This window comes from Streptomyces sp. NPDC059092 (genome assembly GCF_042756365.1).
Lineage (GTDB): Bacteria > Actinomycetota > Actinomycetes > Streptomycetales > Streptomycetaceae > Streptomyces.
Genome location: NZ_JBHZEJ010000048.1, coordinates 1 through 56548, shown reverse-complemented (window position 1 = coordinate 56548; position 56548 = coordinate 1). Strand labels below are relative to the sequence as shown.

Sequence of the window (56548 nt, the reverse complement as noted above, 5' to 3'; positions counted from 1 at the left end):
CGCCAGCGCGGCCAGTACGTCGTCGCGGCCCGCGCCGGTGAGCAGGTTGACCCGGCCGGTGGCCTTGTCGTACCAGGCGACGGCCGTGCCGTCCCGTCTGCTGACGTACAGCCGGTCCCGGCCGCGCCGGTACCCCGGTGTGACGCGTAAGCGTGTCATGCCGCCCCCATCCCCGGCACCATGGGAACAGCCGCCGGGCCGCCCCGGCAAGAGCGCCGGACGCCCGCTGTCGGCCGGGACTGCCCGATGTCGGTGGCATACGGCACACTCTCCTCGAACGCTCTCGGCCATTCCCGGACAAGGAGTCGACGCATGATCATCTTTGGCACCAAGGGGTACCTCTATCAACTGGCGATACTGACGCTGGTCTGCGGCCACTGCGGGAACCCCTCGGCGCACACGCTCAGGAAGCGCGTCACCAAGTTCACGCTCTTCTTCGTCCCACTGTTCCCGTTCTCCACCAAGTTCGCGACACAGTGCACGTTCTGCGGCGTGGAGCAGCAGATCTCCAAGGAACAGGCCGACCAGCTCCTCGCCCAGAGCGCGGCGCACAGCGCCGGGGCCCCGCAGTACGGGCAGCCCGGCGGCGCCCCGGCGTACGGGCAGCCGCAGCAGCCCGGACCGTACGGACAGCCGGGCCAGCCGGGACCTTCCGGGCAGGGGAATCCTTATCAGCGGTGAAACAGAGCTTTCGCCCCATAAGGTGATGGAACGACTGATCGTTCCAGGAGCGCCGTGCCCCCTCGTCGCGTCACCGGAGTCACCGGAGCCACCGTCGCCGTCGCCGTCGGCCGAGCGCTGGCCGCGACCGCCGCGCTGGCCCTCACCCTCTGCGCGTGCGGTGACGAGAGCGGCCTGAGGAGCGCGGGCGCCACCCCCGCCGCCGTCGGACCCGTCACCCTCTGGCCTGGCCTGCCCTCCGTCTCCCCGCCGCCCCTCGACCTGGGGGAGAGCGACCGGCGGCGCGTCCCCGGCATCGAGGTCGCGCACGGCTCCGTCGACGCCCTGGACCCGGTCGCCGTCGTCCGCGCGGAGACCGCCGGCCGGCCCGCCGACGACCTCGGGCCCGACGGGCTCCCCCGCGCCACGTCCGCCGCGCTCGCGCACTGCGAAAGGGGCGGGCAGGGCCTCGGAGAGCCCGCCTCCTGTCCGGTCCTCCAGGCGTACCGCCGTGACCTGACCGGCGACGGCCGGAGCGAGCTGATCGTCGGCGTCCGGCTCCCCGGCCGGCAGCTGTCCGTCCGCTGCTACCTGGCCGAGAACGGCGGACTGACCCGGATCATGTCCACCTCCGGCCCGGTCACGGGCGTCGAACTGGCGGGCCACGAGCTGATCCTGCGGGTGGTCGCGGGCGATCTCCCGGGGTACGCGTACCGCACCACCTGGTCATGGGACCACCGGCAGGGGACGATGCTGCCGACCCGCGACGAGATCATCCCCGACCCGGCGGACGGCGAGGGTCGTTCCGGCCCGGCGCGCCACCCCTCCGCCGTACCGCGTGCCAGGAGTGCGCCACCCACGGCCGGTCCGGGATCCGGTGCCATGGTGACGCCGGACCCCGGCCCGGAATCCCGGCTCCCGGTGAGGCCCGCGCCCGGCCCCGGCGCCACGCCCCCGGTGACGCCCGCTCACCCGGCGGCCCCATGAGGCTCCGGCCGCCCGCCTGGACCGCCACGCTCGCCTGGAAGTCCGCCGTCTTCATCTCGGTGATGTGCTGCGCGCTCGCCGCGCTCCTCGGGGTCCTCGTCCATGTCTCCGTCACCCGCCAGACCGTCGGCTCCGCCCGCACGAAGGCGCTCTCCCGGCTGACCGACGTCGCCCGGGCCTACGAGGCGGGCCGCCCGCTCCCCCGGTTCGCCGGGGTGGACACGCCCGGTCTGCCGGAGCCGCTGCGCGCGCTCGCCGCACACGGGCGGCGCGGCACGATGGTCGCCGACTTCCGCGGCCGGCCCACCATGTGGGCCGCCGGGCCCGCCGACGGTCACGCGCTCGTCGCCCGGGTCGACTACTCCCTCAGCCGGTCCACCATCACCCACCTGGACCGGTCCATCCTCGGCTCGTCCGTGCTGGCGATCGGCGCGACGCTCCTCGTCGGCGCGTTCGCCGTCACCCGGGTGACGCGGCGGCTGCACCTCACGGCGCGGGTGGCGCGGCGGATCAGCGCCGGTGACCTGGACGCGCGCGTCAACGACGCCCGTACGCGAAGCGGCGCGCCGGCCGGCTTCCCGCGCGCCCGGGACGAGGTCGCCACGGTCTCCGGCGCGCTGGACGCCATGGCCGCCACGCTCCAGGCGAAGCTGCTGAGCGAACAGCGTTTCACCGCCGATGTGGCGCACGAGCTGCGGACGCCGCTGACCGGGCTCTCGGCCGCCGCCGAACTGCTGCCCGAGGGCCGGCCCACCGAGCTGGTGCGGGACCGGGTCCGCGCGATGCGGACGCTGACCGAGGACCTGCTGGAGATCTCGCGCCTCGACGCCCGTACGGAGACGGTCGACCTGGCGGTCCACGCGCTGGCGCCGCTGGCCGAGGGGGTGGTCCGGGCGTCGGCGCACGCCGTGCCCGGGACCACGGAGGTACGGGTCGTCGGCGACGCCTCCGTCGAGACGGACCGGCGGCGGCTGGAGCGGGTCCTCGGCAACCTCGTCGCCAACGCGCACCGGCACGGGCGCGCCCCGGTGGTACTGACCGTGGACGGCCCGGTCGTGACCGTACGCGACCATGGCGCGGGCTATCCGGCCTATCTGCTGGAGCACGGGCCGCAGCGCTTCCGTACGGAGGGCAGCGACGTCGGTCACGGCCTCGGGCTGACCATCGCCATCGGGCAGGCCGCGGTGATCGGGGCCGAGCTGGTCTTCCGTAACGCTCCGGAGGGCGGCGCGCTGGCGCGGATCGCGCTACCCGTGTACGTACCGCCGCCCGCCGCCCCTTGATCCGAGGTTTCCTGACGGTTCGTACCGTATTGCGGGCCCCGGGCGGCGGCCCTAGCGTGATCGCACGAGCACGAGCCACCTGCCGGAAACACCGGCTCCTCACCCTTCAGGCCCGATCAGGTCAGGTCAGGTCCGATCCGTTCGATCAGGTTCAAGGAGTCACATGTCCCCGCGTTCCCTCGGCCGCACCGCCGCCGCTCTCGTCGTCGCCACCGTCACCGCCGCGACCCTCGCCACCGCCGCCGTCGCACCCGCCGCCGCGCGAACGGCCGATGACGGGACGCCGGCCAACGGAACGGCGCCGCACACCGGGACGGCGGCCACCGGCGCGGCCCCCGCCGACGCATCCGCCGCCGCATCCGCCGCCGCCCCCTCCCTCGCGGTCCCCGGCCGGTACCGGGGCGAGGTCGTCGCCCGGACCGGGCTCATCCTCCGGGACAAGCCGACCCGCGCGAGCCGGGACATCGGCGAGCTGCCCTACGGCGCCATCGTGCGGATCTTCTGCAAGGTGGAGGGCGGGTCCGTGGACGGCAACGACCACTGGTACCTCCTCGCCGACGGCAGCTACGCGTGGGCGTCCGCCCGCTACATCCGCAGCCTCGACGAGATCCCGCACTGGTGCTGACGGACCGCCCCTGAAGGCGGCGTGCCCTCGCGACTCCGCATAAACGGACATAAGGCGCGCCGCCTTGCTACGTTGCGAGGCATGACCGCAACGAGGGCGGACACTCCGCCGCCCGAGCCACGTCTCCCCAAGCGCCGCGGCGTCGAACTCTCCCTCCTCCTCTGCGCCGTCCTCATCTCCGTCTTCGGCTACGTCGCCGTCGGCCTCGGCAAGGACCACGCCGTCCCCCCGGACGCGCTCGGCTACGGCGCCGGCCTCGCCGTGCTCGCGCTCCTCGCGCACCTCGCGGTCCGCCTGCGGGCCCCGTACGCGGATCCGCTGCTGCTCCCCATCGCCGTGCTGCTCAACGGGCTCGGCCTCGTCCTGATCTACCGGCTCGACCTGGAGACCCCGGACGACCGGGCCGCGCCCACCCAACTCGTCTGGTCGACGCTGGGCGTGGCGCTGTTCATCGCCGCCGTCGTGTTCCTGCGCGACCACCGGGTGCTGGCGCGGTACGCGTACCTCGCCGTCGCCACCGCGCTCTTCCTGCTGGTCGTGCCGATCGCGTTCCCCGCCGTGAACGGGGCCAAGATCTGGATCAGGTTCGGGGGATTCTCCTTCCAGCCCGGCGAGTTCGCGAAGATCCTGCTCGCCGTCTTCTTCGCCGCGTATCTCGCCGCCAACCGCAACGCCCTGACGTACACCGGCCGGAGGTTCCAGTTGCCCATGGGGCGGGTCCTCGGCCCGCTGGTGGCGATCTGGCTGCTGAGTGTCCTGGTCCTCGTCCTCGAACGGGACCTGGGCACCTCGCTGCTCTTCTTCGGGCTGTTCGTGGTGATGCTGTACGTCGCGACCGGGCGCACCGGCTGGATCGCGGCCGGGCTGCTGCTCGCCGCGGTCGGCGCCTACGCCGTCGGCTCGCTCGAACCGCACGTCCACAGCCGCGTACAGGACTGGCTCCACCCGTTCGCCTCCATCGCCGCCGGTCAGGGCCCGGGGCAGCTCGCCCAGTCGCTCTTCGCGTTCGCCGCGGGCGGGATGTTCGGTACCGGGCTCGGGCTCGGCCGGTCCATCCTGATCGGCTTCGCCGCCAAGTCGGACTTCATCCTGGCGACGGCGGGCGAGGAGCTGGGGCTGGTCGGGCTGACGGCCCTCTTCCTGCTGTACGCGCTGCTCGTGGCCCGCGGCTTCCGCACCGGACTCGGGCTGCGCGACCCGTTCGGCCGTCTGCTCGCCATCGGCCTCTCCTCGATCCTGGGCCTCCAGGTCTTCGTCATCGCGGGCGGGGTGATGGGGCTGATCCCGCTGACGGGGATGGCGATGCCGTTCCTGGCGCAGGGCGGCTCGTCGGTCGTCACCAACTGGATCATCATCGCGCTGCTGATGCGGCTCAGCGACTCGGCCCGTACCCCGGCCCCGGAGCCGGCACCGGCCCCGCCGGCACCGACTTCGGACCCGGGCCCGGACCCGGGCCCGGGTAGCCCCGTACCCCCGGACACGGCCTTCGAAGGACCGCGATGACCCGCTGCATCCGGTGGACCGCCGGCTTCTTCCTCCTCCTCCTGGCCGCGCTGCTCGTCAACGCGGCCAGGATCCAGGTCGTCGACGCCGACTCCCTCGACCACAACCCCGCCAACCGCCGTGACACCGTGGCCCGTTACTCCCAGAAGCGCGGCGACATCCTCGTCGACGGACGGACCGTCACCGGCTCCCGCGACTCGGGGCAGCACCTGCGCTACGAACGCACGTACCTCCACGGCCCGCTGTACGCGCCCGTCACCGGCTACGCCTCCCAGACGTACGGGACGACGCTCCTGGAGAACGCCGAGGACCCCGTCCTCTCCGGTACGAGCCCGATGCTCGCCCCGTTCCCCTTCTGGAACGACATCACCCGCGGCCGGCAGCCGGGCGGCGATGTCGCGACCACGGTGAAGGCGTCGACGCAGCGCGCGGCGTACGAAGGGCTCGCGGGGCGGCGGGGCGCGGTCGCGGCGGTCGAGCCGTTCAGCGGACGGATCCTGGCGCTGGTCAGCAGCCCGTCGTACGACCCGGGGGCGCTCTCCGGCACGGGGCAGGGGGTGACGGACGCGTGGACCCGGCTGACCGGCGGGAGCGCGCAGCCGATGCTCAACCGGGCCATCCGGGGGACCTATCCGCCGGGCTCCACCTTCAAGATCGTCACGGCGGCGGCAGCGCTGGACTCCGGGACGGTCACGGACCCCGACGCGCCGACCGGCATCGCGGAGCCGTACGTCCTGCCGGGCACGGGCACCACGCTCCCCAACGAGGCGGAGGGGTGCGACCGGGCGTCCCTCGCATACGCGATCCAGTGGTCCTGCAACACGGTGATGGCCGGGCTCGGGGTGCGGACCGGGCAGTCCGCAATGCTCGCCACGGCGCGGAAGTTCGGCTTCAACGACACCGGGATCAGGATCCCTTCCGGGGTCGCCGCCTCGAACTTCGACACCCCGATGAGCGAAGACCAGCTCGCGCTGTCGTCGATCGGGCAGTTCGACACCCGGGCCACGCCGCTCCAGATGGCGATGGTCGCGTCGGCGGTCGCGAACGGCGGCGACCTCAAGTACCCGTACCTGGTGGACCGGACGCTCACCTCGGACGGCGACATCGTCTCCCGTACGGGACAGCGCTCGTACGCCCGTGCGATGAACCCGCTCACGGCCCAGCGGCTGCGGACGATGATGATCGACACGGTGGAGGACGGCACGGGGTCGAACGCGGCGATCGACGGGGCGACGGTCGGCGGGAAGACGGGGACGGCGCAGCACGGCGTGGAGAACACCGGTACGCCGTACGCCTGGTTCATCGCCTGGGCGCAGTCGGGCACTTCGGGCCGGCCGGCGGTCGCCGTGGCGGTGGTCGTGGAGGACGCGGAGGCGAACCGGACGGACATCAGCGGCGGCGGCGACGCGGCGCCGATCGCACGGGCGGTGATGGAGGCGGCGCTGCGAGACTAGGGCCTCTCGTTTGGATCTTGCCGGGCTCGCGCGCCCGCGGTGACATCAGCCGCTGACGCGGCGGGCCGCGCCTCGCGGCGTTGTCGTCACTCATCCCCAAGGTCTCGGCTTCGCTCGACCAGGGGAGACCCCATCCGCTCCCGCGTCGCCTCCCTCCTCCGCCTTGCGATCCACGGCACCAGACCCCGCTCCCTGACCCGGCCAGATCCAAACGAAAGACCCCAGGCCCCGTTCTCGCGGAGACTGGAACGGGAGATGGGGGGACTCATGAGCGCGGCACTGGAGCCGGTGGAGCCCGTGGTACCGGTGGAGCCGGTGGTATCGGTGGCGGAATCGCTGGCGCGGATCGGGCGGCGCGACCCCGCGTTGCACGCCTTCCTCGACGTATGGGGCGAGGAGGCCCGGGAACGGGCCGCCCGGGTGGACCCCGAACTGCCGCTCGCGGGGACGCCGTTCGCGGTGAAGGGGCCGACCGGGATCCGGTCGTACGCGGCGGGGCGGCTGATCGCGGCGGGCGCCGTGCCGGTCGGCTCGACGGCGGTGCCGGGGCCGGGTACGTACTGGCAGACCTGGGGGCAGGGCCGGCACGGCCGTACGGTCAACCCGTACCGCGCGGACCGTACCCCCGGCGGCTCCTCGGCCGGTTCCGCCGTGGCGGTCGCGGCGGGCATGGTGCCGCTGGCGACGGGGAGCGACGGCGCCGGTTCCGTCCGGATACCGGCGGCGTGGTGCGGGGTCTTCGGGCTGAAGACGACGAACGGCCTGCTGCCCTCCCCCGACCGTACGGGGCTGGCCTCGGCGGGCCTGCTCGCGCGGACGGCGGCGCAGGCCCGGCGGTATCTGCGGTGGGTCCTGGACGACCACGCGGAGGCGGCGCCGGTCCCCTTGCCCGTGCCGGCCGTGTACGCGGCGGATCTGGGCTTCGCCGACGTGGACCCGCAGGTCGCCGCGGTGGTGCGGGCGGCCGTGGACCGGCTGGAGGCGGCGGGGGTGATACGGCTCGACCGGCGTCGGCGCCCGTTCACGCTGCTCGACCCGTGCGAGACGTGGAAGGCGATACGGGGCGGTGCGCGGCCGGACGTGCAGGGGGAACAGGCGGCAGCGGTACGGGCGGCGGAGGTGCGGGCGGAGAACGACCGGCGGCTCGACTCCCTGTTCGCCCGTACGCCGCTGCTGCTCACCCCGGCCACCCCGAACCGCCCGCACGGCCACGAGGGCCCGGGTGAGCTGTACTCCACCTCGCTGACCTGGGCGTTCAACGTGAGCGGTCATCCTGCGGCCAGCATCCCCGCGGGGTTCACGGCGGACGGCTGCCCGGTGGGGCTGCAACTGGTCACGGAGCGCGGGACGGAGGCCGTGCTCCTCGACATCGCCGTCGCGGCCGAGGCGGCACCGCTCTGCGGAGCCACGGCACCGGCTACGGCAGCGGCTCGCGCCGCTCCCGCCACGGCGCCGGCACCGAACCCGTCCCCGTACGGGCCGCGACGATGCCGCCCGTGATGGCGCAGGTCGTGTCGGTGTCGCCGAAGCCCTCCGCCGTGGACCAGAGCGCGGCCGTCAGGTCGTCGCGGTGGCGGGCCGCCGTCCAGACCGCGAAGGGGACGGTGTCGTCGGCGCGGATACGCCGGCCGCTGCCGAGGAGCTCCGCCGCCTCCCGGGGCGCGGTGGTGAAGGGCAGCTCCGCCGCGCGCGTCAGGCCGTCCCGTACCGGACCCTCCGGGGTGGCGCGGGCGACGGCCGCGACGGTGAGTTCGGACCGTACGGAAAGCGCCGCCGCGACGGCGACCGCCACCGCACCCGCGATGCCCTGCGGGTGGGCGTGGGTGACCTCGGCGGACAGGGTGGCCTGACGCGCCACCTGGGCGAGGTCGTCCGCGAACCGGGCGCCGAGCGGGGCCACCCGCATCGCCGCGCCGTTGCCGAGGCTGCCGCCGTCGAAGAGGCCGGGGGCCAGCGTGCGCCACTCCTGCGGCCGGTCGAGCAGGGCGGGCAGCAGCATGTGCATGCCGTGGCCGTAACCGCGGCCCGGGTCGACCTCGTACGTGAGGGCGAACGCCGATGCCAGCCGGTCCTGTTCGACGGCGCCGTGTTCGTCCAGGACCCGGTGGAGGGCGAGGGCCATGGCGGTGTCGTCCGTCCAGGGCCACTCCAACTCCCTCGGCGTGACGCGGGCCTTGATCTCCTCGTCCGCGCGACCGTGGTCACGGAAGAGGGGGAACCAGCGTTCGCCGAAGGCGTCGCCCAGGGCGAGCCCTTCAAGGCTGCGGCGGGCGGCTTCACGGTCAACACCTGTACGTCGGGCGGTCATACGCACCATGGTGCCGCGCGACGCCGTTCCTTCGCGCCTCTATTCATGATGGGGCCGCGGAGGCCCCGATCGCGTCGTCCCGGCGGACGATCTCATGGCCCGGGGCCCGAACTACCTTGAACCGCATGCCCACTTCCTCTTCCCCCTCGCTCCTCCACGCCCATGACCACGGCGGCGAAGGACAGCCGCTCGTCCTGCTGCACGGCGCGGGCCGCTCGCTCGCCGACTGGGACGCCGTCGCGCCGCTGCTCGTACCGCACCACCGGGTGCTCGCCGTCGACCTGCCGGGACACGGACGCTCCCCGGACGCCGGTGAACTGGGCGTCTCCCCCTGGTCGTTCACGACAGCCGCCGACGCGGTCCGGCGGACCGTGGCCGCGTACGGCCTCCTCGGCGCCCTGCCCGTGGGGCACTCCCTCGGCGGCATGATCGCCCTGCACCTCGCGGTACCGGGCGCCACTGGCGGCCCGGTCGGCGGCTCCGCTCCGGGCGCCGCTCCCGGCTCCGCTCCGGGCTCCGCTCCGGGCTCCGCTCCGGGCGCCGTGAACCTCGACGGCTTCTGGTGGAGCCGCCACGCGCGGTACCCGGGCCTCGACCCGGCGGCCGTCAGCGCCGGGCTCGAACGGATCGGCGGTCTGGTGCGGTCGGCCGCCGGCCAGATCGCGCCCGCCGGGTACGTGGAGCAACAGGTGGCGTACGCGGGGACTTTCGGCATCCCGTCCGACCGCGCCGAGACGACCGTCCGCGCCTCGGTGCGCGCACTGCCCGACGGCGGCTTCCAGACGCTGCCCCTGCGGGAGACGGCGCTGGAGACGTTCGACGCACTCGACACCCTGGACCTGTTCGCGCTGGCGCGCGGCGTCCCGTGCCCGGTGCTCTGTGTACGGGGGCGGCGCCCGCAGCCCCCGACGCCGGGGATGGAGTGGTTCGAGGAGCTGACGGCCTCCCACACGAAGGGCCTGGACGGGGACCTCGCGGCACTGGCGGAGGAGCGTACGCACCCCACCCGCGTCGAGGACATCGACGCGACGCACGCGATGCTGCTGGAGGAGCCGGAGGCCGTGGCCGCGCTGCTGCTCGCCTTCACCGGCTCCCTCTGAGGGAATGGCGCCGAGGGATCGACGCGGAGGGATTGACGCCCTTACTGACAGGTAGTCTCATAAGAGGTAACCGCCGGTAACACCGGTCGGACGTCAGCCGCGATCGTGAGGTGCAGTCCCGCCATGACACCAGCGACCCCCCTGCCCCCCACGCCACCCGCGTCACCCGCGTCCGACAGCGACCTGCGCCTCCTCCGCGACGCACTCGGCCCGCTCCGCGACCGCGAGCAGGTCGCGGAACGGCTCCTCGAAGCCTCCGCCAAGCACTCCTTCGACCCCGACAAGGAACTCGACTGGGAGGCACCGCCCGAAGACGGCAAGTGGTACTGGCCGCCGGAGCTGGTCTCCCTCTACGACACGCCCCTGTGGCACACGATGCCCGAGGAACGGCGGATGGAGCTGGCCCGGCACGAGGCCGCGTCACTCGCCTCCCTCGGCATCTGGTTCGAGATCATCCTGATGCAGCTCCTGGTCAGGCACATCTACGACAAGCCCGTGACCAGCAACCACGTCCGGTACGCGCTCACCGAGATCGCGGACGAGTGCCGGCACTCGATGATGTTCGCGAGGCTGATCCAGAAGGGCGGGGCGCCCGCCTACCCCGTACCGGGCCGGTACCACAACATGGCGCGCGTCCTGAAGACGGTCTCCACCACCCCGGGATCCTTCGCGGCCACACTCCTCGGCGAGGAAATCCTCGACTGGATGCAGCGGCTGACCTTCCCTGACGAGCGGATCCAGCCCCTCGTACGCGGGGTGACCCGCATCCACGTCATCGAGGAGGCGCGCCATGTGCGGTACGCACGGGAGGAGTTGCGCCGCCAGATGGTGACCGCGCCGCGCTGGGAGCAGGAGTTCACCCGGCTCAACTGCGGCCAGGCGGCCCGGGTCTTCTCGGTCTGCTTCGTCAACCCGCAGGTGTACGCGAACGTCGGCCTCGACCAGCGCGCGGCCGTCGCCCAGGTCAGGGCGAGCGGACACCGAAGGGAGGTCATGCAGTCGGGCGCGAAGCGACTGACGGACTTCCTGGACGACATAGGCGTCCTACGCGGCCCGGGCCGCAAGCTGTGGCAGTCGTCGGGCCTCCTGGCCTGAACCAGGAGGCGAGCAGCGCGGGGCCCAGCCGGAGGGTGGTAGCATTTCAGGACTAGTCCTGATTTCACACCACAGGGTCACCGGAGAGGAGAAGTCGTGTCCGACCGGACGGACCACGTCACCTTCCAGCATGGGCAGGAGTTCCTGAGCGCCATCTCGGAGCGCTGGAACTACCAGATCCTGCGAGAGGTGTTCTTCGGGGTGAGTCGATTCGGAGAACTCAAACGAGCGCTCGGCATTTCGGCGAACATCCTCACCGCGCGACTGACCAGCCTGACGGAGCTGGGCCTGCTCTCCAAGCACCCCTACCGGACAGACAAACCGTGGTACGAGTACCAGCTCACCGACAGCGCCCGCGAACTCGTCGTCCCCGCCATCGTGGCGATCACGCGCTGGGCCGAGGCCCACGCGACCGACGGAGACTCCACGCGTCACCCGCTGATGCACACGGCGTGCGGCAACCTGACCCATCCGTACCTCGCGTGCAGCAGCTGCCACGAGCCGGTGGAGGCCCCGACCCTGCGCCCCCTGCCCACCCAGGAGGGCAGCGTCGGCCGGACGCCCCCCACGAGCGGCTGAGGTGGCACAGAAATTTCCACAGCACGGGCGAGCCCGGCCCACAGACTCCCCGAGCACTCACTCCGAGCCGGACCAGCGAGCCCGCCACTGGTGGCAATGTGAAACTAGTAGCGTTACGCTACTAGCACTACCCGCCTTGCCGCCCCGCGCGCCACAGCCTGATCTGGAGACGATGACGATGACAAACACAGCACAAGCGGCGACCGTGCCCGAGTGGGCCCTGAAGTTCATGGACGCCATCGACACATTGGAGTTCGACGAAGGCTTCGCGCCGCTGACCGAGGACACCGACATGTTCTTCGGCACCGCCCACATCCACGGCGTCGAGGCCATCAAGGCGTTCTTCGTCAAGATCGACGAACCGCTGATCATCACCCACGAGATCATGGAATTCTGGGCCGCGGGCGACGGCGTCCGCCTGCTGCGCGGAGAGGCCACCATGGCCAAGAAAACCGAACCCGACCGCGTGGTGCGCGCCCCGTTCATGCACATCTTCTACCTCGCCGACGAGGAGACGATCCGCGTCCGCGAACTGCGCGTCACCGCAGGCCCGCTACAGACCGACGCGGTGATGTGACCCCCGCACAGGGACGTGCGCACCCGGAGTCCCGCCTCGATGCGCCGGCCGTACACACCAACGGATCGTGAGGCCTCCAGCCCCCAAACGGCTCGGGCGAATTGGGGCATACCCCGCGTCTTGCGGGCGGGGAGACCCCTGATCAGCATCCGGCACCGCCCCTCGCCCCCCTTACCCACCACCGCCCCCGTCCACGGCGAGTGACCAGCGGGGCATGGGGCCCGACCACTCCCGGTCGACGGACGCTCGACGAGAGCCCAGCTACCCCACACCACGACCGCGCGCCCCGCAGGGCCAACCGGCCCGGCGGCCTGGAACCGACCGGAAGCACAAGGGAGTCCCCCAGGGAACCCCTCCCCCGGCCGCCCCTCCCACCGCCTGTTCCAGCGGCGCAGGGGTGGGTGTCCAGGGTGGAGCGGAGCGGAATCGGCGAAGCCGACGCGACGCAGGAGCGCCCTTGACGCACACCCTGGAGCCGCGACCATCGGATCAGGGAGGGGCGGCCCCGCGGCGCGCAGCCGATCCGGACCCCACCCCGACCGGCTCCCGAACCCCCGCCACACCCCGTCCGACCGGGGCCCGAACCGCCTCCGGCCCCTCACTCAGGCCGCCGGGGCGCCCACCTCCGGCCCGAGCCACACCACCCGGGACGCGCACCCGTCCCCCCGCCCGAAGTATCGGGCCACATTCTCCGGCGCGGCAAGCCGCAACTGCCCACCACCGCCCACCCGCGTGACCTCGGCCCCGCCACCCTCGTGCGCCAACCCCCAGGCGACGACGGCGGCGTCCCGGTCCCACTCGCCCTCCCCGTCCCGGTACTCCACCACCACGGCGAAGAGCCGGGGCGCGGTGTCGCGCACGAGTGCGTACAACTCCTGCTCGTAATCGAACGAGTTCAGGGCGGAGTCCTGCGGCGATACGGTCATGACGATCCCCTTCGGTAGACACACCCTGCCGCCCCACCGAGACGCGGCAGGGCATGGCGGAGTGAAGGCGCCTTGAGGCGTGGCCACTTGCTGTGGCGTGCTTCACGCCGTACGCCCGAGGGATAGGATGCATGCCGTCATTCCAACGGGATACACCCGAATGAGAAAGGGAACCCATGCCACGGAAGAGCGTCCCGCCAACGATTCGCCAACGACGTCTCGGCGCTGAACTGCGCAGACTCCGCGAGTCGGTGGACCTGTCCGCGACTCAGGCCGGCGCACTCCACGGCACGTCCCAGCCACGCGTCAGCAGCGTCGAGGCCGGCACTTACGCAGTGGGCGCGGATCGGGTCCGGGCAATGGCCCGTAGCTATAGCTGTACCGACGAGGCGTACATCAAGGCGCTGACCGAGATGACCGGCGGCAGGACACGCGGCTGGTGGGACGAGTACCGAACTCTGCTTCCGCCCGACGCCATCGACCTGGCCGAACTCGAACACCACACCACGTCGATGCGGACCTCATCCGTGGGCCACTTGCCCGGGCTGCTCCAGACCAGAGCCCATGCCCACGCCGTCATCAACGATGTCGTGCCGCCGTACGCACCCCACGAGGTGGAACACCGGGTCTCGTTCCGGATCAAGCGGCAGGTCGCACTGTACGAAGAGAATCCGAAACCCGTGACGGCAATGCTCCACGAAGCCGCTCTGCGCATGGGGTTCGGCGGCCCCGACGTGGCCCGCGCACAGCTCAAGCACCTTCTCGAAGTAAGCGAACTGGACCACGTCACCATCCTGGTCATGCCCTTCGGCGCCGGCACCTTCCCGAGCGCCGGAACCGGCATCTACTACATGACCGGATCGGTCCCGGCCCTGGACACGGTTCAGCTCGACGCCGACCACGGAGCCGTGTTCCTCGATGCACAGCCTCAGCTGGCGAGATACCGAGCCATTCTGGACCGCATTGCGAGTTGTACCCTCGACCCAACAGACTCCAGGGACCTGATCAGCCGCATCGCAGCAGAGCTGTAAGAAAGGGAAGGCACATGTCCGCCCTCCACTGGCAGAAATCCTCGTACAGCGGATCGGCGAACGGCTGCGTCCACCTGGCCGCCGCCCCCGACGGCACAGTCAAGCTCGTAGAGAGCGACGACCCCGACGTCATCGTCAGCACCACCCCCGAAAAGCTCCACGCCTTCATGCGCGGCGTCAAAGCCGGAGACTTCGACCACTTCGTCTGAGACTGGGACCCGTGAGAAGCGAAAACACCCCCTTCACCGGTGGCCCCCTCGACGGGCGCGTCCTGCCCGTGCTGACCGGCCCGACCGGGAATCCCCCGAAGTGGTACGAGGTCCCCGTACCCGCCGCCGACGGCGGCGCGCCCACCGTGTACGCGTACCTGCGCGAGCCCGCCGGGTACACCAAACGGCTCGGGATCCAGCGCGGCTGGAAGTACGTGTACGTCCCCGAGGGACGCGGCGAACGGGGCCCGAGGTGGCCGTGGTCGAAGCCGGGAGGCTCTACGCCACCGCAGTGAGATCCCCCGGCCCACTGAACGTCCTGTTCCGCGTTGTCACCGGGGGCGTGAACCGAGCGCCGGGTGGGATCAGGTCGTACCGGTGTCGACCCGGTACACGATCTTCCCGTCGAACTCCGCGAACCCGAGGGACTGGTAGAAAGCCCGCGCACCAGGATTGGCGCGATCCGTCATCCACTCGACGCGGCTGCACCCGGGACGCGCGGCGGCGACGGCCCGGAGTTCGTCCATGACACGGGCGCCGACGCCCTGTCGGCGGAGGGAGTCGCGGACGTAGAGCTCCTTGAGGAAGAGGGAGTGTGTGGAACCGGCACTGGGCCAGAGGAACGAGTAGGAGGCGAGGCCGGCGATGTCACCGGCCTCGTCCTCGACCAGGAGCGCCGACGCCAGCGGCGGGGAGCCGAAGAGGGCCTCCTCCACCTGGGCCCGGCGTTCCTCGAACGGCTGGATCTCCGTCGACCCGTAGAACCGCTCGATCTCCTCGATCAGCTCGGCCACGGCCGTGATGTCCCGCTTGTCGGCGGGCCTGATGGTCACGCTCATCGGCATCTCCCGTTTCCCTCAACCGTCTCGGTCACTTGGCCCGCTCGCTCCCCCACGCGTTCCCGTCGTCGAGTACGACTTGGCTACGGAGGCGGTACGGCCGACGTGTAGATGTCGTCCCATCCGCTGCGTCGCAGGGAGCTCTGGACGTGCCGGATCAGGTACTCCAGGTCAGCACAGTAGACGGAGGGGTTCACGTAGGCACGGTCGGAGCTGAAGCGATGGGGGAGATAGCCGCCACCACAGACGTCCACCAGCGGACAGCGGCGGCACTGTTCGGCGAGCGCAGCCCTGCCGTACTGCCGATGCATGAGCTTCGGATGGCGAAGGGCCTCGTCGAAGGACTGGTGGAAGACGTCGAGCCCGAGCCAGGAGGCACCCTTCTCGACGGACCGCAGGGTGTCCACGCCCTCGATGGTGCCGTCGGACTCGACGACGACGCTCGTCGGCGGGGCCAGGCCGAGCGTCTCCACCGAGCCACGCACGCCGGAACTGAGCGCCACGATGTCCTCCAGCATCCGGACGCTGTGCCGGTACTCGGGACGGGCGAGCCAGGCGTCGTAGACCCTGCTCATCCACACGCCGTACTCCGGCACGCTCGGGTCGTAGCGGTGCGGCGGGTCGTCATGGGTCCCGTGCGGGAGCCCGAAGTCGATCACCGGCGGGTCGAAGGAGGCCAGGTAGTCGTGGACCTCCACCGGGTCGTTGGCCAGGTCGACGACGGCGAGCAGTCCCGCGAACAGGTGCGGCCGGGACCGCAGGAGTGCGATGCCGCGCAGGGTGGCGGCGGCACTCGAACGCCCGGCGTGGGTCAGCCGGTGCAGGTCATTCGCGCCGGTCGGCCCGTCGAGACTGACGCCCACGGCCACCTCGTACCGCGCGAAGAGGTCCAGCCATGGTTCGGAGAGGAGCGTGGCGTTGGTCTGGAGCTCGAAGTGGATCTCCGTACCGTCCGGAATCCCGTCCCGGACGGCGTCCAGCAGACCGGCCATGTGCCGGACACCGGTGAGCAGCGGCTCACCGCCGTGCAGGACGACATGGACGGCGGGCAGACCGTGCGCCGTGACATGAGCGCCGATCCGGCGGGCCGCCGCTCGGGCCGTGTCCAGTTTCATCCGCGCCGGCAGGTGCCGCGCCGACTGGTCCTTGGAGTTGAAGACGAAGCAGTAGTCGCAGTCGATGTTGCACCGGTTGGCGACTTTGAGGATGAACGTCCGGAAAGGGGCGACGCCTTCGCGCGGTCTCATCGAGCGAGAGCGCTCAGAGAGGCCAGGGCCAGATGAGCGAGGCAGCGTGGGCGCCGTCACCGACACGGTTCGCGGCGGTGCGTTCGGCGGTCTGCCGCTGCCGTACGCGGGCGGCGACGCGTTCCAGGACCACCATGTCCTGCTCGGACTCCTCCCCGGTGCCAGCCGGGGCCTGCGGTGCGGGGTCGGATGTGCGTGACGGCATTCAACGCTCCTCGTGATGTGTGACGGACGTACCCGGGGGCCGACACCGGCGCCGTCACGGCACGGTGGCTGTCTCAGCGACAGGTCAGCTCGCAACGTAGCAGCTTCGCCACTCACCGCGACATATCCGATCCGGCCATGAGCCCCACGCATTCCGTCTACAACGCCAAGAGCCGCTCGATGTCGTCGGCCGTCGCGCACACACCCAACCTCCGGTACACAGAGGCCGCCTCGCGCAACGACCCTGCCGCCTGGGCCGGATCGCCGGTCCCCCTGTCGCAGCGGCCGATGCCCTCCAGCGCCCGGGCCTCCTCCAACGGACAGCGGATGTCCCGGGCAAGCCCCAGCGCCTGCTCGAACCGCTCACGCCCCGCGATCGGATCACCGGACGCGCGCAGTAATGCTCCCCAGTGGTTCAGAACCTCGGACTCGCCGCAGCGGTCGCCCAGTTCACGCAGGATCTCCAGACTCTGCCGGAACACCTCGACAGCACTGCTCCGTTCGCCGACGAGACGGCGGGCAACGCCCAGTTCGCTCAGCGCGACGGCTTCGCCTCCACGACTGCCGAGATCGCGATACTCCTCCAGAGCCTCCTCCAGTACACGGACAGCCGCCCGAGCGTCCCCGGACAGACGGTCCAGCACCCCGAGGTGGCGCATGCTGTTCACGCGGCCGAAACGGTCGCCGAGATCGCTGTAGTGCTCCAGTGCCTGAGCATGGACCTCACGGGCACCTTCGAGATCACCGGTGAGTCTCCGCACCACGCCCAACTCGTTGAGTGCGTAGGCCTGATGGACCCGGTCGTCCAACTCCTGGTAGATGTCGAACGCTTCGCGCTGTCGCCGAGCGGCCAGGCCGTACTCGCCCATGAGGCAGTGCACGATGCCGAGGTCCCGCAGGGAGTTGGCCTCACCGTACCGGTCGCCGAGCTCACGGTAGATGGTCAGCGCTTCGGACTGTGCCTCGACGGACGCGTCGAACCGGCTCGTCTGCCGACGCACCATGCCGAGGTCCGCGAGGGAGTTGGCCTGCCCGTGCCGGTCTCCGAGCCCACGGTAGAGGGCAAGAGCCTCAGTCTGGGCCCGGGCCGCGGCGTCGTTGTCCGCGGTCAGATAGCGGACGATGCCCACCTGGTTGAGGGCGCCCGCCTTGCCACCCGGGTCGCCGGCGGCTTCGTACCGCTCAACCGCCTCGTTCAAGGCTTCGGTCGCCTCGGGGTAGGCGGCCATAAAGCGCCGTACGACGCCGAGTTCGGTCAGCGCGCCGGCCAGCGCCCGCTGATCGCCGGTATGCCGAGCGGCGTCGGCGGCGGTCCGGTGGAGCCCGACGGCCTGGTCCCAGGGCCCGGCCTGCCGCAGGAAGGGAGCCATCGCCGCGGCAAGGCGAATGACGAGGTCATGCAGGGCAAGCCCGTTCGCTTCCCGGATACAGCTCAACACGTTGGGCCGTTCGTTCTCCAGCCAGCTCAGAGCTGCCGTTCGCGACTCCATGGCTGGCGCCTCCACCTGCGCTGTGCCGTCCGGCGGAGGCGGCACACCCGCGCCGTCACGGACGATGTGCCCGTTCGCGACGGCGAGAGCGACCAGGTAGTAGGTGCACACGCGCTGAACGGCCTGTACGTGGTCCAAGCTGTCCCCTTCGTCAGCGAGACCGCGGGCGTAGTCGCGTAAGAGATCGTGAAACCGGTAGCGGCCCCCCGGGTATTCATCGATCAGGTGGGCGTCGTAGAGCGCGTCGAGCCGCTGACGGGCCACCGCCGTCGAGACCGCGTCCAGCACGGCCCCGACATACACATCAAGGTCCGTTCCCGGGTGGAACCCAAGGCTCCGGAAGAATCGCCGGCGCTCAGGAGCAAGGTCCCGGTAGGAGAGTTCGAACGTCGCGGCGACCGCACGCTCACCGGCCCGCAGCTCTCCCAGTCGGTCGCGGGCCGCCACCAGGCGCTCGCACAGGTCCTCGGCGCTCCAGGACGGATGATGCCGCAGCCGTGCCGCGAGCAACGAAACCCCCAGCGGCAGGTACCCGCACAGTCGGACCAGTTCCCCGAGCACATCCTGGTCGAGCCGGTCCGCCGACCGGCCACTGAGCCGTATGAACAGGTCGACCGCGTGATCCGGCGGCAGCGCCTCCACGGGCATCACCACTTCTTCATGCACCGCCAGCCGCTTGCGACTGGTCACGAGCACAAGACAGTCGCTCCCACCAGGAAGCAGAGGCTCGAACTGCCGGTAACTGGCCGCGTTGTCGAGGATGAGGAGCACTTTCCTGCCCGCGAGCCGGCTCCGCCACATGACAGCCCGCGCCTCCGCGACCGCGCCCGTGTCGTCGCCGACGGGGATCTGCTGCGCGGGAACGCCGGCGGCTGTGAGGAGCGACGCCAGCGCCTCGGTCGCCTGCACCGGGCTACGACCTGTCGTATGCCCATTCAGGTTCACGAAGAGCTGCCCGTCGGGGAACCGCTCGGAGAGCACGTGGCCCGCGTGTACGGCGAAGGTCGTCTTCCCGACGCCGGGCATCCCGTCGATCACGTGGACGGGCAGGGCTTCCTGATTCTCTTGGGAGGCACGCACCGAACTCACCAACGACTCCAGTTCGGCGGACCGGTCCGTGAACTCTGTGGCGTCGCGCGGCAGCGAACGGAGCACCAGTGCGGCGCCGGGTGGCCCCGCCCCGTCGTCCGGGCGCACCGTCGGGTCCGGATCCCGGCCCGTCGCAGGACTGTCGTCCAACGCGGCAAGTATCGCCGTCAGCCCGGCCGTGACCACCCCGAGCACGACGAACGACAACCAGGGGCGCGCCTGCAGCCAGCCCAGCCAGGAAGGCCAGTGGGACTGCGACGAAGCGGAGTTCGTGACCAGACCCACAAGCATCGTGGTCGCCGCCCCGCAACCAGCAACGACGGGGATCACTGCCCCACGCCGTATCCTCATGCGCGTCCCTTCAGCCGGACCACAGCACGCAGATCCGCTTTTGGCACGCAGGCCACCCCCGAAATCGGCTTCCACCACAACTTCTCAAGCGGACCAGCCTTCATGAAACTGGTCAAGGTCGTCTCCGGGCGATTCGAACGTCATTCCTCAACGCACCCATGAGGATTTTTTGCGCAACAGCGCTCTCGATCGACGAGAAAACCGTGCTGGGCACCCGCTCGCGCGGGCGTCACGGCTCCTTCCGCACCGCTCAGCACGGAGCGGCAGCACACGGACCGCCCACTGTCGGTGACGGCGCCCCGCAGGGGTGATGTCGTTGCGCCAGGTCGCCTATTAGTGGGCTCTTCGAATCATCTGACGCCTTGTCATCTTCTAGTACTGGACTCCTCGTCCAGCGACCAGAGGTGATGGCGTGTCAGGAAAACTGCTGCGATCCGTCTGTACGGCCGCACTGGCCACCGTGACCGTCCTGACCGCGGTGGCCCCCACGTACGCCACGCCGGAGCCCCCACCCGTGGTGGCGCCCGTGGCCGCGCCCACGCCCGCGCCCACGCCCGCGCCCTCGCCCGCGCCCCTGCCCTCTCCCGTACCGTCGGCATCCAGCGCTTCGACCACAGCCTCGGGCGCCCTCGGTGCGCCTCCCACCACCGTGTCCGGGCTGCTCGGGCGGCTCCAGCTTCTCTACCGGCAGACCGAGCAGGCGACCGAGGCGTACAACGCCACCGAGGTCGAGCTGATCCGGCAGCGCGTGGAGGCCAGGAAGCTGGCCGCCGATCTGGCGCGTACCAGGACCGCGCTGGAGCGGAGCCGGGGGGACGCGGGGCGGTTGGCGCGTCAGCAGTATCAGGGGCAGTCCGACCTCTCCGACTATCTGCGGCTGCTCCTCTCCCCCGACGCGGGGCACATCCTGGACGACGGCCATCTGCTGGAGCGGGTGGCGCGCTCCCGGGCCCGTACGATGCGGGGGCTGACGACCGGCGAGCAGCGCGCCGACGCGCTCGCGAGCGCGTCCCGTACGGCCCTCGACCGCCAGCAGCAGCTCGTGGCGCGGCAGAAGACGCAGCGCGACACGGTCGGTTCCCGGCTCCGGCAGGTCGAGAGGCTGCTCGCCTCCCTCAGCGGTACGGAGATCGCCTCGATCGCCGCGCTGGAGAAGTCAGGTACGGAGCGGGCCCAGCGCGAACTGATCGGCTCCGGCGCCCTCGGGGACACCGTCGGCGCGGCAGGAGCCGCTGGGGTCCCGGGGGCCCCCGGGGCCCCGGCGGCATCGAGCGGGACGCCGTCCGCGGCGGGCGGCCGGGCGGTGGAGTTCGCCGCCGCGCAGATCGGCAAGCCGTACGAGTGGGGCGCGGAGGGGCCCGGTACGTACGACTGCTCGGGGCTCACCTCGCAGGCCTGGGCGCACGCCGGGCTCGCCATCCCCCGTACCAGCCAGGAGCAGTGGCGCGACCTCCCCCGGATCCCGCTGCGCGAGCTGCGCCCCGGCGACCTGGTGGTCTACTTCCCGGAGGCCACGCATGTCGCGATCTACCTGGGCGACGGCATGGTGATCCAGGCACCGCGCCCCGGGGCCCACGTCAAGGTCTCCCCCATCGCCGCGAACCCCCTGCTGGGCGCCGTACGCCCCGATCCGGGCGGCGCCGCCCTGGCTCCGGGCGCGTACGTCCCGCCGCTCCTGCCGGAGGGCGCGACGGAGGGGTCCGACACCGGGTTCGGGGAGAGCTGAGGGCCGGCCCCGCTCGACGAGGCGGTCGAGTTCCGTGGGCGGCGGGTCGGCCATGTCCCCGCACCGTTCCGCGAGCCGGGCGAGGCCCATCTCGTACGTCATGTCCGCTCCCAGGGGTGCCCTGGGGCGGACCGGGGCGCCGTCAGGCGCCGGCCGCCGCCTCGGCCAGGTAGGCGGCCGACTTCTGCGGGTCGTAGAAGAAGTGCTCGAAGTCCGACGGGTCGTCGAAGCCGTTCGCCAGCCGGTCCGCGACCGGCTGGAGTCGTTGCGCCGCGCCGATCAGGCCGAGGACGTGGTCCGGCGGGGGGTTCAGCATCGCGTTGGTCCAGCGGGTGGCGTGGCGCGCCTGCTCCCAGTGGCGGTCGAACGCCGCGCGCATCCACGCCTCGTCGAACGGCCGGTCGCCGTGTTCCACGATGGAGTCGAGGTACGAGGCGGCGCACTTGGCGGCCGCGTTGGCGCCCTGCGCGGTGATCGGGTCGTTGGCGACGGCCACGTCCGCGACCCCGAGGACGAGCCCGCCGCCCGGCAGCCGGCCGACGGGGTCGCGTACGGTCGGCGCGTACCGGCCCGCGAGGGTGCCGCCGGCGTCCGTCAGCTCGGCCTTCGTGGCGCGCGCGTACTCCCAGGGGGTGAAGCGCTTCATCAGCTCCAGGGTGAGGGAGAGGTGTTCGACCGGGTCCTTGACGCCCCGGAAGACGTCGAGCGGTCCGCCGGGGATCCCCTCCCAGAGGAGGATGTCGGCGCGGCCCGAGGTGGTGAGGGTCGGCATGACGAAGAGTTCACCGACGCCCGGCACCAGGTCGCAGTGGAGCGCGTCGGACCCGGGGTGTCCGGGGCGCGGCTCCAGCCCGTGGACGTAACTGACCGCCAGCGCGCGCTGCGGCGCGTCGTACGGGGAGCGGGCGGTGTCGCGGCCGAACATGCGGACCAGCTCGCCCTTGCCCGCCGAGACCAGGACCAGGTCGTACGTACGGGAGAAGTGGTCCAGGTCGGAGACCGCCGCCCCGTGGATCACCAACTGGCCGCCGCGCCCCGCGAAGGTGTCGAGCCAGCCGGCCATCTTGACCCGCTGGTCGACGGATTGGGCGTACCCGCGCAGCGTGCCGACCCAGTCGACGGTACGTGAGGCGTCCGGGCCGGCGACGGAGACGCCGACGCCTTCCATGCGCGGCGCGTGCGACTCCCAGAAGTTGAGCTGGAGGTCGCGTTCGTGCTGGAGCGCGGTGTCGAACATGACCTGCGTGGACAGGACCCGGCCGGACCGTATCTCGTCCGCCGTGCGGTTGGACATCAGAGTGACCTCGTACCCCCTCGACTGGAGGCCGAGGGCGAGCTGGAGCCCGGACTGGCCGGCTCCGACGATGAGGATCTTCCGCATGGGCGGCTCTGTCTCCGTTGCGTGGGTGGTGCGGCGGCGTGCGGCGTACGGGCTCGTGGTGCGGCCCGGGACGCGCCGACGGCGCCGACCGGCCCCCTACTCGGGAGAGAACTGCAGCGCGTGGCGCACCAGCGCGAGCAGCGCGTCGACGGCCGTGTTCCGATCCCGCGCGTCCATGATCAGTACAGGGATGCTCGACGGAATCGTCAAGGCGTCGCGCACATCGTCCGGTTGGAACGCGTCGGTGCCTTCGAAGCGGTTGACGGCCACGACGTACGGGAGTCCGCAGCTCTCGAAGTAGTCCAGCGCCGGGAAGCAGTCGGGGAGGCGGCGGGTGTCCGCGAGCACGATGGCGCCGATCGCGCCGCGCACCAGGTCGTCCCACATGAACCAGAAGCGCTCCTGGCCCGGTGTGCCGAAGAGGTACAGGACGAGGTCGTCGTCGAGGGTGATGCGCCCGTAGTCCATCGCGACGGTGGTGGTGAGCTTGTCGGGTGTCGCGCTGAGGTCGTCGATCTCCGCGCTGGCCTCGGTCATCAGCGCTTCGGTCTGGAGCGGGGGGATCTCGGAGACCGCGCCGACGAAGGTCGTCTTGCCGACGCCGAACCCGCCCGCGATCACGATCTTGGTGGAGATCGGGGCGCGGGTACGGTCCTTCTGCCAGGCCTGGAGCTTCTCCTCGGGCTCGGGCTCGGGCTTCGGCTCGGGCTCCGGCCCGGATTTCGATTCGGGCTCCAGCTCCCGTACGGGATCGGGCCCGGTTTCCCGTACGGGTGCCGGTGCGGCCTCCCGTACGGAAGCACGCCCGGAGGCGGCGGTGACGTCCGATACTTCGGTGACGTCAGAGACGGCGGAGTCCACTCAGCACCCTTTCCAGCAACGCGTGGTCCGGCTGACCGGTGTCGTGACCGGTTCCGTACACACGGATCTTTCCCTGATCGGCCAGGTCGCTGAGGAGCACCCGGACCACGCCCAGCGGCATCTTGAGCAACGCCGAGACCTCGGCGACGGTACGCATCCGCCGGCACAGCTCGATGATGGCGAGCATCTCCGGCATGATGCTGGACGGGCCCCCGCCGTCCGTCAGTTCCTTGAGCACCTCGCCCGGTTCGAGCGCGGCGACGAACGTCTCCACCTGCAGGACGTGCCCGGACTCGGTCCGTCCGCCGGTCAGCGAGTACGGGCGTACGCGGGCGGTCCTGTCGTCCGCCCCGCGCACGGGCAGCCGGTGCGCGGCACCGGCGGCCGGGCTCACCCGGCTCCCTCCACCGAGGCCCGCAATTCGTTCCGCAGCTCCGGGGTGAGCTTGTGTCCGGCCCGGCCGACGAAGAGCGCCATGTGGTAGGCGACGACGCTCATGTCGCAGTCCGGGGTGGCGTGCACGCCGAGGAGTGAGCCGTCGCTGATCGCCATGACGAAGACGCTGCCCTCCTCCATGGCGACCATGGTCTGCTTGACCCCGCCGCCGTCCATCAGCTTCGCGGCGCCGAGGGTGAGGCTGCCGATGCCCGAGACGATGGTGGCGAGGTCGGCGCTGGAGCCGCGCGGGCCCTGCTTGCGTTCGGCGGTGGCCGTGGCCGCCTCGGCGGTTCTGCCGGGGTCGGAGGAGAGCAGCAGCAGCCCGTCGGACGAGACGACGGCGACCGCGTGGACGCCCGGTACCTCCTCGACGAGGTTGCTCAAGAGCCAGTGCAGATTACGCGCCTCGTTGCTCAGCCCGAATGTGCCTGTGTCTGTGCCTGCGCCGGTCGCAGTCAACTGCGTGCCTCCTTGACTGTCTCCCCCGTCGTCTCTCCGGTGTCCAGCTCTGGGGTCCGCTCCGAGGGTGGGGTCTGCTCCGTCGGTTCCGCTCCGGCGTCCCGTTCCGCCTCGGCGCCCGGTTCCGTTCCGGCGCCCGGTTGCGCCGCGGCGCCCGGTTCCGCCTCCGCGCCCAGCTCCGCCTCGACATCGCGGCGGCCCTCGATCACCCCTTGCTGGAAGCCGCCGAGCCGGCGCCGCAGGGCTTCCGCGTCGACGCTGCCGGTGCGGCCGGCGGGGGCCGCGGGGGCGGTGGGCTTGAGGACGCGGGGGGTGCGCTTGGGGAGCCCCTTGTCGGTGAGCGGGTCGGCGTCACCCCCGGCGGCGGCGCCGGACGTGCCGAGGGTGCCGGGCGTGCCGGAGGTGCCGGGCGCGCCAGGGATGCCGGGCGTGCCGGGGGTGTCCGTGGTCCCGACGGTGTCTGTGGTGCCGGCGGCCGTGCGGGGCTCGCCGGCCGTGCGGGCGGGCTGCGCGGGCTGCTGGGGCAGCCGCATCTGGAAGGTGTCCTGGTCGGCGCCCGTGGTCCGCGGTGCGCCGTCGGGGACGCGTTCGTGGCGGTCGGGGCCGATGCCGTACGGGGCGGCGGCGTCAGCGGGCTCCGCCACCGGCGCCTGGGCCGCGGCCCGCTCGGCCTCGGCGCGCTTCGCCGCCTCCGCCCGGCGGATCGCCGCCTCGGCCGCGACCACCAGCGGATCGCGCTCCCCGTCCTTGTCCCGGCCCGTACGGGTCGGCAGGGCGGGGGCGTCCGCCCCGGCCCACGCCGCCTCCGCCGGTACGGCGGCGGGCTCGGCCACGGGCTGGACGGTGACGTCCGGTACGGCGGCGGGCTCCACGGCCGGGAGCAGCGATGCGGGCAGCACGACGATCGCCGCGACGCCGCCCTCCTGATGCTCCCTCAGCTCGACCTGTACGCCGTGGCGCGCCGCGAGCAGCGCGGCGACGCGCAGACCGAGGCCCTCGCCCTCGGCGCCACCGCCGCGCGCGGCGCGGGGCGGCTGCCCGGGGTTCTCCGGGTCGGCGAGGCGTGCGTTCAGTTCGGCGAGCCGGTCCACGGACATCCCGATGCCCTGGTCCTGTACGGAGACCATCACCTCGCCGCTCTCCAGCATCCAGCCGGAGAGCCGCACCTCGGTCTCGGGCGGCGCGAACGACGCGGCGTTCTCCAGCAGTTCCGCGACGAGATGGCTCAGGTCGTCCGCGGCGAAGCCGGCCACCTGGGTGTGCGAGGGCAGCTCCTGGATGATGACGCGCTCGTACCGCTCGATCTCGCTGACCGCCGCGCGCAGCACGTCCACGAGCGGGACGGGGCCGGTGGGGCCGTGGACGTGGTCGTGGCCGGCGAGCACGAGCAGGTTCTCGCTGTGGCGGCGCATGACGGTCGCCATGTGGTCGAGCTTGAAGAGGGTGGCGAGACGCTCCGGGTCCTGCTCGCTGTCCTCCAGGCCCTCGATGACGCCTAGCTGCCGCTCGACCAGGCCGAGCGTGCGCAGCGAGAGGTTGACGAAGGTGTGGTGGACGGTGTGGCGCAGCTGCTGGAGCTGGGCGGCGAGTTCGGCCGTACGGTCCTGGAGTTCGGCGCGCTGCTCGGCGACCTTCTCGCGGGCGCCGAGCAGGTCGCTGCGGTCGCTGTCGAGCCGGTCGGCGCGGCCCGAGAGGTCGAGCAGCTTGCCGTGCAGGGCGTTGACGGACCGTACGACCTGCGCGAACTCGTCGTTGCGGCCGGTGAAGCGGATCGGTTCCTCGGTGGCGGGCGCGGAGGAGAGCCGGGCGGCGCCGAGGCGTACGACCGCGAGCGGCCTGGTGAGCGTACGGGCGACGGCGGTGGAGACGCCGACCGCGATGATCAGGCAGCCGCCGAGGAGGGCGAGCTGGAGTTCGAGGCCGGTGACGTCGTCGTCGCGGAGTTGTTCCAGGCGCTCTATCTGGCCGGCGACGAGGCCCGACTCGACGCCGCGCATCTGGTCGATCCTGGCGGAGAGCGCGGATTCGACCTTGTCCTGGTCGGCCTCGCGGTCGGCCTCGGAGAGTTCGGGCCGGTCGGTGAGGCGGGTCAGGTAGCTCTCGGCCGTCTTGACGTCGGGTCCGGTGACGGTGGAGGTGAGGGATTCGCGGGCGGCGGTGTCGGCGCTCTGGTCGAAGTCGGCCAGCGCGCCGAGTTCGCGGACGCGTGACTTCTGGGCGTCGGCGCTGAGGTCCTCGCGTACCTGGTCGTTCTTCTTGTTGTTCGCGTCGCCCGAGGACTCGACGGGCAGCCCGGTGATCGGGTCGTACTGCGGGGCGGTGGTGGTGGGTCTCGGCACGGCGAGCGCGGCCAGCAGCAGTCCGCGGGTGGCGGATGCCTGCTCGACGGCGCGGCCGAGGGCGGCGGGGGCGCGGGTGCCGTCGGCGGCCTCGGGCGGGGTGTTCTCGGCCAGTTCGTCGGCGAGGGCCTGGAGTTTGGCGATGACCTCGGAGTAGGCGCGGTAGGCCTCCATCGCCGAGCCCTTGCCGGTGAGGGCGGCGCGGCGGATGGAGGGAACGGTGGAGAGGTCGCGCAGCAGGCCGGGGGAGGCCGAGGCGGCGGCGTGGATCTCGTCGATCTGGCGGTCGACGCGGGCGCTGCGCGTCTCGGAGATCGTGTACTTGGCCTTCTCCTCGTCCGTACCGCCCGGCTGCGCGTCGCGGCCGGCGGCGATGTAGACGATGACCTCGTCGCGTTCGTCCGCGAGGGAGTGGCCGAGGGTGACGGCCTGCTGGTTCAGTTCCGCGAGGGTGACCAGGTTCTGGGCGTCCTTGAGGTCGGCGGACGCGCTCAGTACGGCGGGGGTGCCGGCCACGACGACCGTGATGCCCACGAAGGCGACCCCGGCGACCAGCCGGTTGCGTACCCGCACTCGGCGTCCTTCCGGAGGTTTCACGGCCTCTGCCTCCGCTGTGGTGGCCGCTGTGGTGGCCTCACCGGCCGTGCCGGTACCGGTAGGGGTCACAGCGCGGGTGGCCGTGCCGGTGGCCGTGACACTGTTGCCCCGAGGCCGCTTCTTCTGCACCGGTGCTCGCATTCTTGACTCGTCCGCCCATGAAGCAGAGGTGACGGCCGGTCCGGTCCGACAACGCGGTAACCCCTGCCCCCACCCCTGGTTTGGCTTTCGGCTGCCGACCATTCCAGCGCTCCGGGGAGGAAGGCGCGCATCGGCCGCTCCGCCACCTGGACGAGTGAACATCACGACGAGTTGGCGAACAACTCTTCCCCGTCGGGCGGCTGCTGGAACACGGCGTGCCAGGTGGACCTTCCGGGCGGCCTTTGGGAAGATGCCCGCCCGCAGCTCGCCGGGGCCGCCCGTACCGGCGGACCGGCCGGCCCGAGGCGCTCCTCCGGCGCTCCCCCGCGCGCTCATTCTGACTGAATCACAGCGGTTGACCTGGCGTGACGGGGAGATCGACATGACGTGTGGGGGATGTGGAGGATTCCTGCGGAAGGTGCGACGGGTCAGGCACACTGGAGCGCATGCGCGTCGAACAGGCCACCTCGCCCGGTGATACCGCCCGCCCCAATGAGGACTGGGCAGGCGTGGCGCTTCCCGCGGCGGGTGAGGGCGGGGCGCTGGTGATGCTGGACGGGGTGACGCCGCCCACCGGTGAGGACGGTTGTGTGCATGGCGTGCCGTGGTTCACGGCCAGGCTGGGCGGGGCGCTCGCGGAACTGTCCGGTTCACGACGGGATATGACGCTGGCACAGGTTCTCGCCCGGTCGATCGGCCGTACGGCCGATGCTCACCGGGACACCTGTGACCTTTCTCACCCGCGTACTCCGCAGGCCACGGTCGTCCTGGCACGATGGGGCCGGGAGACCGTCGAACATCTCGTGCTCTCCGACTCCACACTCCTGCTGGAGTCCCCGGACGGGGCGGTACGGGCGGTGCTGGACGACCGCCTCGACCGGGTCCCGCGCGAGGTGCTGCGCTCGGTCGCCGCGACGGACGCCCTGCGCAACGCGGAGGGCGGCTTCTTCACGGCGGCGGCGGACCCGTCGGTCGCGGAGCGCGCCGTGACGGGCCGCACCCCGGCGGCGGAGGTACGGTCCCTGCTCGCGCTGACGGACGGCGCGACCCGGTGGGTGGAGGTGTTCCGGGAGGGCGGCTGGGCGGACTGCCTGGCGCTGGTGCGCAAGAGCGGTCCGCAGGAGCTGATCGACCGGGTGCGGGCGGCGGAGTCGGCGGATCCGGACCGTACGGCGTTCCGCAGGGGGAAGACGAGCGACGACGCGACGGTCACGTACGTGGAGCTGTGAGCCGCCCCCTGACCGTCAGCCCCTCGTCCCCACCCGCCCCTCATTCGTGTCGGACCCTCGTTCCTGTCCGCCGCCCGCCCCTGCGGCGCTTCTCCCCGCGGCACTTCTCCCGGTGGGTCAGCTCTCCGCGGTGGCGTTGAGCTGGTGGAGCAGCCGGGCCAGTTCGGCGATCTCCGCACGGTCCCAGCCGGCGAGCTGCCGTACGTACCGCTCCCGGCGCGCCCCCCGGACCCGGCGGAAGCGGTTCCCGCCCTCGTCGGTGATCCGGATGAGCCAGGCGCGCCCGTCGGCGGGGTCGGGTTCGCGGCTCACCAGCCCCAGCTCCTCCAGGGCGCGCAACTGACGGCTCATGGTGGCCTTGCCGACGCCGAAGTACGCGGCGAGTTCGGTGCCCCGCTGGGCACCGCCGCTTTCCAGGCGGAGAAGCAGTCCGTAAGCCGCCGGTTCGAGTTCCGGATGGACTTCGCGGGCCATTTCCCCGGAGTTGGCGCGGGCCCGGCGCAGAAAGACCGCCAGTTCCTGTTCCAGAGCGAGGAATTCGTGGTCCACACCACTTGTCATCGCGGGGTCCGGTTCCGGTGCCGTACCGCTCCCGTGCACGTCAGCAGCCATCGCGCGCTTTCCACCCCTGAAAGTTTCTTTCGCCGACGGCCATTGCCGCAGCTTGTTCAGTATTTCAGGGGTTTATACCAACGGCACCGGCGTGGCACCCTTCCGCCGTCCGGGTCTACGTGCGTAGCTTCAATACTGACATGTTCACTCCACTGACATGTCGCCAGGTCATGATCTCCCCCCACCGAGGTCTTCGGAGGCACACCCATGCCCGTCCCCAGATCCCGCATCCCACGCCGCTCCAGGGTCGCCGCGGCCACCGTCCTCCCCGCCACCCTCGCGCTGCTCCTCACTCTCCCCGGTGCGGCGAGCGCGGCCCCCGTCCCGACGGACCCGCCCGCGGACATCCCCGCGCGCGGCACGGCCCACATGGGCATGGGCGTCCTCGCCCACGACGGCCGGGGGCAGCTGCCCCCGGGCAACCGCGCCGTCCAGACGGAGGGCGTCGACGTCTCCAGCCACCAGGGGAACGTCGACTGGCCGACCCTGTGGAACAGCGGGGTGAAGTGGGCCTACGTCAAGGCCACCGAGGGGAACTACTACAAGAACGGCTCCTTCACCCAGCAGTACAACGGCTCATACAACGTCGGCATGATCCGCGGCACGTACCACTTCGGTACGCCCAACGACTCCAGCGGCGCCAACCAGGCCAACTACTTCGTCGACGGCGGGGGCGGCTGGTCGCCCGACGGCAGGACGCTGCCGGGGGTGCTCGACATCGAGTGGAACCCGTACGGCGCGTCCTGCTACGGGAAGACGGCGTCGCAGATGGTCGACTGGATCCGCGACTTCGTGAACACCTACCGGGCGCGCACCGGCCGGGACGCCGTGATCTACACGGCGACGAGCTGGTGGAAGACGTGCACGGGCAACTACGGGGGCTTCGCTTCCACCAACCCGCTCTGGATCGCCCGGTACGACACGACCGTCGGCGAGCTGCCCGCGGGCTGGGACTTCCAGACGATCTGGCAGTACACGTCGACGGGGCCGACCGTGGGTGACCACAACCGGTTCAACGGGGCGCTGGACCGCGTACAGGCGCTGGCCAACGGCTGACCCCCCGCACGCATGAGGCTGCCCGGCCCCTCCGTCGAGGGGCCGGGCAGCCTCATGGCCGGGCGGTGCGGGCGGCCTTGCCCCCGGGGGGCGCGGATCAGGCCGCCGCGGGGATCCGTACCTCCGCCGGGGCGAGCGCCAGCTCCAGGACCTGGCGGACGTCCGTCACCGGGTGGACCTCCAGCGTGTCCAGGATCTCGGCAGGGACGTCGTCCAGGTCGGCCTCGTTGCGCTTGGGGATCACGACGGTCGTGATGCCCGCGCGGTGGGCGGCCAGCAGCTTCTGCTTGAGGCCGCCGATGGGCAGGACCCGGCCGGTCAGCGAGACCTCGCCGGTCATGGCGACATCGGTTCGGACCTGACGGCCGCTCAGCAGCGAGGCCAGCGCGGTCGTCATCGTGATGCCCGCGCTCGGGCCGTCCTTCGGCACCGCGCCCGCCGGGAAGTGGATGTGCACGCCCCGGTCCTTGAGATCGGCCACCGGCAGCTCCAGCTCCGCGCCGCGCGAGCGCAGGAAGGAGAGCGCGATCTGCGCCGACTCCTTCATCACGTCACCGAGCTGTCCGGTCAGGGTCAGTCCGGAGCCGCCCGTCTCGGCGTCGGCGAGCGACGCCTCCACGAAGAGGACGTCACCGCCCGCGCCCGTGACCGCGAGGCCGGTCGCCACGCCCGGGACCGCCGTACGGCGCTCCGCCGGGTCCTGGGCGGACTCCGGTACGTGGTGCGGCCGTCCGATCAGCCCGCGCAGGTCGTCGGGGCCGAGGGTGAACGGCAGCTCGCGGTCGCCGAGTTCGTGTTCGGCCGCGACCTTGCGGAGCAGCCGGGCGATGGAGCGCTCCAGGTTGCGTACGCCCGCCTCGCGGGTGTACTCGCCCGCCAGCCTGCGCAGCGCGCCGTCCTCCAGGGTGACCTCGCCGGGCTCCAGGCCCGCGCGCTCCAGCTGCCGGGGCAGCAGGTGGTCCCTGGCGATGACGACCTTCTCGTCCTCCGTGTAGCCGTCGAGGCGCACCAGCTCCATGCGGTCGAGCAGTGCCTCGGGGATGGCCTCCAGGACGTTGGCCGTGGCGAGGAAGACCACGTCGGAGAGGTCGAGCTCGACCTCCAGGTAGTGGTCGCGGAAGGTGTGGTTCTGCGCGGGGTCGAGGACTTCGAGCAGCGCGGCGGCGGGGTCGCCGCGGAAGTCGGAGCCGACCTTGTCGATCTCGTCGAGCAGGACGACCGGGTTCATCGAACCGGCCTCCTTGATCGCCCGGACGATACGCCCCGGTAGCGCGCCGACGTACGTACGCCGGTGGCCGCGGATCTCCGCCTCGTCCCGTACGCCGCCGAGCGCGACCCGGACGAACTTGCGCCCCATGGCGTGCGCGACGCTCTCGCCCAGCGAGGTCTTGCCGACGCCGGGCGGCCCGACGAGGGCGAGGACGGCGCCGCCGCGCCGGCCGCCGACGACACCGAGGCCGCGGTCGGCGCGGCGCTTGCGCACGGCCAGGTACTCGGTGATGCGCTCCTTCACGTCCTCCAGCCCGGCGTGTTCGGCGTCCAGGACGGACTGGGCGCCCCTGATGTCGTAACTGTCCTCGGTGCGCTCGTTCCACGGCAGTTCCAGCACGGTGTCGAGCCAGGTGCGGATCCAGGAGCCCTCGGGGCTCTGGTCGGAGGAGCGCTCCAGCTTGTCGACCTCCTTGAGCGCGGCCTCCCGCACCTTCTCGGGGAGGTCGGCGGCCTCGACGCGCGTCCGGTAGTCGTCGGACTCGTCCTCGCCGTCCTCTCCGTTCAGGCCGCGCAGCTCCTTGCGTACGGCGTCGAGCTGGCGCCGCAGCAGGAATTCGCGCTGCTGCTTGTCGACGCCTTCCTGGACGTCCTTGGCGATGGACTCGGCGACGTCCTGCTCGGCGAGGTGTTCACGGAGCTGCTGGGTGGCGAGCTTCAGCCGGGCGACCGGGTCGGTGGTCTCCAGCAGGGCGACCTTCTGGGCGGTGGAGAGGAACGGCGAGTAGCCGGAGTTGTCGGCGAGCGTCGACACGTCCTCGATCTGCTGGACGCGGTCGACGACCTGCCAGGCGCCGCGCTTCTTGAGCCAGTCGGTGGCCAGTGCCTTGTACTCGGTGACCAGCTCGGCCACGGCGCCGGGCAGCGGCTCGGGCGCGCTCTCGTCGACAGCGGTCCCCTCCACCCAGAGGGCGGCGCCGGGTCCGCTCGTACCGGCCCCGATCCGCACCCGGCCCCGGCCGCGGATCAGCGCGCCGGGGTCCCCGTCGGAGAGCCGGCCGACCTGCTCGACGGTCCCGAGCACGCCGGTCCCGGCGTAGCTCCCGTCGATACGCGGCACGAGCAGCACCCGGGGCTTGCCGCCGCCCCCGTCACCCGCGCCGCCGCCTCCGCCACCGTCCCGGACGGCCGCTTGCGCGGCCTCCACGGCGGCACGGACCTCGGCGTCGGACAGATCGAGCGGCACGACCATGCCGGGCAGCACGACCTCGTCGTCGAGCGGCAGTACGGGAAGTGTGAGCGGTGTGGACGTGGAAGCCATGGTCTCCCCTTCGCGGTGGAACAAGGCAGGTAAGCGGCTGAAGCGGTTCGGGGCGCTCGCGCGCCGAGCGATCAGCGACGTCAAGCAAGTTGAGCTATGTGGACTCAATGCTTATGAGCCCGGGATTGTTCCCCTGGCCTTGTTCGCTCTGAGCGATCGTTCCCTCGGTGTCCTTTGACGTGGATCTCTTCGTTTTGCAGCTTCATCCTTCGTCTGGCCTTTCGTCTTGCAGAGTGACCTTTCGTCGCGGGCTCGGGTTAGAGAGGCGTGGCAGGTTCGTTAGTGGTACGGCCGGGCGGTGTCTCCGGGCCGCCGGCGAAGGGGTTCGAAGTCGCGTACGCCGACCGGGACGGGTCTGAGTTCCGTCGCCCGCTGGTGGATGCCTGGGCATTCCGGTTCGAGGACGTCGCACCGGTACGCGCGTTCAAGTCGTACAAGGGTCAGCGGCACCTGCCGGGCCATTGGTGGTCGTCCACGGTGGGCGGGCACATCGGGTACGAGTCCTGGCTGGAGCGCGACCACGTGATGCTCCTGGACTTCGACCCGTCGGTGGTGGGGATCTCGTCTCAGCCGTTCTGGCTGTTCTGGCGGTCGGATGCGGGCAAGAGCGTCTCGCATGCGCCGGACCACTTCGCGCGCCGTGACGACGGCACGGCGGTGGCGGTCGACTGCCGCCCGGCAGATCGGCGCAAGCCACGGGATGTGGCGAAGTTCGAGGCGACGCAGACAGCCTGCGCTCAGGTGGGGTGGGAGTTCCGGCTGGTGGGGGCGCCAGACGCGATCGCGGTGCGCAATGTGCGCTGGCTGGCGGGCTACCGCCACCCCCGGGCACCGGCCGGAACCGGTGGCCTCCGAGCTGCTGGCGGCGTACTCCGAGCCACAGCCGCTGATGGGCGGGGCCTCCTCGGTGGGGGACCCGATCAGGGTGCTGCCGGTGCTGTTCCACCTGCTGTGGTCGCAAGAGCTGACAGCGGATGTGTCGGTGCCACTGCATGCCCTCTCGCTGGTGTCAGCGGGGGTGCGGCGGTGACGGCCGGGCCGGGCAAGCCGGTGTTGGGGCCTGGCGACTGGGTCGCCTACGACGACGAGGATCACCAGGTGGTGGCGCTCGCCGGCACGTCGGTGCGGCTGCACTCTGCGACGGGGGCGGAATCGGTGGTGCTGGCGTCGCATCTGATGGCGGCGCCGGACTTCGCCGTCATCGGCACGGAGCCGCTGCCCGCGGTGGAGCCGTCCGGGTTGCTGGCAACCTTGCCGGAGCCGGTGCTGGAGGCGGCGCGCGAGCGGGAACAGAGGTGGAGGTCGAAACCGGGCTGCTGTCCGGCACCGTGCCGGGCACGCCGCCGTGCCCCGGCTATGACCCGGCCGCCTTCTCGCTGATGGAGCGGATGGCCGCGAAGGCGCAAGAGCTGGGGGTGACCGTTCGGACCGTGCAGAGCCGACGGTCGCGCTACGTCCGGCAAGGGGTCTGGGGGCTGGTGGACCAGCGGGCGACGCAGACCTGGGAGGCGACGGGGCGGGCGGACGCTCGGCTGGTCGCGGCCGTCCGGGAGGCCCTGGAAGCGGAGATGCACACCTCGACAGGGACCCGGTCCCGACTGATCCGCCGGGTGGTCAAGCTGGTGGAGGCCACCCACGGCGAGGGGGTGGTGCCGCTGCCGAGTCAGCGGACCTTCTACAAGCTGATCGACGCGCTATCCACGGGGAGGCATACCTTCGGCTCGGCCGTCACGCGACGGCAGACGGCGAACCGACCCGAAGGCCCGTTCACCCCGACGTTCGCCGACCGCCCCGGGGAGCAAGTGCAGATCGACTCCACCCCCCTGGATGTGATGGTGGTGCTCGATTCCGGGCTGACCGCCCGCGCGGATCTGACGATCGCGGTCGACGTCGCGACGCGGACGATCTGCGCCGCGGTACTGCGGCCGATGGGCACCAAGGCGGTGGACGCCTCGCTGTTGCTGGCCCGGATGCTGGTGCCCGACCCCATGCGGCCCGGCTGGCCCGCCTCGCTGCGGATGGCGGCGTCGCGCATGCCGCACCTGCGGTTGCTGGACGTGGACGCCCGGATGGAACAGGCCGCGGCGAAACCGGTGATCGTGCCGGACACCGTCGTCATCGACGGCGGCAAGGTGTTCATCTCCGACACCTTCGTACGGGCTTGCGACCGGCTCGGCATCTCGGTGCAGAGAGCGCGTCCGCGCACGCCGACCGACAAGGCCATCGTGGAGGCGACGTTCTCCGCGATCAACACGCTGTTCGTCCAGCATCTTCCCGCCTACACCGGGCGGGAGGTTTCCCGCCGCGGCGTCCGGATCGAGGACCGGGCTATCTGGACGGTCCCCGAACTCCAGGACCTGCTGGACGAGTGGCTGCTGGCCGGGTGGCAAGCCAGAGCGCATGATGCTCTGCGCGACCCGTTCCGCCCGAAGAAGGCGATGTCGCCGAACGACAAGTACACCTCGCTGGTCGCGGCCTGCGGCTACCTGCCGCTGGTCCTGCGCGGTGAGGACTACCTGGAACTGCTGCCGGTTACCTGGCGGGCCATCAACGGCCACGGCATCCGGATCAACTACCGCACCTACGACAGCGCCGAGTTGGAGCCTCTGCGGCGCCAGCACTCTGGGCATGCAGCCAAGCGCGGTCTCTGGGAGATCCACTACGACCCCTACGACCTGTCTCAGATGTTCGTACGCACCCAGCGGGGCTGGGTCACCATCCCCTGGGTGCATCTTCCGCTGGTGAACGCGCCGTTCGCGGACTTCACCTGGCAGCACGCCCGCCGACTGGCCGCCGAAGCCGGGCTGGACGACACCAATGAAGCGGCGGTCGCCCGGGTCCTGGACGAGTTGTTGACTCGGGCCGAGCACGGCCCGGACACCCGTACTGCGAAAGTCGTCGGCCGCACACGTGTCTCAGCCGCCTCCCACCGGCCGCCCGCACCGCGCGCCGCCCCGGAACCAGCCCCGCCCGACTCCAGCACCGAACCGGCCGAGATGATCCCGTTCGGTGTCTTTGACGCCCACGCAGAAGCCGAGAGGTGGCTACGACCAGGCCCTCCCGCACCACGTTCGTCCCGCAGCAGCCAACGGAGCAGGAGCTGCCGCCGGACAGCCCGCTGACCACGAAGGAGGGATGGCGTCGCTTCGTCGAGCACAAACCGTCCCCGCCCCCGTTGCTGACCGCAGCCCGGCAGGCCGCCCTGTCCGAGAAGGAGAAGCTGCACCACGACGACGCGCGCCGGAACTACCACGCCGACCTGCCGCTGGTGAACACCCCGACCATCCAGAAGGTCATCGCCACCTCACGGCTCCTGGTCCAGCTCAACCGGCAGCAGATCTCCGCCCGTCGGGGAGTCATCATCAGCGGCGCCTCCGGCACAGGGAAGACCACCGCCCTCTCCCAACTCGGGCGGGCCCACGAGATCGCGGTCCGCAAGCGCCACCCAGGCGACCGCGCCCGGCTCCCGGTCGTCTATGTCACCGTCCCGCCGGCCGCCACACCGAAGATGCTCGCCATGGAGTTCGCCCGGTTCTTTGGCCTGGACTTCCCCACCCGCTTCAACATCACCGACGTCGTCAACGCGGTCTGCGCGACCGGCGCTCACGTCCATGTCGACCTGGTCCTGGTCGACGAGCTGCACAACCTGAACCTCGCCACCCGCACCGGCGCCGAAGCCTCCGACCAGCTGAAGTACTTCGCCGAGCGGCTGCCCGCCACCTTCGCCTACGCAGGCATCGATGTTGAGGCACAGGGCCTGTTCGCTGGCACCCGCGGCCGCCAGATCGCCGGACGGTTCACCGTTATCCCCGCCGCCCCGTTCTCCTACGCCTCCGGGACGGACCAGAAAGCCTGGCAATCCCTAGTTGGCACCCTGGAGTCCATGCTCCGCCTGCACCACCATCAGCCCGGAACGCTGACGGGTCTGAGCGAGTACCTCTACCACCGCTCCGGCGGCATGATCGGCAGCCTGTCGCAACTCGTCCGGGGCGCCGCCGTGCTCGCCATCGAAGACTGCAGCGAACGCATCACAGAAGACCTTCTGGAGACAGTTCCGGTGGACTACGCCGCCGAACGCTACCAAGCTCTCACAGCCCCGGAGAAACCCCGCTCCCGCCGGAGGCGCACCGCCTGATGCTCCTTCCCCGCCTACCCGACCCCGTACCGCCCGCACAGCACGAGATCGATGCCTCCTACATCGGCCGCCTGGCCCGCCTCCACGGCCTCGACAACAACACCCTCTGGCGGTGCGTCACCGAACGCGAAACCTCCGGAGGCATGCGCCGCGTCGTCGTCCCCGAACGCCTCGCCGCCATCACCGGCCGGACAGTCCATTCCCTCACCGGAGCCCTGCCCGAACTACGCACCCCACAGCCCGACTGGGCCATGTTCCGCCACCAGCCGCAACCCGGCTGCCACCACTGCAACGCCAAACACCCCGGCGGCGAGGTCACCAGGATTCTGCCGCACCACCGCTACGTCTGCGCCCGACATCGGCTATGGCTCTGCCCATCCGACGCCGACGGACACATCACGCCCCTCGACGCCCTCCCAGAAGTCGTCCAAGCACAACGTCGACACTTGCGCATCCTCCAACGCCACGGCTGGGCCATCACCTACGACGCGGTCCTCAGCGCCATACTCATCTGCGGCCAGCTCTGGTCACTCCCCGAGAACGAGAACGGCGAAGTGCGTCACGACTGGATCCGCCGGGCCAACATCCTCATCCCTCCCGGCACGGCCGAAACGACCTTCTCCGTCGCCCGCCTTTGCGCCGCGGTCTATCCCGAAGCCATCGTCCTGGCCCCACTCTTCTCATCGCCCTACTGGAGACACCAAGCACAAGGGAATGCCTGGGACCGCCGTCTCTTCAACGCCGAGATCGCCCGACGGCTACGACATCCTCGCTACGGCCAACATGAAAACGACCCCATCAGCCACTGGGCCAATATGACGGCCAAGCGCCCGCCTCTTGCTCCGATCCGCGTCCATGACCAGAAGCATCACCTCCGGAAATCAGCCCAGCACGCCGCCACCCAGCGCGCACAGCAGCGCCGTGCCCGCGCCTTCAATCCATCCCACCGAGCTGGCGACGCACTAACCACGCACCGCCACCTCGCCACTGTGTTCAGGCGTGCCTGGCACCCCTTTATGTCCCACACGCTTCTCCCGAATGGAGACAGCTACTACAAAACCTCCTAGTAACCGCCCCAACGACGCAGTGGAGTTGAGACTCCTTGCCCCAGGCACCTACACCAGTAGACCCATATCGGCGTTACCTAGGCGGGTGTTGGTCGGGTCAAGCAGCACCCAATTGCCCTATCGAGAAATCACCTGGTCCACAAAGAGCTCGTAGGTTGTTCGGTTGTGCTTGCGTGCTGCCACGACCTGGGAGCGGAAGTTGCGAAGCGCCGTGTCGACCGCCTGCCGGTTACGCAGACTCGATGTCACCAGAGGGTCCCGCAGTTGCCCTGGGGCGAATGCCAACAGCGACTCCACGATGGGCTCCCACGCTTTGGCCGCCTCGGACATAGATACGTTCTTCTTGAATCGCAGGACGTAGGGGTCGCTGACAGCTTCCCCGACAAGCGTCTCCCTCGTGGCTCCGATGGCCTCCGCAGCAAGCATGATCGACCCTCGCAGGCCAAACCACTCAAATAGCTCGACCTCGTCCTCAGTCCGCGCCTCTGCCCCGATGCGCCCGAGTTTCGCCTTCTCCAGCTCGACGGCGCGCAGCAGACTCGCGACGAATACGATGTGTTCGGCGGAGACACGTTCAGGGAAGACTCGGCTGTAGATACCGTCCTGCTCCCAAATCTTGCTCTTCTCGTGGTAGGCCACGCCAGACTCTCCATGGAAGGCAGCAAGGGCCTGCGCCGCGACCTCTGCGGAGAGATGGTTCTCCCCTGGGCGGCGGATGACATCCTCGGCGCCTCCGCGACGGCCGCCGCTGTAACCGACTACCCCCAACTGCTGGAACTCGCGTACAAGCCGTCTCTGCACACCGTCATTGCTACGGAAGTCCGATGCCTGCGTGGGATTCTGCCGGTTGTTGAAACGAACGATGCTCTTGACGGTCTCGGGATCACTGCAGCGGATGAAGCGGGTAAGGACGTGACTCTCCTGACCAATATCTCCCGCCGGAACCGAGCCGATCGCCCCAGTGGTCTGCGCACCGTTAACGATACCCAGCCCCGTGATCTCAACTGTGCTGCCACTAAAGCTAAAGTCGTGTACCAGCGCAGTGATGCCATTGTTGTAGGCCCACAGGTTCGTCGGCTCTTTCAGAACCGTTTCCTGGATGCCGTTGTTGATGTTGCTCTGCGAGCGACGGCTTCCCAAGTAGTCACGGACGTTCGACGAGAACAGCCCCGCACCATGCTGTTTAAAGCGCTCATGCAGCCAGCTCACCGGTACGCTCGTACACAAGGCAGTCCACTGGTCGCCTCGTTCCTCGAACGCCCCCGGCACCTCAATCGTGAACGTATCCGAAACCAGAATAGGCGTCTGCGAATTTTCGTAATGCGCAGACAGCCGCTCGCGACCCAACTCTTCGCAAGAGACCTCGAATTTCTTGCCCGGGTAGCCGTGACTCAACTGCGCGTATGCGGAGTCGCGAGCCGCTTCGAGCTCTCCTATGACCTGCTGTGACTCTGGAAGGTTATGCACGTACCAAATCGCGACATGCCCAATGACATCGTCCGCCAGTGCATCATGGAGTTCGCGCCAGGCAACCCGCAGGACATCTGGCACCCCGTCGGGCTCGCCCTTGTTGAACAACCAATTGACCGCCTGGTGAAGGGAAGCAGCCTTCCTCGCAGGCGCCTGAAACTTCGCAGTATTCTCGGACTCGTATCCTTGAGCGAGGACAACTCGGCCAGAACCGCGATCAATGTAGAGCAGATCGCATGACTTGTCGTTGGGATGGTCAGTCAGCGATGTGGCAGCAACCGTGTCGATATCCTCGATGTCGAGCATCAGTTGCAACGCGAGCAGCAGTCGCTTGTTGGATCCGTACCGATCGAGATCAGCACGCTTCTGAAGGGCTATTTCGAGGCCATCTGTCACGATGTCAGGCTACATGTTTGCTCCCCCTGTCGATGCTTCTCGCTGCACGACTGAAGGGCCAGGCGCCCATGAGTGCACCGGAGTTGACTGGGCGAGGCAGCTACTGAACTTGTCAGCAGAGGCCAGCGCCAGCTCGCATCAAGACTCGCGTGGAGAACCAGGCGTCCCAACCTCTCGAAAGCGCAAAGTTGATCAGCGCGACTGAGATGGCGCACACGCAGGCGAACTCCTCGTATCACCGGTCATCACCTTGGGCAGGTGCGAGGTCCGGCTGGCACGCCATAGTGCGTGCGGCTTCGTCTGCGGAGAGCACGGCGCAGCCCGCCGCTGGCCATCGAAAACGCAAGGTAGAGGTAGATCTGCACGACTCGCAGGTCTGCCGTGTAGTCCGACTCTTCATCTCGCTGCTCAGTGCCGTGGGCAGATGCAGCCTTCAACTGCACACGACACTCGGTGTCCGCGACGCCGGACGGCCTGACGCCCGGCCGGGAAATCCGGTCGTCCACGCGCGGCGGCGCCGGGCACACTGGCCCCCATGGACGGACGCGGGCTGCGCCACGACGGGACGATCGCCCGCGAGGGCTCCCTGGACCGGGTGCCGACGGCGTTCGCCCCCGTCGTCGGGGCCGCCCGGGCCCGTATCGCCGCGACGTTCGGTGCCCGTCTGCACAGCGCGTATCTGTACGGCAGCATTCCCCGCGGCACCGCCGTCCCCGGAGTCTCCGACCTGGACCTCCAACTCGCCCTCCACGACGAGCCGACGAGAACCGACCGCGCCGACGCCGCAGCGGCCGGGGCCGCGCCCGGCCGCGCTCGGGACGCTCATCGACGGCCTGGGGCCCTGGCTCGCCGCCGAGTACACGGCCGTACACGGCGAGAAGGCGCCGCGCCCGGAGGACCGCTGACCCGGCGGCACCGCGGGCCGGCGGGCGATGCCGGCGCACGGCCACGAGCCACCCGGGTAACGCCACGGCACCGCGCGCCGTCCATGGCGTGGTGCACACCGGCCGCGGACGGGCGCGTGAACCGGTCCGGTCCTTCGCGGCGATAGAGAGGGCGTGAGACTGTTCCGCCCCATGGGGGGAGACCGCGACGACGCCGCGCTGCTGCGCGCCGTCGCGAAAGGCGGCGCGGCGGGGGCCGAGGCGCTGGCCGAGCTGTACGACCGGCACTCCGGCTGGCTGCACGCCCGGCTGACGCGGCGGTGCGCCGATCCGGAGACCGTACGGGAGGTCCTTCAGGACACGTTCATGACGGTGTGGCGCTCGGCCGGGACGCACCGCGGCGCGGAGGCCGGCGGCTGGCTGTGGGTGATCGCCGCGCGGCGGCTGGTCGACGCGGTGCGGGCCCGCTCCCGTGCGGAGCGCGCCCCGCACGGGCATCCCGTGTACGCACCGCCGGCCGTCGCGCCCTCCGCCGAGGAACGCGTCCTGGCCGGGCTGGAGTACGGCGACGTCGGCGCCGCCCTCGACCGGATCTCCCCCGAACTGCGCGACGTGCTGCGCGCGACGGTCGTCGACGGGCTCACCACCCGCGAGACCGCGCGGCTCCTCGGCATACCGGAGGGCACCGTCAAGACCCGCGCGATGCGGGCGCGCAAGGAACTGCGCGCCGCGCTGGAGCACATCGCGCCGCTGGGAGGCACCGCATGAGGGACAGAGCAGTCCGGCGGGCCGGGGCGTGGCATGTCGACGACGTGCTGGCCGCCCGGTACGCGGCGGGCTCGGCCCCGGAACCCGACGCCTGGTCGCTGGAGAAACACATCGAGACGTGCGGCGCGTGCGCCGTCCGGGTGTCCGCGGCGGTACGGGGGACCGCCGCGGGCACCGTACTCACCGACGTGCGGGGAGCGGTGCTGGCCGCGGTGGCACCTCCGGCGCCGGGGCCCGGCCGGGCCCCGGCGATCGGGTTCACCGCGCGCGTCCTGTGGGCGGCGGGCCCCGCGCTGCGCGGGTCCTGGCTGGCGGCGCTGGTGCTGGTCGTGGCCGGGGCGGTCGGGCTGGCGTACGCCACCGGCTTCGCGGGCGCGCGCCCCCTGCTGCTGGCGCTGGCGCCGGTGCTGCCGCCCGCGGGGGTCGCCGTGTCGTACGGGCGGTACGCGGACCCGATGTACGAGATCGGCGCGGCCACCCCGCGCGGCGGGCTGCGGCTGCTGCTGACCAGGACCGCCGCCGTACTCGCGGTGAGCCTGCCGCTGCTGACGCTGGCCGGGGCGCTGCTGCCGGACGACGCGCTCGGCACGCCGGGCGCGGCGGCCTGGCTGCTGCCGGGGCTGACGCTGACGCTGGCCGCGCTGGCGCTGGGCTCGTACGTGGGGTGCCGCGCCGCGGCCGGGGCGGTGGGCGCGGCCTGGGTGCTGGCGCTGGCCGTACCGCTGGTGGCCGGGGTGTCCGCCGGGGCCGCCGGTGTATCGCCGCTGACGCTGACCGGGCCGGCCGGGGCCGGCGAACTGTCGGCGCAGCTGGCCCGGTTCCTGTCCGGGGCGGCGGCGCAGGGCCTGTGGGGCGCGGGGGCGGTGATGTGCGCGGCGTTGCTGGTGGCGCGGCGGCGCTCGTTCGACCGGCCCACGCTCGGGGGCGGCGGAATCGTCCGATGAACGTACGTGAAGGTGAAGGGGCGTGTGCCATGACGGCACCGACGGCGGTGGCGGTACACGGGTTGACGGTCAGGCACCGCAAGAAGGTCGCGCTGGACGCCGTCGATCTCGGCTTCGGCGGCGGCGTGCACGGCCTGCTCGGCCCGAACGGGGCGGGCAAGACCTCCCTGATCCGGGTGCTGGCGACGGTCGCCTCGCCGGTCGGGGGCCGGGTGGAACTGCTGGGCCATGATGTCGCCGAGCACCGGGGCCGCGCTGCGGTACGGCGGCGGCTCGGCTATCTGCCGCAGGAGTTCGGCTACTACCCGGGGTTCACGGTGCGCGAGTTCGTCGCGTACGTGGCGTGGCTCAAGGAGATGGACGCGGCACGCGTGCCGGAGGCCGTGGAGCGCGCGGTCGAGCGGGTGGGGCTCGCGGACCGGATCGACGCGCAGGTGAAGACGTTGTCGGGCGGCATGGTGCGGCGGGTCGGCATCGCGCAGGCGATCGTCAACGAACCGGACCTGCTGCTGCTCGACGAGCCGACGGCCGGTCTCGACCCGGAACAGCGGGTCGCGTTCCGGGCGCTGCTCCGGGACGTGGGCACCGATGCCACGGTGATCGTCTCGACGCATCTCGTGGAGGATGTCGCCGCGGCCTGTACGGAGGTGACGCTCCTGGAGGCGGGCCGGGTGGCGTTCCGTGGGACGACCGCGGATCTGACGGCGCTGGGCGAAGGCGCCGGGGAGGACACGGCCGGGTCCGGTGACAACCCGATCGAACGCGGGTACACGGCGGCGCTGCGGTCCCATCGCGCGGGCACCGCGACGGCCGCGCCCGCCGTCCCGGAAGGTGCCGTATGAGCACGGCCGGCTCCCCCTCGACCGTGGACGCGCCTCGTACGGCGGCCGGCTCCGCCGGATCCGATGCCCCCGCCCCTCCCCCGGCCCCACGTCGCCGCACCGGCGGCGTCCTGTGGACCGAGCTGCGCCGCGGCGTCGGGCCCTGGTGCGGGGGTGTCGTGGTCGTCGTCTGCTGGGTGGCGATGTACAGCAAGACGCCCCAATGGCAGGGCCGCTGGACCGAGACCACGGACATGCTGCGCAGTGTGGCGCTGCTGCTCTGCGGGCCGCTCGCCGTCGCCGCCGGCTGCTGGCAGGGCGGGCGGGAGCGGCGGCGTTCCACCGGGGATCTGCTCGCCTCGCTCGCCCGCACCCCGCTGCGCCGGGCGCTGCTCGCCGTGGCGCCCGCCGCGCTGTGGCCGCCCGCCGGGTATCTCGTGGCCGCCGCGGGGTGCACGCTGGCGACCTGGCCGTACGCCGGCGAAGGGCGGCCGTTCCTTTCGCACACCGCCGCCGATGCCATGGCCCTGGCGGCGCTCGGGGTGCTCGGTTTCGTCGCCGGCCGGCTGATCCACTGGCGGCTGACGGCCCCGCTGCTCGCCGCCGTCACCTATGTGGGGCTCGGCATCCCCGCGTACTCGGAGTCCCCGGCCCGCTGGCTCAGCCCCGCCTACCAGCACACGTACTTCTGGGACCGGCCGGTGTGGTGGTTCGGGCCCGCGTCGATGGTGTGGACGGCCGGGCTCGCCGGGGTCGCGCTGCTCGGGCTCGCCGCCCGGCGCCGTGTCGTCGCGCTGCTGCCGCTCACCGTCGCCTGCGCCGCCGCCGTGGTGCTGACGCACACCGGCGACGGGCTGTGGCGCCCGGACCCGGCGACGGCCCGGCTGGTCTGCGACGACGGCACGCCGCAGGTCTGCGTCACCGCCGTCGACCGTAAGCTGCTGCCGTCGGTGTCGGCCGCGCTCTCCGGCGTCAACGCCAGGCTGCGCGGCGTCCCCGGCGCACCGGACCGGTGGATCGACGGGCCCCGCACGCCGAGCCCCGGCCGGGAACAGCTTGAGGCCGCGCCGGGTGCGATCGTCCGCAGGGTGGGAGAGCCCGTCCTGCTCGGGCCCCGGGAGGCGCAGCTCCCCAGCCCCTTCGGGCTCGCCGAGCGCGGGAGGGTCTCCGATCCGGTGCTGTACGCCAACTGGGCCGTCTCGTATCTCTTCTCGCGGAACTGTCCGGGCAGCGGTGTCGACACTCCGGCCGCCCGGCGGGCCGCCGCCGTCAACGACGCCGTCAACCAGTGGCTCGCGCCGCGCCCGTACGCCGTCCCTGCCCCGCTGCCCGGGGACGAGGTCCATCTCCGGCGGCTCCACGGCATGGGCCCGGCCGAGAGCCGTGCCTATCTCGCGCGCTATCTGGCCGCCGATCTCTGCCGGCCCGACGAGGTGCCCGTCCCGTGATTCTCTTCCCGCCCGTCGCCGCGCGCCGGCCCGCCCGCTCCCGCGTCCGCCGGCCCTGGCGTCTCGCGCCGCTCGCGCTGTACGCCCGGTCGCGCGCCCTGCCCGCCACTCTCGGCGCGCTCGCCGGTGTGGCGCTGGTCGGCGCGTGGGCCGCGTGGTGGCTCCAGGCGCAGCCGCGCTTCGACCATACCGCCCGGGTTCCGGTGGTCGTGCTCGCCCCGTTGCTCGCCGCGGCGGCGATCGGGACGGGCATGTACACGCACAGCGACGAGCTGGACCGTACGGCCGTACGCCCCTGGTGGCCCCGGCGGCTGGCCGCGCTCCTCGGTCTGACGGCGCTCGCCTCGGCGCTGCTCGCGGCCGGGGTGCCCGGACACCCGGAGGCGTTCGGGGGTCCCGCGGCCGTACGGAACCTGCTCGGCGCCACCGGGGTCACGGCGGGCGCCGCCGCGCTGCTGGGGGCGCGGCGGAGCTGGCTGCCGATGACGGCGTACACGAGCGGGGTGTACCTCGCGGCGCCCCGCGTGCCGGGCGGCGCCGCCGCGCTGTGGGCCTGGCCGGTCCAGCCGGGGCCGCAGGCGGGGGCCTGGCTGGCCGCGGTCGTGGCGTACGGGTGCGGCGCCGGGGTGTACGTGTGGCGCGGCGCGCGGCGGGAGGGCCGCTGACCCTCGGCTCTCCCGCGCCGGCCTGCCTCACCCCCGCGGAAACCGGATTGTGGTGGTCCACCCCTCCCGACCAGGATGTCCCCACCGTCCGTCAGTCGAGGAAGAGGCCCCATGTCCGCACCCGTCCCGGATTCCGGCCCCGTCACGCTCGACCGTCGCGAGGGGCCTCATGGTGAGGTCGTCCTGCGGCGGCGGGGTGAGGAGCTGGAGATCATCGCCAACGGCTGCTTCCTGATGGACACGTCGGACGGCCGCTCGGAGCGGCTGCTCGTCGACGCCGCTCTCGCCGCTCTCGCCACACCCGCCCCGGAGGGTTCCGGAGACGCGCGCCCCTCCGTGCTCATCGGCGGTCTCGGCGTCGGCTTCTCGCTCGCGCACGCCGCCGCCGATCCGCGCTGGGGGGCCATCGCCGTCGTCGAGCGCGAGCAGGCCGTCATCGACTGGCACCGGGCCGGCCCCCTTACGCGCATTTCGGGCGGAGCGCTCGCCGATGCGCGCGTTGTGATCCATCACACCGATCTTGTGAAGTACGTACAAACGACCACGGAGCGTTACGACGCGCTCTGCCTCGACATCGACAACGGACCCGAATGGACCGTCACCGAGGACAACGAGAACCTCTACTCCCCGGCCGGACTCGCCGCGTGCCACGGCCGGTTGAAAACCGGCGGTGTCCTCGCCGTATGGTCGGCGAACCCCTCCCCGCGATTCGGCGAAGCGTTACGGAATGCCGGATTCACCGGGGTAAGGGAGGAAGAGATCCAAGTTGCCCGGGGAGTACCCGACGTGGTCCATCTCGCTGTTCGCACTGCGTAGCCGGAACCCTCCCGCTGCCTCTACGCTGCTCCCCACACACGAATGTGCATACTTCATGCACAGATCGCGGATCAAGGATCGCGGAACGCGTACCAGGGGCGGGGCGATGGAGCAGACACACACCAGCCACAACGGGGTCGCGGCGACCCCCGGCGCCCAGCGCAGGGTCCTCGTCGTCGAGGACGACGCGACGATCGTCGACGCCATCGCCGCGCGGCTGCGGGCGGAGGGCTTCCTCGTGCAGACGGCGGTGGACGGGCCCGCCGCGGTGGACGCGGCCGAGGCGTGGCAGCCGGACCTGATGGTCCTCGACATCATGCTGCCCGGCTTCGACGGGCTGGAGGTCTGCCGTCGCGTGCAGGCGCAGCGCCCGGTGCCGGTGCTGATGCTGACGGCGCGGGACGACGAGACCGACATGCTGGTCGGCCTCGGGGTCGGCGCGGACGACTACATGACCAAGCCGTTCTCCATGCGGGAGCTGGCGGCGCGGGTGCATGTGCTGCTGCGCCGGGTGGAGCGCGCGGCGCTCGCCGCGGTGACGCCTCGCAGCGGCATCCTGCGCCTGGGCGAGCTGGAGGTCGACCACGCGCAGCGCCGGGTACGGGTGCGCGGCGACGACGTACATCTGACGCCCACCGAGTTCGACCTGCTGGTCTGCCTGGCGAACACGCCGCGCGCCGTCCTCTCCCGGGAGCAGCTGCTCGCCGAGGTGTGGGACTGGGCGGACGCCTCGGGCACCCGTACGGTCGACAGCCACATCAAGGCGCTGCGCCGGAAGATCGGCGCCGAGCGGATCCGTACCGTCCACGGTGTCGGCTACGCCCTGGAGACCCCGGCGCCATGACCCGGCCGGGGGACACGGGGGGCCGGCGCGGTGACGGGCACGGCCCCCGCGGACGTGAGGGCTCCGGGGGGCCACGAGAGCGTCGGCGGCTGTCCGGTGCGGCCGACCGGTCGCTGCCGCTCTTCTCGATCAAGTCCAAACTGGTCACCCTGGTCGTCGTCTCCGTCCTGATCACCACCGGTCTGCTGATCGTGGCGTCACGCACGGAGACCGAGCTGCGCTTCATCACGGTCTTCTCGATGATCGCGACGCTGCTGATCACCCAGTTCGTGGCGCACGGGCTGACCGCGCCGCTGGACGAGATGAACACCGTCGCCAAGGGCATCTCGCACGGCGACTACACGCGCCGGGTGCGCGCCGACCGCCGGGACGAGCTGGGCGATCTCGCCTCCACGATCAACCGGATGGCCGACGACCTGGAGGCCGAGGACCGGCACCGCAAGGAGCTGATCGCCAACGTCTCGCACGAGCTGCGCACGCCCATCGCGGCCCTGCGCGCGGTGCTGGAGAACGTGGTGGACGGGGTGTCCGCCGCCGATCCCGAGACGATGCTGACGGCGCTGCGGCAGACCGAGCGTCTTGGCCGGCTGACGGAGACGCTGCTCGACCTCTCACGGCTCGACAACGGTGTCGTACCGCTGCGCGCGCGGCGCTTCGAGGTGTGGCCGTATCTGTCGGGCGTGCTCAAGGAGTGCAATCTGGCGTCCGCGCACCGCGGCAGTGTCGCCGCTTCCGGGTCCGGGAACCACGCCCGTACGGACGTCCATCTGCATCTCGACGTCTCGCCGCCGGAGCTGACCGCGCACGCGGACGCGGAGCGGCTGCACCAGGTGGTCGCCAACCTCGTCGACAACGCGGTCAAGCACAGCCCGCCGCACGGCCGGGTGACGGTACGGGCCCGGCGCGGCCCGGCGCCCGAGTCACTGGACCTGGAGGTCCAGGACGAGGGGCCCGGCATCCCCGAGCAGGAGCGCCACAAGGTCTTCGAGCGCTTCAACCGGGGCACGGTCCCCTCCCCGCACGGGCCCGGCAGCGACGGCGGTACGGGGCTCGGTCTCGCGATCGCGCGCTGGGCGGTGGATCTGCACGGCGGGCGGATCGGAGTGGCCGAATCGGATCGCGGCTGCCTGATCAGGGTCACTCTGCCGGGGGTACCCCGGGCACACGTTTGACGTAGGGTTCGAGGGAAAGCGCATGATCTCCGGGCACGGAGTCGGGGACGGGCGGGCAACAGGGCCGTGGACCGGCCGTGGCTGGGGAGTGGCCGATAAGTGGTGTGTTCGGTCACATGCCCCTGGCACTGCGGAACCTGGCTTGTTTCCCGCCAATTCATACGTCGAAACCCGTCGTCGGATGTGACTTGCACGACGATGGCAGGCCCGGCCTGCACCTCAGGGCCTGGTAGGCGTAGCCTTGATTCCCGCTGTCCATCACCTTGTGAAGCGGAAGAGGGCGGTTCACGCCGTGTCGTCTCAGTCCCCCAGTAACGCGAGCATCTCGACCGACGGAGCGGGCCAGGGCACCAACCCTGCGGCCGCCTTCGGAGCCAATGAGTGGCTTGTCGACGAGATCTACCAGCAGTACCTCCAGGATCCGAACTCGGTCGACCGTGCCTGGTGGGACTTCTTCGCCGACTACAAGCCGGGCACGCCCGGTGCGTCGGGCAGGTCCGAAGAGGCCACCACGGGCGGGGCCCCGGTACCGGCCCCGCAGCCGGCCGCTCCGGCCGGCGCGGCGGCTCCGGCGAAGGCGGCGCCCGCGGCTCCGGCCGCGCCGGCCGCGCCGGTCCAGGCCCAGGCTCCGGCGAAGCCCGCCGCGCAGGCCCAGGCCGCCGCCGTACCGCCCGCTCCCGCGCAGGCGGCCCCGGCCCCCGCGAAGCCCGCCGCCGCACCGGCGAAGGCGGCGCCCGCGAAGGCGGCGCCCGCCACCGAGGCGCCCGCGGGCCCCGAGTACGTGACGCTGCGCGGCCCGTCGGCCGCCGTCGCGAAGAACATGAACGCCTCGCTGGAGGTGCCCACGGCCACCTCCGTGCGCGCCGTCCCGGTGAAGCTGCTCTTCGACAACCGCATCGTCATCAACAACCACCTGAAGCGCGCGCGTGGCGGCAAGATCTCCTTCACGCACCTCATCGGGTACGCGATGGTGCAGGCGATCAAGGCCATGCCGTCGATGAACCACTCCTTCGCCGAGCGCGACGGCAAGCCGACGATGGTCAAGCCGGAGCACATCAACTTCGGTCTCGCCATCGACCTGGTGAAGCCCAACGGCGACCGCCAGCTCGTCGTCGCCGGCATCAAGAAGGCCGAGACGCTCAACTTCTTCGAGTTCTGGCAGGCGTACGAGGACATCGTCCGGCGCGCCCGCAACAACAAGCTGACGATGGACGACTTCACCGGCGTCACCGTCTCGCTGACCAACCCGGGCGGCCTCGGTACGGTGCACTCCGTACCGCGTCTGATGCCTGGTCAGTCGGTCATCATGGGCGTCGGTTCGATGGACTACCCGGCCGAGTTCCAGGGCACGTCGCAGGACACCCTGAACAAGCTGGGCATCTCCAAGGTCATGACCCTGACGTCGACGTACGACCACCGCGTCATCCAGGGCGCCGCCTCCGGCGAGTTCCTGCGGGTCGTCAGCCAGCTCCTGCTCGGCGAGAACGACTTCTACGACGAGATCTTCCAGGCGCTGCGCATCCCGTACGAGCCGGTCCGCTGGCTCAAGGACATCGACGCCTCGCACGACGAGGACGTCACGAAGCCCGCCCGGGTCTTCGAGCTGATCCACTCCTACCGCGTCCGCGGCCATGTCATGGCCGACACGGACCCGCTGGACTACCTCCAGCGCAAGCACCCCGACCTCGACATCACCGAGCACGGGCTGACGCTGTGGGACCTGGAGCGCGAATTCGCCGTCGGCGGCTTCGCGGGCAAGTCCATGATGAAGCTCCGCGACATCCTCGGCGTGCTGCGCGACTCGTACTGCCGCACCACCGGCATCGAGTTCATGCACATCCAGGACCCGAAGCAGCGCAAGTGGCTCCAGGACCGGATCGAGCGCGGCGCGCACTCCAAGCCGGAGCGGGAGGAGCAGCTGCGGATCCTGCGGCGGCTCAACGCGGCCGAGGCGTTCGAGACGTTCCTCCAGACGAAGTACGTCGGCCAGAAGCGGTTCTCGCTGGAGGGCGGCGAGTCCGTCATCCCGCTGCTCGACGCGATCATCGACTCGGCCGCCGAGTCCCGCCTCGACGAGGTCGTCATCGGCATGGCCCACCGCGGCCGGCTCAACGTCCTCGCGAACATCGTCGGCAAGTCGTACGCGCAGATCTTCCGCGAGTTCGAGGGCAACCTCGACCCGAAGTCGATGCACGGCTCCGGCGACGTCAAGTACCACCTGGGCGCCGAGGGCACCTTCACCGGTCTGGACGGCGAGCAGATCAAGGTCTCGCTGGCCGCGAACCCCTCGCACCTGGAGGCGGTCGACCCGATCCTGGAGGGCATCGCCCGCGCCAAGCAGGACATCATCAACAAGGCCGGTACGGACTTCACGGTCCTGCCGCTCGCGCTCCACGGCGACGCGGCCTTCGCGGGCCAGGGCGTCGTCGCCGAGACGCTCAACATGTCGCAGCTGCGCGGTTACCGCACCGGCGGCACGGTCCACGTCGTGATCAACAACCAGGTCGGCTTCACCGCCGCCCCGGAGTCCTCGCGCTCGTCCATGTACGCGACGGACGTGGCCCGCATGATCGAGGCGCCGATCATCCACGTGAACGGTGACGACCCGGAGGCCGTCGTCCGCGTCGGACGGCTCGCCTTCGAGTTCCGCCAGACGTTCAACAAGGACGTCGTCATCGACCTGATCTGCTACCGCCGCCGCGGCCACAACGAGGGCGACAACCCGCAGTTCACCAACCCGCAGATGGTCCGCCTGATCGACAAGAAGCGCTCGGTGCGCAAGCTCTACACCGAGTCGCTGATCGGCCGCGGCGACATCACGCTGGAAGAGGCGGAGCAGGCGCTCCAGGACTTCCAGGGCCAGTTGGAGAAGGTCTTCGCGGAGGTCCGCGAGGCCACCTCGCACGCCGGTCCCGTCCAGGTCCCGGACGCGCAGGCCCAGTTCCCGGTGACCGTGGAGACCGCGGTCTCCCAGGAGGTCGTCAAGCGGATCGCCGAGTCGCAGGTCAACATCCCGGACACCGTCACCGTCCACCCGCGCCTGATGCCGCAGATGCAGCGCCGCGCGGCCTCGGTGGAGGACGGCACGATCGACTGGGGCATGGGCGAGACCCTGGCCATCGGCTCGCTGCTGATGGAGGGCACGCCGGTCCGCCTCTCGGGCCAGGACACCCGCCGCGGCACGTTCGGCCAGCGCCACGCGGTCCTCGTCGACCAGGGCACGGGCGAGGACTACACCCCGCTCCAGTACCTGACCGCCGAGCAGGCCCGCTACAACGTCTACGACTCACTGCTCAGCGAGTACGCGGCGATGGGCTTCGAGTACGGCTACTCGCTGGCCAGGCCGGACGCGCTGGTCATGTGGGAGGCGCAGTTCGGTGACTTCGTCAACGGCGCGCAGACCATCGTGGACGAGTTCATCTCGTCGGCCGAGCAGAAGTGGGGCCAGACCTCCGGCGTCACGCTGCTGCTGCCGCACGGCTACGAGGGCCAGGGCCCGGACCACTCGTCCGCCCGCCCCGAGCGCCTGCTCCAGATGTGCGCGCAGAACAACATGACGATCGCCATGCCGACGCTGCCGTCGAACTACTTCCACCTGCTGCGCTGGCAGGTCCACAACCCGCACCACAAGCCGCTCGTCGTCTTCACCCCGAAGTCGATGCTGCGTCTGAAGGCGGCGGCGTCCACGGCGGAGGAGTTCACCACCGGCGGCTTCCGCCCGGTGATCGGCGACGGCAGCGTGGACCCGGACGCGGTCCGCAAGGTCGTCTTCTGCACCGGCAAGGTCTACTACGACCTGGACGCCGAGCGGAAGAAGCGCGGCGTCACGGACACCGCGATCCTGCGTCTGGAGCGGCTGTACCCGCTGCCGGGCGCGGAACTCCAGGCCGAGATCGCCAAGTTCCCGAACGCCGCGAAGTACCTGTGGGCGCAGGAGGAGCCGGCGAACCAGGGTGCCTGGCCGTTCATCGCGCTCAACCTGATCGACCACCTGGACCTGGCGGTCGGCGCCGACATCCCGCACGGCGAGCGGCTGCGGCGCATCTCGCGCCCGCACTCCTCGTCCCCTGCGGTCGGCTCGGCCAAGCGCCACCAGGCGGAGCAGGCGCAGCTCGTCAACGAGGTCTTCGACGCCTGACCCCGGTACGGCTCGGAACGGAACGGAGGGCCCGGCCCCGCGGCGACGCGGGACCGGGCCCTCCGGCGTTGTCCGGTGACGCCGTGGCGCCATGGTGCCGTGGCGCGTTGTCCGGTGGCGCCGTGGTGCGGGAGCCCGGCGGAGAAAGAGGAAGCCGAGCAACACCTGTATGTTGCACCGTGATTGCTATGATCCTCAGATTACTTCCAGACAAAAATCCCACCCGGGAGTGGGACGTGATGCCCTGGGCCGGACGCGACTCATGTGGGTTCGCGTGCACGCTGCAGGCGGTATGAGGGGCCCTTACCTGTCGATGTCTCAGGCTCTTCGCAGCAGCGGAAACCAGGCCGATCAGCCTGTCCCCCCTTCGGAACGCGAGAATGGAGGCACGGGCAGATGACCTGCTTTCAGGTCCATCCCGCCCCACGCACACCATGCAGACCACAGACAACAGCCTGACCTGGCTCCTCGAAAACCTGCTGGAACGCACCCCCGCGACCCGGCACGCCCTCGTACTCTCCCGCGACGGACTCAAACTCTGCTGGAGCCGTCACCTCACCCTTGACCAGGCCGACCAGCTCTCCGCCATCTGCTCCGGCATCCAAGCCCTGGCCCAAGGCGCCTCGGTCGAGTTCGGCGACGGCAGCGGCGGCGTACGCCACTCCATGACCGAATTCCACGGGGGGCTCCTCTTCATCGTCGCCGCCGGCGACGGGGCACACCTCGCCGTCATCGCCGGGGACGGAGCCGACCCCGGCGCGGTAGGCCATCAGATGACGGAAATGGTCGAGCAGATCGGTGAGCACCTGCGGGCCGAACCGCGCTCTCCCGGCCGGAACAGCTCCCCCTCATGAGCCGTCGGCCCGACGTCGGGGATCCTGACCGGCTGTACACCGTCACCGGTGGCCGCAGCCAGGCCGACAGCGACACCTTCGACCTGGTCACCCTGATCGTCGCCGAGTGCCGGCCGACACCCGGCATGCAGTCGGAACACGTCCGCATCCTCGACCTCTGCGGTCACCCCACCGCCGTCGTCGAGATATCCGCCGAGCTGAAACTGCCCGTCATGGTCGTACGGATTCTTCTCGGCGACCTCCTCGCCACGAGTCGCATCACCGCTCGGCACCCCACCGCGGCCCGCTCCGACGACCTGCCCGACTCCGCCTTCCTGAAGGAGGTGCTCCATGGACTCCGCAACCTCTGAGCTGCCGGCCCGGACCCCCCTGGCCGACGCTGCCGAGACCGGGCTGAAGATCGTCGTCGTGGGCGGCTTCGGCGTCGGAAAGACCACCCTCGTCAGATCCGTCAGCGAGATCCGGCCACTCAACACCGAAGAAGTCATGACCGAGGCGGGGGTCGGGGTCGACCAGACCGACGGACTGCCGAACAAGACAACCACCACCGTCGCCTTCGACTTCGGCCGCATCAGCCTCAACGAGCGCATGGTGCTCTACCTGTTCGGCGCGCCCGGCCAGGAACGGTTCTGGTTCCTGTGGGACCGCCTCTTCTCCGGCACACTCGGCGCGGTCGTCCTGGTCGACACCCGGCGGATGAGCGATTCCTGGTACGCCATCGACCGGCTCGAACACCACAGGACCCCGTTCGTCGTCGCCGTCAACCGGTTCCACGACGACCCGTCCGAGTTTCCGCTGGAGGAGATCCGGCAGGCGCTCGCACTGCCGGAGCACGTGCCGCTGATCGACTGCGACGCACGGCTGCGTTCGTCCGGCAAGAACGTCCTGATCACCCTCGTGGACCACCTCTACGCACTCGCCATCGCCCGGGAGACGACACCGTGACCGACCCCGCAGGACTCCCCCCGGGCCAGGCCCCGCCGCCGGGCTGCCCGGCGCACTCCGGCGCGGTGCGACTGGCCGGGCTGGAGTACCGGCAGACCCCGGCGCAGCTCTACCGCTCCCTGCGCAAGGACCACGGCGCGATCGCCCCCGTCCTGCTGGACGGGGACATCCCCGCGTGGCTGGTACTCGGCTACAGCGAGGTCTCCTACGTCACCAACGAGCACGAGCTGTTCGCCCGTGACTCCCGACGCTGGAACCAGTGGCCGCACATCCCCGACGACTGGCCGCTGATGCCGTTCGTCGGCTATCAGCCCTCCGTCATGTTCACCGAGGGGGAAGAGCACCAGCGCCGCGCCGGCGTCATCACCGACGCGCTGGAGGCCGTCGACCAGTTCGAACTCGCCAGGACCTGCCAGCACATCGCCGAAGGGCTCATCGACACCTTCGCGGGCAGCAGCCACGCGGAGCTCGTCACCATGTACGCCCACGCGCTGCCGCTGCGGACCGCGCTTCATCTCTGCGGTCTGCCGTCCACCAGCACGGAAGCCGACGAGCTCGTACGGGACCTGCGGATCACCCTGGACACCGCCCCCGACGAGGACCAGGTCACCGCCTACGCGCGGCTGGGCGAACGCGTGAATCAGCTCATCGAGGATCAGCGGAACAGCCCCGGCTCCAATCTCACCTCCCGCATGCTCGCGCATCCGGCGGGGCTCACGGACGAGGAGGTCCGCGCGGACCTGATCGCCATCCTCTCCGCCGTGCAGCAGCAGACATCCAACTGGATATCCAACGGCCTGCGTCTTCTGCTGACCGACGACCGGTTCGCGCTGAACGTGGCCGGCGGACGGCTCAGCGTCGGGCAGGCCCTCAACGAGGTGCTGTGGCTGGACACCCCCCTGCAGAACTTCATCGGCCGCTGGGCGGTACGCGACACCCAACTCGGCGGCCAGCACATCAAGGCGGGCGACTGCCTGGTCCTCGGCCTCGCCGCGGCCAACACGGACCTGAGCATCTGGCCCGAGGGGTACGTCGGTGCCGAGAACTCCGCGCACCTGTCCTTCGGCAACGGCGAACACGGCTGCCCCTACCCGGCTCCGCTCCTCGCCGATGTCATCGCCCGCACCGCCATCGAGACGCTGCTGGAACGCCTGCCCGACATGATGCTGTCCGGAGAGCCCGAGGAACTGACCTGGCGCACCTCGACCTGGTCGCGAGGGTTGCTCGCGCTGCCCGTGGAGTTCACCCCCGTCGCCCAGTAGAGCCGTACCCGGACCGTGGGGGGGCCAGGGCCGGTACGCGCGGCGGAGAATTCAGGCCATGGATTTCGGTACTCAGGCCCACTATTGTCTGAGGTCCGGCAGGCCCCCGGGCGGGGCCGCTCCGGCGGGACGCCCATCAGGCGTTCATCACGGGCAGTAAGTACGGAAGGCGCAGAAGATGGGCAAGCTAGACGGCAAGGTCGCCATCATCACCGGGGCCGCCCAGGGCATGGGCGAGTCACACGCCCACCGGTTCGTCTCCGAAGGCGCCAAGGTCGCGCTCACCGACCTCAACGAAGAACGCGGGAAGGAAATCGCCGCGGAGCTCGGCGAGAACGCGATCTTCCTGCGGCACGACGTCACGTCCTCGGCCGACTGGCGCCGCGTGCTCCAGGAGACCGAGGAAGCCTTCGGCACGGTCACCGTCCTGGTCAACAACGCGGGCATCCTCGGCCCGGTGACCCCGACCGTCGAACTCGGCGAGGAGGAGTACCTCCACGTCTGCGCCGTCAACCAGCACTCGCAGTACTACGGCATGAAGACCGTCATCCCCTCCATGCAGCGGGCCGGAGGAGGCTCGATCGTCAACGTCTCCTCCATAGCGGGCATCGTCTCGATCGTCGGCGCGCCGAACCTCGCGTACGTCGGCAGCAAGTTCGCCTCCCGGGGCATGACCAAGCACGTCGCCGTGCAGTACGGCCCCGACAACATCCGCGTCAACTCGGTCCACCCCGGCTACATCAAGACCCCCATGATGGCGGCGGCAACCGACGAGAACGGCGGCGGAATCGCCGAAACGGTTCCGCTGCGCCGCATGTCCGAGGCGGACGAGGTGTCCAGCCTGGTCCTCTTCCTCGCCTCCGACGACTCCTCCTACATCAGCGGCACCGAGCACATCATCGACGGCGGCCTGACCGCTCAGTAAGGCCCCTGCCGCCACGCCGATGAGGACCGCGCCGCCTCGAAGCCGGCGACCTCGAAGCGGGGCCGTCG

The 56548-nt window shown here is 71.0% G+C and carries 50 protein-coding genes and 1 pseudogene (1 of these 51 cut by a window edge); 36 read left to right on the top strand and 15 right to left on the bottom strand.

Annotated elements, in window-relative coordinates; all coding sequences use genetic code 11:
- Window positions 1-159: the 5' portion of a nuclease-related domain-containing protein gene (locus ACFXPL_RS25025; protein WP_384923648.1), read on the bottom strand. The gene continues 672 nt to the left of window position 1, outside the view; 159 of the gene's 831 nt are visible here — the first part of the coding sequence; it begins with the start codon at window positions 157-159; its stop codon lies off the left edge, out of view.
- A gap of 153 nt (window positions 160-312) precedes the next feature.
- Here ACFXPL_RS25025 and ACFXPL_RS25020 point away from each other — a divergent pair, with 153 nt between their 5' ends.
- From ACFXPL_RS25020 to ACFXPL_RS24990, 7 genes are all read left to right on the top strand, one after another.
- On the top strand, window positions 313-681 hold the full coding sequence (locus ACFXPL_RS25020) for a zinc-ribbon domain-containing protein (protein ID WP_384923645.1): 369 nt from the start codon (window positions 313-315) through the stop codon (window positions 679-681).
- A gap of 54 nt (window positions 682-735) precedes the next feature.
- The gene (locus ACFXPL_RS25015; RefSeq protein ID WP_384923642.1) at window positions 736-1647 is read left to right on the top strand and encodes a hypothetical protein; all 912 of its coding nucleotides are present in this window, start codon (window positions 736-738) and stop codon (window positions 1645-1647) included.
- Window positions 1644-2930: a histidine kinase dimerization/phospho-acceptor domain-containing protein gene (locus tag ACFXPL_RS25010; RefSeq protein WP_384923639.1), complete on the top strand. Its 1287-nt coding sequence runs from the start codon at window positions 1644-1646 to the stop codon at window positions 2928-2930. Before ACFXPL_RS25015 ends, ACFXPL_RS25010 begins: the two co-directional genes overlap by 4 nt.
- A gap of 163 nt (window positions 2931-3093) precedes the next feature.
- Window positions 3094-3555: an SH3 domain-containing protein gene (locus ACFXPL_RS25005; protein ID WP_384923636.1), complete on the top strand. Its 462-nt coding sequence runs from the start codon at window positions 3094-3096 to the stop codon at window positions 3553-3555.
- A gap of 81 nt (window positions 3556-3636) precedes the next feature.
- Window positions 3637-5058: an FtsW/RodA/SpoVE family cell cycle protein gene (locus tag ACFXPL_RS25000; protein ID WP_384923633.1), complete on the top strand. Its 1422-nt coding sequence runs from the start codon at window positions 3637-3639 to the stop codon at window positions 5056-5058.
- Window positions 5055-6512, top strand: a complete 1458-nt coding sequence (locus ACFXPL_RS24995) for a penicillin-binding transpeptidase domain-containing protein (RefSeq protein WP_384923630.1) — start codon at window positions 5055-5057, stop codon at window positions 6510-6512. Before ACFXPL_RS25000 ends, ACFXPL_RS24995 begins: the two co-directional genes overlap by 4 nt.
- A gap of 267 nt (window positions 6513-6779) precedes the next feature.
- Window positions 6780-8012 carry an amidase family protein gene (locus tag ACFXPL_RS24990; protein WP_384923628.1) on the top strand — a complete coding sequence of 411 codons (1233 nt, stop codon included), beginning with the start codon at window positions 6780-6782 and terminating at the stop codon, window positions 8010-8012.
- Here ACFXPL_RS24990 and ACFXPL_RS24985 read toward each other — a convergent pair.
- Complete coding sequence (locus tag ACFXPL_RS24985) at window positions 7930-8829, bottom strand: ADP-ribosylglycohydrolase family protein (RefSeq protein ID WP_384923625.1); 900 nt, start codon at window positions 8827-8829, stop codon at window positions 7930-7932. The genes ACFXPL_RS24990 and ACFXPL_RS24985 overlap by 83 nt on opposite strands.
- 116 nt (window positions 8830-8945) lie before the next feature.
- Between ACFXPL_RS24985 and ACFXPL_RS24980 the strand changes: the two genes are divergently transcribed.
- The 4 genes from ACFXPL_RS24980 to ACFXPL_RS24965 all read left to right on the top strand — a co-directional run bounded on the left by ACFXPL_RS24980 (window position 8946) and on the right by ACFXPL_RS24965 (window position 12171).
- Window positions 8946-9920 (top strand): alpha/beta fold hydrolase, encoded by a 975-nt coding sequence (locus ACFXPL_RS24980; protein ID WP_384923622.1) that lies wholly within the window; start codon window positions 8946-8948, stop codon window positions 9918-9920.
- A 123-nt stretch (window positions 9921-10043) separates the two neighbouring features.
- Window positions 10044-11015, top strand: coding sequence for a diiron oxygenase (locus ACFXPL_RS24975; RefSeq protein WP_384923619.1), 972 nt, complete (start codon window positions 10044-10046; stop codon window positions 11013-11015).
- Between the two features lie 96 nt (window positions 11016-11111).
- A complete protein-coding gene (locus tag ACFXPL_RS24970) occupies window positions 11112-11594 on the top strand; it encodes a winged helix-turn-helix transcriptional regulator (protein ID WP_384923616.1) in 483 nt (160 codons plus the stop codon).
- A 178-nt stretch (window positions 11595-11772) separates the two neighbouring features.
- Window positions 11773-12171 carry a nuclear transport factor 2 family protein gene (locus tag ACFXPL_RS24965; protein WP_384923613.1) on the top strand — a complete coding sequence of 133 codons (399 nt, stop codon included), beginning with the start codon at window positions 11773-11775 and terminating at the stop codon, window positions 12169-12171.
- Between the two features lie 602 nt (window positions 12172-12773).
- Here the strand turns inward: ACFXPL_RS24965 and ACFXPL_RS24960 are convergent.
- Window positions 12774-13097 carry a hypothetical protein gene (locus ACFXPL_RS24960; protein ID WP_384923610.1) on the bottom strand — a complete coding sequence of 108 codons (324 nt, stop codon included), beginning with the start codon at window positions 13095-13097 and terminating at the stop codon, window positions 12774-12776.
- A gap of 176 nt (window positions 13098-13273) precedes the next feature.
- Here ACFXPL_RS24960 and ACFXPL_RS24955 point away from each other — a divergent pair, with 176 nt between their 5' ends.
- Genes ACFXPL_RS24955 through ACFXPL_RS24945 form a run of 3 tightly spaced genes read left to right on the top strand, consistent with a single transcriptional unit; the run spans window position 13274 to window position 14633 of the window.
- A complete protein-coding gene (locus tag ACFXPL_RS24955) occupies window positions 13274-14128 on the top strand; it encodes a helix-turn-helix domain-containing protein (protein ID WP_384923607.1) in 855 nt (284 codons plus the stop codon).
- Between the two features lie 14 nt (window positions 14129-14142).
- The gene (locus tag ACFXPL_RS24950; protein ID WP_384923604.1) at window positions 14143-14337 is read left to right on the top strand and encodes a DUF397 domain-containing protein; all 195 of its coding nucleotides are present in this window, start codon (window positions 14143-14145) and stop codon (window positions 14335-14337) included.
- An 11-nt stretch (window positions 14338-14348) separates the two neighbouring features.
- Entirely contained in the window at window positions 14349-14633 is a 285-nt protein-coding gene (locus ACFXPL_RS24945) for a hypothetical protein (protein WP_384923601.1), read from the top strand.
- 69 nt (window positions 14634-14702) lie between these two features.
- Here the strand turns inward: ACFXPL_RS24945 and haaN are convergent, their stop codons facing one another.
- The 4 genes from haaN to haaT all read right to left on the bottom strand — a co-directional run bounded on the left by haaN (window position 14703) and on the right by haaT (window position 19557).
- Window positions 14703-15176, bottom strand: a complete 474-nt coding sequence (gene haaN, locus ACFXPL_RS24940; RefSeq protein ID WP_384923598.1) for a cyclophane-containing RiPP N-acetyltransferase HaaN — start codon at window positions 15174-15176, stop codon at window positions 14703-14705.
- Window positions 15177-15259: 83 nt separating this feature from the next.
- Window positions 15260-16423, bottom strand: coding sequence for an FxsB family cyclophane-forming radical SAM/SPASM peptide maturase (locus ACFXPL_RS24935; RefSeq protein ID WP_384923595.1), 1164 nt, complete (start codon window positions 16421-16423; stop codon window positions 15260-15262).
- 13 nt (window positions 16424-16436) lie between these two features.
- On the bottom strand, window positions 16437-16628 hold the full coding sequence (gene haaA / locus ACFXPL_RS24930) for a HaaA family cyclophane-containing RiPP peptide (RefSeq protein ID WP_384923592.1): 192 nt from the start codon (window positions 16626-16628) through the stop codon (window positions 16437-16439).
- A 157-nt stretch (window positions 16629-16785) separates the two neighbouring features.
- On the bottom strand, window positions 16786-19557 hold the full coding sequence (haaT, locus tag ACFXPL_RS24925; RefSeq protein ID WP_384923589.1) for a cyclophane-containing RiPP biosynthesis TPR protein HaaT: 2772 nt from the start codon (window positions 19555-19557) through the stop codon (window positions 16786-16788).
- Window positions 19558-19969: 412 nt separating this feature from the next.
- Here haaT and ACFXPL_RS24920 point away from each other — a divergent pair, with 412 nt between their 5' ends.
- The gene (locus tag ACFXPL_RS24920) at window positions 19970-21283 is read left to right on the top strand and encodes an NlpC/P60 family protein (protein ID WP_384923586.1); all 1314 of its coding nucleotides are present in this window, start codon (window positions 19970-19972) and stop codon (window positions 21281-21283) included.
- A gap of 142 nt (window positions 21284-21425) precedes the next feature.
- Here ACFXPL_RS24920 and ACFXPL_RS24915 read toward each other — a convergent pair whose 3' ends face one another.
- From ACFXPL_RS24915 to ACFXPL_RS24895, 5 genes are all read right to left on the bottom strand, one after another.
- Complete coding sequence (locus ACFXPL_RS24915; protein WP_384923583.1) at window positions 21426-22664, bottom strand: styrene monooxygenase/indole monooxygenase family protein; 1239 nt, start codon at window positions 22662-22664, stop codon at window positions 21426-21428.
- A gap of 96 nt (window positions 22665-22760) precedes the next feature.
- Window positions 22761-23402, bottom strand: coding sequence for an ATP/GTP-binding protein (locus tag ACFXPL_RS24910; protein ID WP_384923674.1), 642 nt, complete (start codon window positions 23400-23402; stop codon window positions 22761-22763).
- A 103-nt stretch (window positions 23403-23505) separates the two neighbouring features.
- Window positions 23506-23919 (bottom strand): DUF742 domain-containing protein, encoded by a 414-nt coding sequence (locus tag ACFXPL_RS24905; protein WP_384923581.1) that lies wholly within the window; start codon window positions 23917-23919, stop codon window positions 23506-23508.
- Window positions 23916-24422, bottom strand: coding sequence for a roadblock/LC7 domain-containing protein (locus ACFXPL_RS24900; RefSeq protein ID WP_384923578.1), 507 nt, complete (start codon window positions 24420-24422; stop codon window positions 23916-23918). Before ACFXPL_RS24900 ends, ACFXPL_RS24905 begins: the two co-directional genes overlap by 4 nt.
- Window positions 24419-27499, bottom strand: coding sequence for a nitrate- and nitrite sensing domain-containing protein (locus tag ACFXPL_RS24895; protein ID WP_384923575.1), 3081 nt, complete (start codon window positions 27497-27499; stop codon window positions 24419-24421). Before ACFXPL_RS24895 ends, ACFXPL_RS24900 begins: the two co-directional genes overlap by 4 nt.
- 446 nt (window positions 27500-27945) lie before the next feature.
- Here ACFXPL_RS24895 and ACFXPL_RS24890 point away from each other — a divergent pair, with 446 nt between their 5' ends.
- Window positions 27946-28728: a hypothetical protein gene (locus tag ACFXPL_RS24890; RefSeq protein ID WP_384923573.1), complete on the top strand. Its 783-nt coding sequence runs from the start codon at window positions 27946-27948 to the stop codon at window positions 28726-28728.
- Window positions 28729-28845: 117 nt separating this feature from the next.
- On the opposite strand, the gene ACFXPL_RS24885 is transcribed toward ACFXPL_RS24890, so the two are convergent.
- Window positions 28846-29340 carry a MarR family winged helix-turn-helix transcriptional regulator gene (locus ACFXPL_RS24885; protein WP_384923570.1) on the bottom strand — a complete coding sequence of 165 codons (495 nt, stop codon included), beginning with the start codon at window positions 29338-29340 and terminating at the stop codon, window positions 28846-28848.
- Window positions 29341-29547: 207 nt separating this feature from the next.
- On the opposite strand from ACFXPL_RS24885, the gene ACFXPL_RS24880 reads away from it, so the two are divergent.
- Window positions 29548-30396, top strand: coding sequence for a lysozyme (locus ACFXPL_RS24880; protein ID WP_384923567.1), 849 nt, complete (start codon window positions 29548-29550; stop codon window positions 30394-30396).
- Window positions 30397-30493: 97 nt separating this feature from the next.
- Here ACFXPL_RS24880 and lon read toward each other — a convergent pair whose 3' ends face one another.
- The gene (lon, locus tag ACFXPL_RS24875; RefSeq protein WP_384923564.1) at window positions 30494-32926 is read right to left on the bottom strand and encodes an endopeptidase La; all 2433 of its coding nucleotides are present in this window, start codon (window positions 32924-32926) and stop codon (window positions 30494-30496) included.
- Between the two features lie 267 nt (window positions 32927-33193).
- Here lon and ACFXPL_RS24870 point away from each other — a divergent pair, with 267 nt between their 5' ends.
- Genes ACFXPL_RS24870 through ACFXPL_RS24855 form a run of 4 tightly spaced genes read left to right on the top strand, consistent with a single transcriptional unit; the run spans window position 33194 to window position 38128 of the window.
- The gene (locus ACFXPL_RS24870) at window positions 33194-34306 is read left to right on the top strand and encodes a TnsA-like heteromeric transposase endonuclease subunit (RefSeq protein WP_384923561.1); all 1113 of its coding nucleotides are present in this window, start codon (window positions 33194-33196) and stop codon (window positions 34304-34306) included.
- Window positions 34222-36048 (top strand): integrase, encoded by a 1827-nt coding sequence (locus tag ACFXPL_RS24865; protein ID WP_384923558.1) that lies wholly within the window; start codon window positions 34222-34224, stop codon window positions 36046-36048. The genes ACFXPL_RS24870 and ACFXPL_RS24865 overlap by 85 nt, the downstream gene beginning before the upstream one ends.
- Window positions 35967-37061 (top strand): TniB family NTP-binding protein, encoded by a 1095-nt coding sequence (locus ACFXPL_RS24860; RefSeq protein WP_384923555.1) that lies wholly within the window; start codon window positions 35967-35969, stop codon window positions 37059-37061. The genes ACFXPL_RS24865 and ACFXPL_RS24860 overlap by 82 nt, the downstream gene beginning before the upstream one ends.
- Window positions 37061-38128 carry a hypothetical protein gene (locus ACFXPL_RS24855; protein ID WP_384923552.1) on the top strand — a complete coding sequence of 356 codons (1068 nt, stop codon included), beginning with the start codon at window positions 37061-37063 and terminating at the stop codon, window positions 38126-38128. Before ACFXPL_RS24860 ends, ACFXPL_RS24855 begins: the two co-directional genes overlap by 1 nt.
- Window positions 38129-38245: 117 nt before the next feature.
- Here ACFXPL_RS24855 and ACFXPL_RS24850 read toward each other — a convergent pair whose 3' ends face one another.
- Entirely contained in the window at window positions 38246-39994 is a 1749-nt protein-coding gene (locus tag ACFXPL_RS24850; protein ID WP_384923550.1) for an AIPR family protein, read from the bottom strand.
- Window positions 39995-40529: 535 nt separating this feature from the next.
- Between ACFXPL_RS24850 and ACFXPL_RS24845 the strand changes: the two are divergent.
- From ACFXPL_RS24845 to ACFXPL_RS24775, 15 genes and pseudogenes are all read left to right on the top strand, one after another.
- Window positions 40530-40796 (top strand): annotated as a pseudogene (locus ACFXPL_RS24845) (nucleotidyltransferase); the annotation flags it as partial.
- Window positions 40797-41070: 274 nt separating this feature from the next.
- On the top strand, window positions 41071-41646 hold the full coding sequence (locus ACFXPL_RS24840) for an RNA polymerase sigma factor (RefSeq protein ID WP_384923547.1): 576 nt from the start codon (window positions 41071-41073) through the stop codon (window positions 41644-41646).
- Window positions 41643-42590, top strand: coding sequence for a zf-HC2 domain-containing protein (locus tag ACFXPL_RS24835; RefSeq protein ID WP_384923545.1), 948 nt, complete (start codon window positions 41643-41645; stop codon window positions 42588-42590). The genes ACFXPL_RS24840 and ACFXPL_RS24835 overlap by 4 nt, the downstream gene beginning before the upstream one ends.
- Before the next feature lie 29 nt (window positions 42591-42619).
- Entirely contained in the window at window positions 42620-43432 is an 813-nt protein-coding gene (locus ACFXPL_RS24830; protein WP_384923542.1) for an ABC transporter ATP-binding protein, read from the top strand.
- A complete protein-coding gene (locus ACFXPL_RS24825; protein ID WP_384923539.1) occupies window positions 43429-44859 on the top strand; it encodes a hypothetical protein in 1431 nt (476 codons plus the stop codon). Before ACFXPL_RS24830 ends, ACFXPL_RS24825 begins: the two co-directional genes overlap by 4 nt.
- 77 nt (window positions 44860-44936) lie before the next feature.
- Window positions 44937-45524, top strand: coding sequence for a hypothetical protein (locus tag ACFXPL_RS24820; RefSeq protein ID WP_384923672.1), 588 nt, complete (start codon window positions 44937-44939; stop codon window positions 45522-45524).
- Window positions 45525-45635: 111 nt separating this feature from the next.
- Window positions 45636-46340, top strand: a complete 705-nt coding sequence (locus tag ACFXPL_RS24815) for a spermidine synthase (RefSeq protein ID WP_384923536.1) — start codon at window positions 45636-45638, stop codon at window positions 46338-46340.
- A gap of 106 nt (window positions 46341-46446) precedes the next feature.
- Complete coding sequence (locus ACFXPL_RS24810) at window positions 46447-47184, top strand: response regulator transcription factor (protein ID WP_225016347.1); 738 nt, start codon at window positions 46447-46449, stop codon at window positions 47182-47184.
- Entirely contained in the window at window positions 47181-48356 is a 1176-nt protein-coding gene (locus ACFXPL_RS24805) for an ATP-binding protein (protein ID WP_384923532.1), read from the top strand. Before ACFXPL_RS24810 ends, ACFXPL_RS24805 begins: the two co-directional genes overlap by 4 nt.
- A 292-nt stretch (window positions 48357-48648) precedes the next feature.
- Window positions 48649-52494 (top strand): multifunctional oxoglutarate decarboxylase/oxoglutarate dehydrogenase thiamine pyrophosphate-binding subunit/dihydrolipoyllysine-residue succinyltransferase subunit, encoded by a 3846-nt coding sequence (locus ACFXPL_RS24800; protein ID WP_384923529.1) that lies wholly within the window; start codon window positions 48649-48651, stop codon window positions 52492-52494.
- 434 nt (window positions 52495-52928) lie between these two features.
- A complete protein-coding gene (locus ACFXPL_RS24795) occupies window positions 52929-53348 on the top strand; it encodes a roadblock/LC7 domain-containing protein (RefSeq protein ID WP_384923526.1) in 420 nt (139 codons plus the stop codon).
- A complete protein-coding gene (locus ACFXPL_RS24790; protein ID WP_384923524.1) occupies window positions 53345-53698 on the top strand; it encodes a DUF742 domain-containing protein in 354 nt (117 codons plus the stop codon). Before ACFXPL_RS24795 ends, ACFXPL_RS24790 begins: the two co-directional genes overlap by 4 nt.
- Window positions 53679-54293, top strand: coding sequence for an ATP/GTP-binding protein (locus ACFXPL_RS24785; RefSeq protein ID WP_384923521.1), 615 nt, complete (start codon window positions 53679-53681; stop codon window positions 54291-54293). The genes ACFXPL_RS24790 and ACFXPL_RS24785 overlap by 20 nt, the downstream gene beginning before the upstream one ends.
- Entirely contained in the window at window positions 54290-55555 is a 1266-nt protein-coding gene (locus tag ACFXPL_RS24780; protein WP_384923518.1) for a cytochrome P450, read from the top strand. Before ACFXPL_RS24785 ends, ACFXPL_RS24780 begins: the two co-directional genes overlap by 4 nt.
- Window positions 55556-55733: 178 nt before the next feature.
- Window positions 55734-56480 (top strand): SDR family NAD(P)-dependent oxidoreductase, encoded by a 747-nt coding sequence (locus ACFXPL_RS24775; protein WP_384923515.1) that lies wholly within the window; start codon window positions 55734-55736, stop codon window positions 56478-56480.
- Window positions 56481-56548: the final 68 nt, after the last annotated feature.

Excerpts from the sequence above, each read along its gene's own strand:
- ACFXPL_RS25020 (WP_384923645.1), top strand. The coding sequence starts at position 313 with ATGATCATCTTTGGCACCAAGGGGTACCTCTATCAACTGGCGATACTG.
- ACFXPL_RS25010 (WP_384923639.1), top strand. The coding sequence starts at position 1,644 with ATGAGGCTCCGGCCGCCCGCCTGGACCGCCACGCTCGCCTGGAAGTCC.
- ACFXPL_RS25005 (WP_384923636.1), top strand. The coding sequence starts at position 3,094 with ATGTCCCCGCGTTCCCTCGGCCGCACCGCCGCCGCTCTCGTCGTCGCC.
- ACFXPL_RS25000 (WP_384923633.1), top strand. The coding sequence starts at position 3,637 with ATGACCGCAACGAGGGCGGACACTCCGCCGCCCGAGCCACGTCTCCCC.
- ACFXPL_RS24995 (WP_384923630.1), top strand. The coding sequence starts at position 5,055 with ATGACCCGCTGCATCCGGTGGACCGCCGGCTTCTTCCTCCTCCTCCTG.
- ACFXPL_RS24990 (WP_384923628.1), top strand. The coding sequence starts at position 6,780 with ATGAGCGCGGCACTGGAGCCGGTGGAGCCCGTGGTACCGGTGGAGCCG.
- ACFXPL_RS24985 (WP_384923625.1), bottom strand. The coding sequence starts at position 8,829 with ATGGTGCGTATGACCGCCCGACGTACAGGTGTTGACCGTGAAGCCGCC.
- ACFXPL_RS24980 (WP_384923622.1), top strand. The coding sequence starts at position 8,946 with ATGCCCACTTCCTCTTCCCCCTCGCTCCTCCACGCCCATGACCACGGC.
- ACFXPL_RS24975 (WP_384923619.1), top strand. The coding sequence starts at position 10,044 with ATGACACCAGCGACCCCCCTGCCCCCCACGCCACCCGCGTCACCCGCG.
- ACFXPL_RS24965 (WP_384923613.1), top strand. The coding sequence starts at position 11,773 with ATGACAAACACAGCACAAGCGGCGACCGTGCCCGAGTGGGCCCTGAAG.
- ACFXPL_RS24960 (WP_384923610.1), bottom strand. The coding sequence starts at position 13,097 with ATGACCGTATCGCCGCAGGACTCCGCCCTGAACTCGTTCGATTACGAG.
- ACFXPL_RS24955 (WP_384923607.1), top strand. The coding sequence starts at position 13,274 with ATGCCACGGAAGAGCGTCCCGCCAACGATTCGCCAACGACGTCTCGGC.
- ACFXPL_RS24950 (WP_384923604.1), top strand. The coding sequence starts at position 14,143 with ATGTCCGCCCTCCACTGGCAGAAATCCTCGTACAGCGGATCGGCGAAC.
- haaN (WP_384923598.1), bottom strand. The coding sequence starts at position 15,176 with ATGAGCGTGACCATCAGGCCCGCCGACAAGCGGGACATCACGGCCGTG.
- ACFXPL_RS24935 (WP_384923595.1), bottom strand. The coding sequence starts at position 16,423 with ATGAGACCGCGCGAAGGCGTCGCCCCTTTCCGGACGTTCATCCTCAAA.
- haaA (WP_384923592.1), bottom strand. The coding sequence starts at position 16,628 with ATGCCGTCACGCACATCCGACCCCGCACCGCAGGCCCCGGCTGGCACC.
- haaT (WP_384923589.1), bottom strand. The coding sequence starts at position 19,557 with ATGAGGATACGGCGTGGGGCAGTGATCCCCGTCGTTGCTGGTTGCGGG.
- ACFXPL_RS24915 (WP_384923583.1), bottom strand. The coding sequence starts at position 22,664 with ATGCGGAAGATCCTCATCGTCGGAGCCGGCCAGTCCGGGCTCCAGCTC.
- ACFXPL_RS24895 (WP_384923575.1), bottom strand. The coding sequence starts at position 27,499 with ATGCGAGCACCGGTGCAGAAGAAGCGGCCTCGGGGCAACAGTGTCACG.
- ACFXPL_RS24890 (WP_384923573.1), top strand. The coding sequence starts at position 27,946 with ATGCGCGTCGAACAGGCCACCTCGCCCGGTGATACCGCCCGCCCCAAT.
- ACFXPL_RS24885 (WP_384923570.1), bottom strand. The coding sequence starts at position 29,340 with ATGGCTGCTGACGTGCACGGGAGCGGTACGGCACCGGAACCGGACCCC.
- ACFXPL_RS24880 (WP_384923567.1), top strand. The coding sequence starts at position 29,548 with ATGCCCGTCCCCAGATCCCGCATCCCACGCCGCTCCAGGGTCGCCGCG.
- lon (WP_384923564.1), bottom strand. The coding sequence starts at position 32,926 with ATGGCTTCCACGTCCACACCGCTCACACTTCCCGTACTGCCGCTCGAC.
- ACFXPL_RS24855 (WP_384923552.1), top strand. The coding sequence starts at position 37,061 with ATGCTCCTTCCCCGCCTACCCGACCCCGTACCGCCCGCACAGCACGAG.
- ACFXPL_RS24840 (WP_384923547.1), top strand. The coding sequence starts at position 41,071 with ATGGGGGGAGACCGCGACGACGCCGCGCTGCTGCGCGCCGTCGCGAAA.
- ACFXPL_RS24835 (WP_384923545.1), top strand. The coding sequence starts at position 41,643 with ATGAGGGACAGAGCAGTCCGGCGGGCCGGGGCGTGGCATGTCGACGAC.
- ACFXPL_RS24830 (WP_384923542.1), top strand. The coding sequence starts at position 42,620 with ATGACGGCACCGACGGCGGTGGCGGTACACGGGTTGACGGTCAGGCAC.
- ACFXPL_RS24825 (WP_384923539.1), top strand. The coding sequence starts at position 43,429 with ATGAGCACGGCCGGCTCCCCCTCGACCGTGGACGCGCCTCGTACGGCG.
- ACFXPL_RS24815 (WP_384923536.1), top strand. The coding sequence starts at position 45,636 with ATGTCCGCACCCGTCCCGGATTCCGGCCCCGTCACGCTCGACCGTCGC.
- ACFXPL_RS24810 (WP_225016347.1), top strand. The coding sequence starts at position 46,447 with ATGGAGCAGACACACACCAGCCACAACGGGGTCGCGGCGACCCCCGGC.
- ACFXPL_RS24805 (WP_384923532.1), top strand. The coding sequence starts at position 47,181 with ATGACCCGGCCGGGGGACACGGGGGGCCGGCGCGGTGACGGGCACGGC.
- ACFXPL_RS24795 (WP_384923526.1), top strand. The coding sequence starts at position 52,929 with ATGCAGACCACAGACAACAGCCTGACCTGGCTCCTCGAAAACCTGCTG.
- ACFXPL_RS24790 (WP_384923524.1), top strand. The coding sequence starts at position 53,345 with ATGAGCCGTCGGCCCGACGTCGGGGATCCTGACCGGCTGTACACCGTC.
- ACFXPL_RS24785 (WP_384923521.1), top strand. The coding sequence starts at position 53,679 with ATGGACTCCGCAACCTCTGAGCTGCCGGCCCGGACCCCCCTGGCCGAC.
- ACFXPL_RS24775 (WP_384923515.1), top strand. The coding sequence starts at position 55,734 with ATGGGCAAGCTAGACGGCAAGGTCGCCATCATCACCGGGGCCGCCCAG.